This window comes from Flavobacterium sp. C3NV, assembly GCF_046825355.2.
In the GTDB taxonomy this organism is placed as follows: domain Bacteria; phylum Bacteroidota; class Bacteroidia; order Flavobacteriales; family Flavobacteriaceae; genus Flavobacterium.
Window position 1 is genome coordinate 173,015 of sequence record NZ_JBKQBJ020000007.1, and the last position, 57,671, is coordinate 230,685.

Annotated in this window: 47 protein-coding genes (1 of these 47 cut by a window edge); 16 read left to right on the forward strand and 31 right to left on the reverse strand. The window is 33.8% G+C overall.

The features are described from left to right. Positions 1–149 precede the first annotated feature (149 nt). Entirely contained in the window at positions 150–524 is a 375-nt protein-coding gene (locus ACIDC4_RS12540) for a hypothetical protein (protein WP_412042896.1), read from the reverse strand. A gap of 395 nt (positions 525–919) precedes the next feature. Here ACIDC4_RS12540 and ACIDC4_RS12545 point away from each other — a divergent pair, with 395 nt between their 5' ends. Continuing rightward, positions 920–1,738 carry a 1-acyl-sn-glycerol-3-phosphate acyltransferase gene (locus ACIDC4_RS12545; RefSeq protein WP_412042897.1) on the forward strand — a complete coding sequence of 273 codons (819 nt, stop codon included), beginning with the start codon at positions 920–922 and terminating at the stop codon, positions 1,736–1,738. A 77-nt stretch (positions 1,739–1,815) separates the two neighbouring features. Here ACIDC4_RS12545 and ACIDC4_RS12550 read toward each other — a convergent pair whose 3' ends face one another. The 7 genes from ACIDC4_RS12550 to ACIDC4_RS12580 form a co-directional block, all read right to left on the reverse strand. Further along, positions 1,816–2,007: a hypothetical protein gene (locus tag ACIDC4_RS12550; RefSeq protein WP_412042898.1), complete on the reverse strand. Its 192-nt coding sequence runs from the start codon at positions 2,005–2,007 to the stop codon at positions 1,816–1,818. A 331-nt stretch (positions 2,008–2,338) separates the two neighbouring features. After that, positions 2,339–2,977 carry a porin family protein gene (locus ACIDC4_RS12555; RefSeq protein ID WP_412042899.1) on the reverse strand — a complete coding sequence of 213 codons (639 nt, stop codon included), beginning with the start codon at positions 2,975–2,977 and terminating at the stop codon, positions 2,339–2,341. Between the two features lie 65 nt (positions 2,978–3,042). Further along, complete coding sequence (locus tag ACIDC4_RS12560; RefSeq protein ID WP_412042900.1) at positions 3,043–9,177, reverse strand: M4 family metallopeptidase; 6,135 nt, start codon at positions 9,175–9,177, stop codon at positions 3,043–3,045. Between the two features lie 94 nt (positions 9,178–9,271). Next, positions 9,272–9,409 carry a hypothetical protein gene (locus ACIDC4_RS12565; RefSeq protein ID WP_412042901.1) on the reverse strand — a complete coding sequence of 46 codons (138 nt, stop codon included), beginning with the start codon at positions 9,407–9,409 and terminating at the stop codon, positions 9,272–9,274. Positions 9,410–9,584: 175 nt separating this feature from the next. After that, the gene (locus ACIDC4_RS12570; RefSeq protein ID WP_412042902.1) at positions 9,585–11,192 is read right to left on the reverse strand and encodes a tetratricopeptide repeat protein; all 1,608 of its coding nucleotides are present in this window, start codon (positions 11,190–11,192) and stop codon (positions 9,585–9,587) included. Between the two features lie 262 nt (positions 11,193–11,454). After that, positions 11,455–12,168, reverse strand: a complete 714-nt coding sequence (locus ACIDC4_RS12575) for an AAA family ATPase (protein ID WP_412042903.1) — start codon at positions 12,166–12,168, stop codon at positions 11,455–11,457. Between the two features lie 30 nt (positions 12,169–12,198). Next, positions 12,199–12,930 carry a YggS family pyridoxal phosphate-dependent enzyme gene (locus tag ACIDC4_RS12580; protein ID WP_412042904.1) on the reverse strand — a complete coding sequence of 244 codons (732 nt, stop codon included), beginning with the start codon at positions 12,928–12,930 and terminating at the stop codon, positions 12,199–12,201. Between the two features lie 198 nt (positions 12,931–13,128). Here ACIDC4_RS12580 and ACIDC4_RS12585 point away from each other — a divergent pair, with 198 nt between their 5' ends. After that, entirely contained in the window at positions 13,129–13,392 is a 264-nt protein-coding gene (locus tag ACIDC4_RS12585) for a DUF2024 family protein (protein ID WP_230035478.1), read from the forward strand. 63 nt (positions 13,393–13,455) lie between these two features. Here the strand turns inward: ACIDC4_RS12585 and pdxR are convergent, their stop codons facing one another. The 5 genes from pdxR to ACIDC4_RS12610 form a co-directional block, all read right to left on the reverse strand. After that, on the reverse strand, positions 13,456–14,868 hold the full coding sequence (gene pdxR / locus ACIDC4_RS12590) for a MocR-like pyridoxine biosynthesis transcription factor PdxR (RefSeq protein WP_412042905.1): 1,413 nt from the start codon (positions 14,866–14,868) through the stop codon (positions 13,456–13,458). 125 nt (positions 14,869–14,993) lie between these two features. Next, entirely contained in the window at positions 14,994–15,749 is a 756-nt protein-coding gene (locus ACIDC4_RS12595) for a hypothetical protein (protein ID WP_412042906.1), read from the reverse strand. 502 nt (positions 15,750–16,251) lie between these two features. Then, positions 16,252–16,983: a hypothetical protein gene (locus tag ACIDC4_RS12600; RefSeq protein ID WP_412042907.1), complete on the reverse strand. Its 732-nt coding sequence runs from the start codon at positions 16,981–16,983 to the stop codon at positions 16,252–16,254. Further along, a complete protein-coding gene (locus tag ACIDC4_RS12605; protein WP_412042908.1) occupies positions 16,983–17,456 on the reverse strand; it encodes an Mpo1 family 2-hydroxy fatty acid dioxygenase in 474 nt (157 codons plus the stop codon). Before ACIDC4_RS12605 ends, ACIDC4_RS12600 begins: the two co-directional genes overlap by 1 nt. Positions 17,457–18,210: 754 nt before the next feature. Then, complete coding sequence (locus ACIDC4_RS12610) at positions 18,211–19,452, reverse strand: TMEM143 family protein (protein WP_412042909.1); 1,242 nt, start codon at positions 19,450–19,452, stop codon at positions 18,211–18,213. Between the two features lie 266 nt (positions 19,453–19,718). On the opposite strand from ACIDC4_RS12610, the gene ACIDC4_RS12615 reads away from it, so the two are divergent. The 3 genes from ACIDC4_RS12615 (at position 19,719) to ACIDC4_RS12625 (ending at position 22,503) form a co-directional block, all read left to right on the forward strand. Further along, complete coding sequence (locus ACIDC4_RS12615; RefSeq protein ID WP_412042910.1) at positions 19,719–20,150, forward strand: DoxX family protein; 432 nt, start codon at positions 19,719–19,721, stop codon at positions 20,148–20,150. A gap of 470 nt (positions 20,151–20,620) precedes the next feature. Continuing rightward, a complete protein-coding gene (locus tag ACIDC4_RS12620) occupies positions 20,621–21,226 on the forward strand; it encodes a YkgJ family cysteine cluster protein (protein ID WP_412042911.1) in 606 nt (201 codons plus the stop codon). A gap of 1,037 nt (positions 21,227–22,263) precedes the next feature. After that, positions 22,264–22,503, forward strand: a complete 240-nt coding sequence (locus ACIDC4_RS12625; protein ID WP_412042912.1) for a hypothetical protein — start codon at positions 22,264–22,266, stop codon at positions 22,501–22,503. Between the two features lie 126 nt (positions 22,504–22,629). On the opposite strand, the gene ACIDC4_RS12630 is transcribed toward ACIDC4_RS12625, so the two are convergent. The 3 genes from ACIDC4_RS12630 to ACIDC4_RS12640 form a co-directional block, all read right to left on the reverse strand. Next, positions 22,630–24,330, reverse strand: a complete 1,701-nt coding sequence (locus tag ACIDC4_RS12630; RefSeq protein ID WP_412042913.1) for a hypothetical protein — start codon at positions 24,328–24,330, stop codon at positions 22,630–22,632. Positions 24,331–24,943: 613 nt separating this feature from the next. After that, the gene (locus tag ACIDC4_RS12635) at positions 24,944–25,600 is read right to left on the reverse strand and encodes a hypothetical protein (protein WP_412042914.1); all 657 of its coding nucleotides are present in this window, start codon (positions 25,598–25,600) and stop codon (positions 24,944–24,946) included. Positions 25,601–25,820: 220 nt separating this feature from the next. Further along, positions 25,821–26,033, reverse strand: a complete 213-nt coding sequence (locus ACIDC4_RS12640) for a hypothetical protein (RefSeq protein ID WP_412042915.1) — start codon at positions 26,031–26,033, stop codon at positions 25,821–25,823. Between the two features lie 91 nt (positions 26,034–26,124). Between ACIDC4_RS12640 and ACIDC4_RS12645 the strand changes: the two genes are divergently transcribed. Next, positions 26,125–26,820 carry a S24 family peptidase gene (locus tag ACIDC4_RS12645; RefSeq protein ID WP_412042916.1) on the forward strand — a complete coding sequence of 232 codons (696 nt, stop codon included), beginning with the start codon at positions 26,125–26,127 and terminating at the stop codon, positions 26,818–26,820. 872 nt (positions 26,821–27,692) lie between these two features. Here ACIDC4_RS12645 and ACIDC4_RS12650 read toward each other — a convergent pair. The 5 genes from ACIDC4_RS12650 to ACIDC4_RS12670 form a co-directional block, all read right to left on the reverse strand. Beyond that, on the reverse strand, positions 27,693–28,160 hold the full coding sequence (locus tag ACIDC4_RS12650) for a hypothetical protein (RefSeq protein WP_412042917.1): 468 nt from the start codon (positions 28,158–28,160) through the stop codon (positions 27,693–27,695). A gap of 585 nt (positions 28,161–28,745) precedes the next feature. Then, positions 28,746–29,105 carry a hypothetical protein gene (locus ACIDC4_RS12655; protein WP_412042918.1) on the reverse strand — a complete coding sequence of 120 codons (360 nt, stop codon included), beginning with the start codon at positions 29,103–29,105 and terminating at the stop codon, positions 28,746–28,748. Between the two features lie 353 nt (positions 29,106–29,458). Then, positions 29,459–32,149, reverse strand: coding sequence for a COR domain-containing protein (locus ACIDC4_RS12660; protein ID WP_412042919.1), 2,691 nt, complete (start codon positions 32,147–32,149; stop codon positions 29,459–29,461). A 212-nt stretch (positions 32,150–32,361) separates the two neighbouring features. Next, entirely contained in the window at positions 32,362–33,075 is a 714-nt protein-coding gene (locus tag ACIDC4_RS12665) for a LytR/AlgR family response regulator transcription factor (RefSeq protein WP_412042920.1), read from the reverse strand. After that, on the reverse strand, positions 33,045–34,046 hold the full coding sequence (locus ACIDC4_RS12670; RefSeq protein WP_412042921.1) for a sensor histidine kinase: 1,002 nt from the start codon (positions 34,044–34,046) through the stop codon (positions 33,045–33,047). Before ACIDC4_RS12670 ends, ACIDC4_RS12665 begins: the two co-directional genes overlap by 31 nt. A 184-nt stretch (positions 34,047–34,230) precedes the next feature. On the opposite strand from ACIDC4_RS12670, the gene ACIDC4_RS12675 reads away from it, so the two are divergent. The 5 genes from ACIDC4_RS12675 (at position 34,231) to ACIDC4_RS12695 (ending at position 39,567) form a co-directional block, all read left to right on the forward strand. Then, entirely contained in the window at positions 34,231–35,211 is a 981-nt protein-coding gene (locus ACIDC4_RS12675; RefSeq protein WP_412042922.1) for a DUF6268 family outer membrane beta-barrel protein, read from the forward strand. Between the two features lie 52 nt (positions 35,212–35,263). After that, positions 35,264–35,476, forward strand: coding sequence for a hypothetical protein (locus ACIDC4_RS12680; RefSeq protein ID WP_065452198.1), 213 nt, complete (start codon positions 35,264–35,266; stop codon positions 35,474–35,476). A 284-nt stretch (positions 35,477–35,760) separates the two neighbouring features. Beyond that, positions 35,761–37,290, forward strand: coding sequence for a SulP family inorganic anion transporter (locus ACIDC4_RS12685; RefSeq protein ID WP_412042923.1), 1,530 nt, complete (start codon positions 35,761–35,763; stop codon positions 37,288–37,290). Between the two features lie 437 nt (positions 37,291–37,727). Further along, on the forward strand, positions 37,728–38,636 hold the full coding sequence (locus ACIDC4_RS12690; RefSeq protein WP_412042924.1) for a helix-turn-helix domain-containing protein: 909 nt from the start codon (positions 37,728–37,730) through the stop codon (positions 38,634–38,636). A gap of 91 nt (positions 38,637–38,727) precedes the next feature. Then, positions 38,728–39,567 carry an SDR family NAD(P)-dependent oxidoreductase gene (locus ACIDC4_RS12695; protein WP_412042925.1) on the forward strand — a complete coding sequence of 280 codons (840 nt, stop codon included), beginning with the start codon at positions 38,728–38,730 and terminating at the stop codon, positions 39,565–39,567. 180 nt (positions 39,568–39,747) lie between these two features. Here ACIDC4_RS12695 and ACIDC4_RS12700 read toward each other — a convergent pair whose 3' ends face one another. The 10 genes from ACIDC4_RS12700 to miaB form a co-directional block, all read right to left on the reverse strand. Beyond that, positions 39,748–40,950 carry an alkaline phosphatase family protein gene (locus ACIDC4_RS12700; protein ID WP_412042926.1) on the reverse strand — a complete coding sequence of 401 codons (1,203 nt, stop codon included), beginning with the start codon at positions 40,948–40,950 and terminating at the stop codon, positions 39,748–39,750. A 357-nt stretch (positions 40,951–41,307) separates the two neighbouring features. Further along, positions 41,308–42,936, reverse strand: coding sequence for a chaperonin GroEL (gene groL / locus ACIDC4_RS12705; RefSeq protein WP_412042927.1), 1,629 nt, complete (start codon positions 42,934–42,936; stop codon positions 41,308–41,310). 42 nt (positions 42,937–42,978) lie between these two features. Then, positions 42,979–43,335, reverse strand: coding sequence for a four helix bundle protein (locus tag ACIDC4_RS12710; protein ID WP_139541537.1), 357 nt, complete (start codon positions 43,333–43,335; stop codon positions 42,979–42,981). A gap of 59 nt (positions 43,336–43,394) precedes the next feature. Next, the gene (locus ACIDC4_RS12715; protein ID WP_007806577.1) at positions 43,395–43,670 is read right to left on the reverse strand and encodes a co-chaperone GroES; all 276 of its coding nucleotides are present in this window, start codon (positions 43,668–43,670) and stop codon (positions 43,395–43,397) included. Between the two features lie 140 nt (positions 43,671–43,810). Next, positions 43,811–44,152 carry a preprotein translocase subunit SecG gene (secG, locus tag ACIDC4_RS12720; protein ID WP_412042928.1) on the reverse strand — a complete coding sequence of 114 codons (342 nt, stop codon included), beginning with the start codon at positions 44,150–44,152 and terminating at the stop codon, positions 43,811–43,813. Positions 44,153–44,155: 3 nt separating this feature from the next. After that, positions 44,156–45,787, reverse strand: a complete 1,632-nt coding sequence (locus tag ACIDC4_RS12725; RefSeq protein WP_412042929.1) for a tetratricopeptide repeat protein — start codon at positions 45,785–45,787, stop codon at positions 44,156–44,158. A gap of 94 nt (positions 45,788–45,881) precedes the next feature. Then, positions 45,882–46,385, reverse strand: coding sequence for an LptE family protein (locus ACIDC4_RS12730; protein WP_412042930.1), 504 nt, complete (start codon positions 46,383–46,385; stop codon positions 45,882–45,884). A 191-nt stretch (positions 46,386–46,576) separates the two neighbouring features. Next, a complete protein-coding gene (locus ACIDC4_RS12735) occupies positions 46,577–47,830 on the reverse strand; it encodes a sigma-54 interaction domain-containing protein (RefSeq protein ID WP_194618651.1) in 1,254 nt (417 codons plus the stop codon). A gap of 53 nt (positions 47,831–47,883) precedes the next feature. Continuing rightward, on the reverse strand, positions 47,884–48,255 hold the full coding sequence (locus tag ACIDC4_RS12740) for a GxxExxY protein (RefSeq protein ID WP_412042931.1): 372 nt from the start codon (positions 48,253–48,255) through the stop codon (positions 47,884–47,886). 88 nt (positions 48,256–48,343) lie between these two features. After that, complete coding sequence (gene miaB / locus ACIDC4_RS12745) at positions 48,344–49,789, reverse strand: tRNA (N6-isopentenyl adenosine(37)-C2)-methylthiotransferase MiaB (RefSeq protein ID WP_412042932.1); 1,446 nt, start codon at positions 49,787–49,789, stop codon at positions 48,344–48,346. A gap of 502 nt (positions 49,790–50,291) precedes the next feature. Between miaB and topA the strand changes: the two genes are divergently transcribed. The 5 genes from topA to porM form a co-directional block, all read left to right on the forward strand. Then, positions 50,292–52,808 (forward strand): type I DNA topoisomerase, encoded by a 2,517-nt coding sequence (gene topA, locus ACIDC4_RS12750; RefSeq protein ID WP_412042933.1) that lies wholly within the window; start codon positions 50,292–50,294, stop codon positions 52,806–52,808. Positions 52,809–52,812: 4 nt separating this feature from the next. After that, a complete protein-coding gene (locus ACIDC4_RS12755; protein ID WP_412042934.1) occupies positions 52,813–53,964 on the forward strand; it encodes a formimidoylglutamase in 1,152 nt (383 codons plus the stop codon). Positions 53,965–54,227: 263 nt separating this feature from the next. Beyond that, positions 54,228–55,631 carry a T9SS ring complex lipoprotein PorK/GldK gene (porK, locus tag ACIDC4_RS12760; RefSeq protein WP_230035541.1) on the forward strand — a complete coding sequence of 468 codons (1,404 nt, stop codon included), beginning with the start codon at positions 54,228–54,230 and terminating at the stop codon, positions 55,629–55,631. A gap of 58 nt (positions 55,632–55,689) precedes the next feature. Next, on the forward strand, positions 55,690–56,325 hold the full coding sequence (gene porL, locus ACIDC4_RS12765; RefSeq protein ID WP_412042935.1) for a type IX secretion system motor protein PorL/GldL: 636 nt from the start codon (positions 55,690–55,692) through the stop codon (positions 56,323–56,325). Between the two features lie 52 nt (positions 56,326–56,377). Then, positions 56,378–57,671 carry the 5' portion of a type IX secretion system motor protein PorM/GldM gene (gene porM, locus ACIDC4_RS12770; protein WP_412042936.1) on the forward strand. It continues 248 nt past the right edge of the window, so 1,294 of the gene's 1,542 nt are visible here — the first part of the coding sequence; its start codon is at positions 56,378–56,380; its stop codon lies off the right edge, out of view.

Below are 57,671 nucleotides of genomic sequence, written 5' to 3' on the forward strand. Positions count from 1 at the left end.
ATAGGCTTTTGATTTTGACAGCATTAATTTAGAGTATTAACCGTAAAAACGCTGACGGTGGAAAGAAACTCAATAACTTGCTTTTAGCAAAAACAAAATTTAAGTTTTAGCCGTAATTACAAACTTATAAATGAAAGTCTACAAAGAAGTTAACAAGTGGGAATTCGTAGGGAATGAAATAAAATATATCGGGGTAAAGTGATATACGAATAATTATGAGTGGTTATAGTAACCGACTGCGCAGAATAAAAATGAAGATTTAAAGTAGAAGCACTCCATTCTTCAAATAATAAATGAATGTCCAATAATGGTTGATTCAAATCGTCATCTATCGCAAGTCCTTCCTGAATGTCGAATACATTAAAAACAGAATTCGAAATTTGGTTATCTGTTTTTTGTGAATATGTACCGCTATTATTTTTTAATAACTGATGATTTTCACTTTTAAGCATAAAGAAAGCACCACAAAAAATTGTGAAAAAGAAGATGGCATAACGCCCAATTGATCCTTTTTTTACTTTCATTATCATAAATGTAAAGGTATACTGATAGATGTTTTTGTCACTATCAAAAAGATCATTTAAAATATTCAAAATCGGGACAAAATAATACCATTGATATTGTTAAGCTTAAATATTTAAAATCGTTTAATGTTAAGCTACTTTTAAAATTTGTGGTTTTTATAGTTGTTTTATTTCCATATTCTATGTTCGCATATAAAATCGAGTATCTTTACCGCGATCGCAATAAAGAATAGGTAGATTATCGAATGGTTTTTCTTTTCATAAATTAAAATTCTTGTTGCAATCCTGAAGTTATAAATAAACCAATTTTCCTTAATAAATAATAATCATTACTAGTGCCAATTCCTTTTAGGGTTTTTATTAGTTTTTACACTCAACCTTAATAGCTATAGCATATGACATTGATATCCAAAGAAAAATTTTCAGAAGCGGCTGGCCTTTCTAAAATTCCAATTCCCGGATTATCTTCTTATTTAATGAAAGTAATGAAGATTAATAATTTGAATACCATTGTAAAAGAGGGAGGTAATCTCGAAGGCGCAGATTTTGCAGATTATGTTTTAACAAGAATTGGTGTCAAGGTACAATTTGATGGTGCAGAATTACTGAATATCCCTAGTGAAGGAGCTTTTATTGTGATTGCAAATCATCCTTACGGCGGTATCGAATCCTTAGCTTTATTAAGTACAATTGCCAAAAGACGTCCTGATACGATGTATATGGGCAATTTTTTATTAAAGGAAATTCCGAATCTGGCAAAATGTATTATTGCGGTGAATCCATTCGAAAACGTACAAAATTCTGCAAGCATTACGGGATTAAAAATGACACTCAAAGCATTGAGCGAAGGTACTCCTGTTGCTATTTTTCCTGCCGGAGAAGTTTCATCTTATAATTTTAAGACCAGTGAAATCACAGATCCGGAGTGGCATCCTGTAGTAGGGAAGGTAATCTCGAAAGCAAACGTGCCTATTCTTCCAATCTATTTCCATGGAAATAATGGTCTTTTCTTTAGTATGCTAAAATCAATTCATCCTATGTTGCAGACTTCAAAACTAATTTCTGAGCTATTTAATAAACAAGGGCATGCATTAAAGATGACTATTGGGAAAGCCATATTTTTGACAGAGGTAAGCAGCAAAGCTTCGGATCCTTTATTGTTGAAAAATCTTAGAAATAAATTGTACGCTCTTAAAAATCAATTACACAATTAATTAATTGAATATTTAAGTAGAAGTTTAAACTTCTATAAAGGGGTTTATTTCACAAGATTTACATCTGAATTAGTATTTTATTTTTCAGAGCTTTTTTTCGGCTTTTTTACCAAAAAATAAATAGAGCATACAAAGACAATTATGTATATAACTGCCAACGCTGGCTGCTCAAATTTTAGATTTTTAAAGTCGAATTGCTTAAACAATGTTACGCCCAAAATGATTGCCACCACCAACAAGGTAAATGAGATTGATTTTTTATTTTCCATTTTTTTAATGTTTTATAAGTATGTCAATTATATTTCTTTTACAATTATTTTATTAAATCAATTTAAATCTGATGTTAACTTGCTTAAAATGACTGATTTATTTTAGCGAATATAAGAAATAATATAAAAATACTTTTTCAGGGGGAATTTTAATTTTACAAAAATCATTTAAATTCAAAACAAAAAAAGGAGTGAAAAACTTAATTTCCACTCCTAATTATTAACTATTAATTCCTTAAAGTTTTTCAGTAATCCCGTAAAGTATGCTTTAAAAATAGGAAAAAGCATAATTTTTGAAAATTCCTGGTACCTTCAAAAAACAATAATTCAATTAAAAAAAATAGCCAATTGTTAGTTGAAAAACCCGATTCTTCATATCATTAGTAATGAAATAATCTACGTCGCTTTCTTTGAAAACATTCGAATACGAAATATTATATCTTGCGTCTGCGTAAAATTTATCTTTAAACTGATAACCCAATCCAAGATTTACAGAAGTATCAATACTGCTTGAATACTTCTTAAGATCAAAACTCTCATGATGGTCATAGCCTAAAAAGTTATCCTGATATTTATTGTTTGCTTTTAAAAGTATTCCTATTTGAGGTCCTGCTTGCAGGCTTAGTCCTTTTACTACATAATATTTTAGCATTACAGGAATGTTTAAGTAGTTTAGTTTAATGGTTCCGTTGTAATTAGAATTGGTTACATCCGAATCCGAAAAAGAACTTTTTACTCCTTGCTCGCTGTACAATAATTCAGGTTGAATCGAAAAGTTTTTCGCCATAGGAATGTCGACCATAAATCCCGCCGTAAATCCTGTTTTGCTTGATGAGTTCAATTGACTTTCATCAAAAGTAAGGCTCGAAATATTTAAACCTGCTTTTACACCCAGTTTAACTTTTTGATTTTGAGCCATACAAGTAGCACCTAACCATAATGTGCATAGTATTAGCGTATATTTTTTCATAGCTTTTAGTTGTTTTTAAGAATGGTAACTCTCAAAAGAGAGCTACCGTTCTATCAGTAATTGAGTTACTTTTTAATAATCTTGGCTGAATATTTTTTACCTTGTATCATACAGTCTAAAATGTAAACTCCAGGAGTTAATGTACTTACATTGATGTTTGATGGCACATTGGTGTACGTTTTTGTAAATACTGTTTTACCATCCATAGCGTAAATGTTGATTTGTGTTTCTCCTTGAAGGTTATCTCCAAGAAAAATATTTACATTATCAACAGCAGGGTTAGGGAACACTCTAAAAGGATTTGTTATTTTTCCTAAAAGCATACCTTTTGAGTCAAACGGTTTCGACAAACTATTACATCCGTTACCATTAGTTACCTGAAGGCTGTAATTTCCTTCCCAGAAAGTAATGATCGATTTTTCGGTTGCATTTGGTATTGGTCTTTCATTTAAAAACCATTGATAAGATGCTGCTTCAACATTAGAGGTTAGTTTTTTATCCCCTGTAACCTGAATTTCCGGTACAATATTGTTTTCAAGAATAGAAATGGTAGTGCTAAAAGTTGTACCAATTCCGTTTTCATTGTAAACCGTTACAAAATAATTACCACTTTCGGTTACTGTGTGAGTTGGTTCTGTTGAACCATCAAACCATTCGTAAGCATTGTAATTTCCTGGATTCAACACAACTTCAGGACCACAAAGATCTCCGCTTGCTAAATCTGATTCGAAACTGTCAAATTTTGCTGTTATCGTTTCTGTCAGTGTACAACCGTCTTCTGTTACTAATGTTACAGTGTAATCTCCTGCTTTGGTAATTTCGATAGCATTTGAAACTTCACCGGTACTCCATTTGTACGAATCAGCTTTTATTTTCTTGCCCGTAATATTCGTTTGAGCATCAACGTATAAAGCTTTACCAGCATATCCATAAATTACGGGATTGTCAAATATTTTAAAATCTGACGATACTCCCTGATACAGATAGTTTTTTATTTCGTTGTTCATCGGAATCAAATCATTCTCTAATTTCGCATTCACATTAAACAGATGAGAATCACCACTTGTATCTAATTTTGGCTGTTTTTTGAAAACATATTCAATACTTTCACCAACTGGAATTCCCGCATCAACAACCTCTGAAATATTTTCAAGTGTGTTCATATAAGCTAAATCTAACTGAATCGCCTTTGGTGCAATTGCAATTTGTCCTTCGTTAGTAAGCTTCACTTTAAATTCGGAACCACCGCAGATATCTTTTGGTGACAATATTTGTAGAGATACATCCAGAACAGCTTCATTAATTACTTTTAGATCATCTAAAACCATATAAGAATAGCCGTCTACTAAAGAATGTCTAAATCTTAGCATGATAGATTTCCCGCTATATTTGTTCAAATTAACTACTCCCTTTTGCCATTCTTTGTCTGAATGATTTCCATTATTTTTGATTTTCCATACTTCAATCCAATCGCCTCCTAATGTTTTAATATCTAAACTAAGATCATTACCGGCATTACTGTCGATTGCATAATAAAACTCCATAGCAGTTGCATTATCAGACAGCTTTTGTAGAGGCATGATTAATTCGCCATAGTTTAAACCATTTTCTAAGGGATGGTAAAGCATCTTTGCAGAAACATCTCTTGTATGATCTTTAACAGGAATACCTAAGTATTTGTTATCTGGAGTAACCACAACTCCCCAAGGGAAAGTTCTATCACTTTGGCTTGAAACAAATCCTTTTGATCCAAATAGTAAACCTTCAGGAACATTTGAAAAAGTTTCGATAGTTAATTGTGGTGCTTTTTCAATAACCTGAAAAGTTCCTTTCAGACTTTCAGACTTCGTTTTTAGTTCTCCATCTGCCATTAGGTTTACGCTAATATCATAATTTCCTACTGCAAGATTCGGAATACCATCTATTTTATAAACAAGAGTTTGGTAGCGAAGTAAAGGACCATTTCGTTCTAATACAATTGGTTGCCCAACAGCAGTACCGTTTTGGCTAATTTGATATTCAATAGAAACTTTATTTACTGTTTTATAGGATATATTCTTTGCACTAATAAAAAATTCGTGTGAAGAGGCATCTTCATAAACCTTTTCGGCTACACTTAGATTAGAAGGCTGCAAATAATCAGGAGTCTCCTTTATTTTGATATTATCTACTGCAAAACCATTCGCAAAAAGTCCGTTATCATCGTGCACAAAAGCTACAAGAACACAAGGTTTTCCTGCATATGGTGTTAAATCTACATGATATTCGATCCAGTTTGTAATGTAAGACATTTTAAATACCTGCTCCCAGGTTTTACCTCCGTCTGTACTTACTTTTACATATCCGTCAGAAAGTCTTTGACCGTCTCCAAAACCATCAAATGATAAATGGGCTTCTTTGTAATTGCTTAAATCGAATACAGGAGAAATTAACATATCGTTCGATGAATCGCAATTGCATTTGTCATCGTTACTGGCCATAAAGTGATCGTGCCCTTCCAGGAACCAACCCGGAGAACCCAATTCAGCACTTGTTCCGTATTTCCATCCTCCACTATTACTATTTTCAGAAGTTCTCCATCCTTTGTATTGAGAAGCATCTTCAAAATCCATTGTATAAGGAAGCACAGATACTTTCATATCTTCATTGTTCCAGTTATCGAAACCAAATGTTAGCGAATTATTTTCCGGTTTAACATCCTGAGCCACATCATCAGGAAAAACTGAAACCGTAACGGTATTCTCGCCAATGCTTTTTAAATTAATATTCGGGATAGAATAAGTTAGCGTATCTCTGTATTTTTTAAAGTCTAATGTTACTTTTTCTATTTTCGAATACACTTCATTTTTCGCCTTATCCAAAATTTTAACCGTAACATTTACCTGCTCCTTATTGGTTGGAAAATTGTTAATAATCTTAGTACTAAATGCCATATTATCATTGTTGATTGTACAAGTTCCTGCATCTAATTTTGCATCTAAAACTTCAAGATCATAAGGGGCATTGCTTACGCGAATATTATCAATAAAAGCTCCTATATAGTTGCTTTTGTACTCACTCATTACTACGCGAAAGCGAATAGCAGCTTTTTTACCTGCAAGGGCATTTAAATTCATTATCCACGGTTTCATAGATGAGTTATTATTGGCACCGGTAAACCAAGGTCCGGATAATAAATCATTGTAGTGTAAAGTTTGTGGATAATTGATGTCATCCACTTTTTTCCAGTTCTGACTATCTTCAGAATATTCGACAATTAGTCCGTCATATCCGTTAGTGAACAAATAGATCATATCAAACTCTACATATGGAGATTTAACATTGGTAAAATCAAATATTGGCGATTCTAATGTGAAATCAGCATTTATTGGTATTCTTTCGGTATCTTCAAATAGTACGGTACCCCACAAATATTTTGATTTTGTATCTCTAAATGAAATTGCAGTAGTTTGCTGCCATACAAATTTTTGATTGGTAACTAATGATTTTGAGTACCAGCCTCCAGGTGTTCCTTCGAAATCCTGATAATATGGAAATTGAGTTATTACACCACTATAAACTGAATTTATAATGCTGTTATTGGTTGTTACCGGATCCTGACTGTAGGTTACAAAAGCTTCATAATCATGCAAACCAACTGCAGATAAATCGATATTTCCTAAAGGAATTGTCATTTCTGAGTTTCCTTTAAAAGCAGTATCCAATGTAATATCTTTCCAGATAGTCTCGCTTCCCGGAAGGGTATTTTTATATCCTACTTTTAACTGAGATCCTGCTGGTATATCCTGACAGCCCAAATTAAAAATTGTCATGGCTAATGGGGAATCTGCTGATAAAACGTCGCCAGAATACTCCGGAAGATTTAATTTGACCAATTTAAGATCGAAATCTTTTTGTGCAGGAGTATTAATTAAACTAGCAATAAAAGAAACTCCGTCTTTTGTACCAAATTCTGTAATAGGTTTAATATCAAGTTTAACCTCTACATAATTTACTGCAGTTGAACTTATTCTGTAAGGAATATTATCCTGAATTTTTACAGTCGTTTCTTCGCCTATTCCCAAATCTTTAGTAAAGCTAATTGCGCCATCATTGGTATAAGTGGCATTAAACTTACCACCAAAACCAGCCAGCAATAATCTTAGCTTATAGTTTAGGTTTTCATTTGCTTTGATTACAGTAGTTCCTGTATTTTTAATTTTAATATAAAAAGGTTCCTTTCCTGTTAAAGCTCCACAGGTAACAGAAGGTTTTTCAATTGATACAATTGAGATTTGGTTATCTGCATACGCCGCTCCAACGCCAATAGCATACCAGGCATTGGTAATTTGTTTGTACTCTTCAGAACCTAATCCGTAAAGGTCTTCTGCAACCATTAAAGTTGCCTGACGCATATCGCTAAAGTTGGATGAAGGAGATAAATATTCTGTAAGTGTTATATAGGCTAGTTTTTCTACCTTGGCAAGACCAATAGCTTTTACATCGTAACTATTATTAAGGTCGTTTATGCCCTTTCCACCTTCGCTTAAAAGATAAAACCAGTAATTTGTGATTCCGCTATTGATATGCACACCACCGTTATCATAGCTTACGTTTGCAGGATTGATCCAATTTACTCCTCCGTAAGTACTGGGTTGACCTTGCGCTTTTGGGTTCGACATATTTCTCATACTTCCGTGGCTGTACAATTCATTGCCCAGCATCCAGATGTCTTCTTTTTTGTCTTTTCCAACATAAAATTCAACCGCCACACCAAAAATGTCGCTAAAAGATTCATTCATAGCACCAGATTCTCCCTGATAAATTAAACCAGCTGTAAAACGCGTTACACCGTGAGTTAATTCGTGTGCCGTAATTCCTAAACCAACATAAGGAGTTTCAAAACCATCTCCAAATTGTGCCCAGCCACCAGTCCAGGAAGCATTTTCTACATTAGTACCTAAATGCGCCAGACCAATAATGTTCATTCCTTTATCATCGATACTATTTCGGTTAAATCTTTCACCATAATATTCAATGGTTTTTTGCATACCCCAATGAATATCCAAAGCAACCTCATCATGATCTTTATTATGCAGCTCATTCCAGATATTATCTTCATCAATAAATTCTGTGATTACTTCGTCTGAAGCCTGATCTGCATGATTCATATTCCAGGTATACATGGGTACATTGTATTTACCTTGTAATCCTTCTAATCGGTATCCGTCAGCATATTGTTTGGTGTTAAAATTAACTTCACCGGCATAACGCGATTTACCTCTACCAATACTTTGACCTTCAAAATTGGCATCTCGGCTAAGATCGATAGTCAAAATTATTTTTCCCGAATTTGCATCGACATAAATTGTCTGACTCGTTTGCGGATTAGTGGCATAAATATCAAATTTCCAGGCCAGGTAATAATCTTTTAATTCAGAAGAAAAATTAGGCCCAACATAAACCAGCTCCCCCTGCGGTTTAGTGCTAATATCTTTACTAACTATGGCACCTAATTTTTTACTCTCCCAAATATATTGTTTGGCATTTACCTTTTTTAGTGCAATGTCTAAAGCTGTTGCAGCATTTATTTTATAATTGTTGCTTACAGACAATTTCTTGGCCGTGAAACCAAAAGCATCAATCTTGGTTTTATTTTCTCTAACCTTATAAATTGCGCCTTCGACAGGAACAGAATTATGCAATTGCTGATAAGTGGCAAGCGTTCTGCCATGATTATCAGAGATTGATTTTAACTGCATTTTGTCTGAAGTCGACAAATCAAAATCGGTTTTTTTTACTTCGAATATATTTTTAGCCGTTAGATTGGCAGATTTAGCAAAAGACTTCACTTTTGTACTCACAGAATCCTGCGGATTTGTTTTCTCAATGGTATTATTTAGTTTTAGCCCAAATAATTTTTCGCTTTCTTTTAATTGCTTTTTAATTGCATCACTTTCTTCCTGAGAAAGTTCTTTACCGCCTATCTTTTCCTCTTGTTGCGTAAAGAGATTATTGGTATCATTGGTCTGACCAAAATTAGGGTCACTGTTTTTCTTAGAAACCTGTTCTTTTGTCTGGCTCTTGACTGACGGTCCTAATGCCGTTTTCAGGTTCCCTTGTGGTTTGTTTTGCAACGGTGACTGAGCCATTCCTACGGAACAGGCAAAGAATCCTAACAACACAAACAAATACTTGGTCTTGAAGTAAATTTGGTTCATTCTTTTAAATTTAAAATTAATATTACAGTTTGCTTAGTTAATAACCATGCTGTTTTTATAGTTCATAGTAAACCATAGAAACGGTTTCCGGAAATCAATTTTGGGATTGATCTTTAGAATTGTCTTTTGTTATTTTTTCAAGAATTTTCAAAAGGGTTTTCTTTTTTGTTTTTACTTCTTCTAAAAGTTGGTCTAAACTTTTAGAAGGTTCTTTTTTTTTCTTTGCGTTCATTCCGGCGTATTTACATCGATTGGGTAAATGTAGAATGGAGCCATCTGTTTTGGAAAAAAAGGACTATTACAAAAACACTCTCAGGCGAAAAAGGATCACCCAAAAAACACTCAAAATAACATAACGTAAACTAAAACAGGTGATTAGTTTAAATTTAAATTAAGGGATTTGTGAACTAAATGGTATTGAGATAAGTGGAAAGATTTACCTTCTCATTCGTTAAATCGAACTTTTTGCGAAGTCTTGTTCGGGCATTTTCTATAGATTTGAAAGATTGCCCTGTAATTTGTGAAATTTCTTTTGTGGTTAAATCCAAATATAAGAGCGCACATAATCTGCGGTCTTTTGGAGTAAGAGAAGGATAATCGACCGTTAGTTTATCAAAGAAAGATTTATGAACCTGCTCAAAGCTTATTTCAAATTCTTTCCAGATATCCGTATTCAGATTTTTTTCAAGACGCTTTAAGACTATATCAATAGCTTGCTGCATCTCTTTATTAACCGTTTTGAGTTTAATTTGTTTAAGATCAGTCAGGATTTCATTAATACTATCTGTACGATGTATTTCTGCCATTGCTTTTCCTATGAGTACCTTTTTCTTGGCTTCGAGGCTTTCGTTCAGGGCTTTCATATTCGATTTTAACTTCTCTTGTTCGAGTTGGTTTTTGATATTTCTGTTGCGGTATTTTATCAATAAAATAATTAAAATCAATATGCCTACAACCAGTATTAAACCAACCACAAAATACTTGAACAGCCTTTTTTGCTCAATAAGTGTTTTGATCTGGGTACGAACTTTATAATCCTGCTCAAGTTTTATTCTCTCAATATTTACAGCTTTTTCTTCGACATGTATACTATCGTTGATGGTATTGTATTTTTGAAAATAAGACACTGCATTTTTATAATCTTCCTTGCTAACATATACCTGATAAAGTATTTTGTTGAGGTTTAGACCTGAATAGGTATAAACATTTTCTTTACGTAATTCTAATGCCTTTTTTGCATTTACAATTACCTCATCGTACTTTTTTTCTTTAAGTTTATATTCAGAGAAAGATTCATAAACGAAAGCCTGACCTAAATTATCAACCTGATTGTTTAATAAAGAAAAAGCCTTGTCAAAATAAAAATCAGCATTTGTATTGTCTTTTTTTAATGCATAAGCCCTTGCTAAATTGGTACAGACATTAACCTTTAAAGCGTTGTCTTTTATGGTCTTATTTATAGAATAGGCCTTTTGATAATAATACAAAGAAGAATCTAATTTTGTATTGAGATATAAAGTACCAATATTGTTTAAAATCTTTACAAGTTTAACGGAGTCATTTTTGGATTGTTGATAGCGATAAACATTCAGGAAAAATTTTAGTGCTTTTTCTTTGTTATTTCCTACGGCATAAATAATAGCCAGATTGTTTTCTAATTTGGCTATTTCCTCAAGATTACCGTTGCTTTTATAAATATCATACGCTTTCAAATAATATTGTAAAGCAATATCTAAAACATCTTTTGATGCATACATTTTACCTGCCGTAATATAAACCTGAGCCAAAGTAACTTCAGATTCATTTGCTTTTTTTGCTTCCGTTTCGGCTAATTCGATGTATTTTAATGCCCTGTCCCAATCCGATTTTTGAAGATTTAAGGCAATTTTCCGACACAGTTCTACTTTTTTCTGATGATCGTTTATACCATTCAAACTGTCAATCATTTCTTTTGTTGACTGCGAATGAATTGTAAAAGAAAGTATAAGAAATAAAATGGAAAATAATCGTGTCATTGTGCTTTAAAAAAATATAAGGAAGAATTTCAAAATTAAACAAAATATAAAGGATCAGAATAGTCTTTAAACGATAAATTTCATTTTGTGTTGTTTTGTCTGCTTTTTTCTTTCGAATAGTATTCAATTCAACTAAAAATATAATAACGATACTAATTTTGTTTAATCTATAAGCAGTTAATGAGCTGGTTAAAAGTTCAAAAAAAAGCCTGCAGAACCAATTTGATTTTGCAGACTTAAGATTTATATGTTTTTAAATTTTTTACAACAACTTCTGAACTTCCAGCTCTGCAATAATTTGCTTTTTCATTATAGTATGAACGTAATCTTTAGCCTCAGCATAAGAGATAGCATATTTACGCGGAATATCTTGTAAATGGGTAGGGAAGCTGCTTAGTAATTTATCGTAATAAAGATCTAACTCTCTTTCGCTTGGCATTTCGAATTGTAAACGCAATTGAAATCGTCGCAACAAAGCGGTGTCAATAGTATGGTAATGATTGGTAGCGCAAATTAGCAAACTATCCGTTGGAAAATAATCAATCAACTGAATAATAGTGTTTACCAGACGTCTCATTTCGCCAACGTCCTTGTCATCGCTATCCCGGCTTTTACCAATCTGATCGAATTCGTCTAAAAATAATACGGCCTTTTCTCTAATTGCTTTATCGAATATCGTTTTTACATTTTTTGAAGTTTCACCAATTCGGGCATTGATTAACGTACTCAAATTGATGATTACAATATTTTTGTTCAAAGCAGTTGCAATGGCTTTTGCCGTTGTCGTTTTACCGCAGCCGGAATGACCGTGAAGTAATATTTTGTTATCTACTTTAAGATTGTACTTTTTTAATTCTTCAAGATATTGATGCTCTTTGATGGTTTGATTTAAGGCAGCTTTATTTTCTTCACTAAAAAGTAAATCGGCTAAAGCTATTTTTTCGGTATCGTTTACGGTAAGTTCGTATAGATTCATCTGAATTTTTATTTGGTGCAAAATTAGATTTTATTCTGCAATATTTTCATTCCATATTTCTTTTCCCAAAAAGCGGTTGCCAAAGATCGAAGTCCCAATTCTCACCAGATTTGATCCTTCGGCAATAGCCAGTTCCAGATCCTGAGACATTCCCATAGAAAGTTTTAATTCGCTTATTCCTTCTATTTTTGCCTCATAAATTCCATCCCTGATTTCTCGCAGTAATCGTAAAGAAGGCTGCATTTTTTCTTTTTCGACATCTAATAAACCAATCGTCATCAGGCCTTTTATTTTTAAAGTCTCGTATTGTTTTATTTCACGAATAAAAGAGATGACCTCATCATGCTTAAGTCCAAATTTGCTTTCTTCGAATGAAGTATTCACTTGTATAAAAACATCCAGATTTCTTCCTTCCTTTTGCAATTGTTTGTCGAGTTCCTGTGCTAGATTCAGTCGGTCCAGAGACTGTATGCATGAAACATATTTCAGTACATCTTTTATTTTGTTGGTTTGAAGATGACCAATAAAATGACGTTCTATATTTAATGATTTTAAACCAGGATCTTTATCCCGTAATTCCTGCATTTTGTTTTCGCCAATTAAGGTTTCACCAGCCTCGATCGCAATCCTGATTTTATCAGCAGGAACAGTTTTAGTCGCCAATAATAATTGTACCTCTAACGGATTTCTTCCCGAAAGTTTACAGGCAGCTTCGATTCGATCGTGAACCTCTTTTAAATTGGATAGTATCATCTCTTTCATGTGGCAAAATTAAGACTTGCCCGACCCAAAGTTGCGATCCAGTTTTTGGTATTTAAAGTAGTCCAGTTTTTACTTTGTTTTTTAAATTACAACCAGACCAGTAATGTATAATAAATGAAAAAACTGGATTATGTCGCTGCTAGATAACCAGCGTAAATTTGTTCTATTAAAAACATCAATTATTTAATAGTATATAATATGAAAGTAGCAGTATGGGATACTTATGTAACCCGAAAAGACGGAAAAATTATGCATTTTGATATTCTGGTAGACGAGAATACAAATGATGAAAATGAGATTTTTGAATTTGGTAAAAGTTATTTAAAAACCGTTTCGCAAGAAGGTCAGCCTTTAACTTCAAAAGAATGCAGGTTTTGTCATATAGATAAAGCTCCTCAAGAAGTAGAAAACCAAATTCGTGAAAATGGTTTTTCTATTATCGAAATGGAAAATTGCAATTAATTATTCTTGCAAAAATAGAATTGAAGAATTTATAGACTGAAAGTATTTTAGCTTTCAGTTTTTTTATAGGTATTCTGAAAGAGCTATAATTCCTTGTTCCATTTGTTGTTCTGTCAGCGACGCATAACCCAATCTAAATCCGGAGGCAGAATTTGTAAAACTAAAATTCTCAGGATTCATAATCTTAATGCCTTTAGCTAATAATTGCTGGCAGACAAATGCGATGTCAATTTCTGATTTTGGAACAATCCAAAAGGCCAAACCTCCTTCTGGTTTAGAGAACGTAATTTTGTCTTTGAGATGTTGCTGACAAAGACTTTCAAAATAATCTCTCTTTGCTTTATAAATCAGGTTCGTTTTTTTGAGGTGTCTTTTGATGATGCCTTCATTGATAAGATGCAATACCGCTTCTTCCATAATATTATCACCTTGCACATCGATTATTTTTCGATGTTCACCTACTTTCTCAATCCTTTCAGGAGTACTTACCAAATAACCAATACGCAACGCCGGAGCCACAATTTTACTTAAAGTGCCAATGTAAATAAAGTTTCGGGCACTTTCGTAACTCGAAATGGGTAAAATAGGACGCTGACCAAAATGAAATTCATGATCATAATCGTCTTCAATAATGGTAAAACCGTATTGATTGGATAATTCGATAAGCTTTAATCTTTTTTTAAGGCTCATTGTTACTGTAGTCGGAAACTGGTGATGTGGCGTAACATATATGGCTTTTATAGAGTTGTATTTTTTGAGGTATTCTTCGACTTCATCCAAATTCAAACCATCAGAAGTAATGCTTACCGGAAGCAAAGCTGCACCGGCATTTTCAAATGCTTTCCAAGCCGGCTGATAACCCGGATTTTCGATCATAATATAATCTCCTTTCGAGAATAAGGAATGCGCCGCAAGATACATCGCCATTTGGCTGCCGCGCGTAATGCAAATTTGATCAGGAGAAATATTCATTCCTCTTTTAAAATTAAGCATTTGGGCAATTGCTTTTCTGAACTCAGTATTCCCAAATTCATTACTGTAGCCCATAATTTGCCAACGCGATTTCCTGTTGAATATTTCTCTGTACGCACGCGCCAAATCTGTCATAGGAGCAAGGCGGCTGTCGGGCAGACCATCATCAAAAATAAGATATGGTTTTACCTCGTCCTCATTAGTATTCGCTTTTTGTTGCTGTTTTTTTTCAAGGCCAATTTCGGGTAATATATCGGCTACGAATGTTCCTTTTCGATCCATTGTAATCAGCCAGCCTTCGGCGATCAATACATCGAGGGCTTCAATTACAGTATTGCGGTTTACATGAAGTAAACCTGCCAATTGCCTGCTTCCGGGCAAGGCATTGCCACTCGATAATTTACCTGATTTTATCGCATTGATAATTGCATCGGCAATTTGCAGATAAAGTGCCGTATTCGATTTTTTGTCTAACTGAATTTCTAAAGACCAAGGTCGTAACATCTGGACTAGTTATTTATGATAAAATAGCATTATACTGATAGACCAAAGTTAAGATATTTTTGTCAAGCAAATGAAATCTGATTAATACATAAAAAGATCTGTTTTTTAATTCATTGCCTACGATTTTATTCTTCCAATATTTTTTCAGTATCAATGGCATTCTCTTCCTGATAAAGCATTTTACCTTTTATACCACTGTCTCCTAATGCACGCCCTTTTATTAACCAGGCAATCCCGAAAGCAAAAAGAGACAATGCTTCGAGAACCAAAGTCGAATATTCAAATCGCTCTAGTTTCTCTGATATTGGAACCAAAACAACAAATAAGATAATTGAATAACCACAAGTTCTGTAAATATTATTTTCGTTTAAAATGCTTTTTGGAGTTCTGGTTTCGTTTTTTTGTCCTATCGTAAAAACATTAATGGCGAGTAAAGCCATTATCAGAAATAGGATAGCAGCAAAACCATAATGAAGTCCGCCGAGCCATTCCTGATTAGAAGAAATGAGCGTGTAAATTTTGGGGTCTCTCTCCTGTTTTCCAGGAGTAGTAGGAAAAAAAGCAACGCCCAAAGCCATGATTCCGGCAATATTGGTGAGTAAATTATCGTTTTTCCAGATCGAAACATTTCCATGACCTTTATACCGAATTAAAAATAAACCAACAGCGCATAAAGTTCCGGTAAAAAACTCTCGTAAATGAGTATAATAATAATGACTGATAGAATGCTGAATATCGGTTTGAAAGTAAGAAATCAAAGAAAAACCGACTAAAAGTATCGGAAGACTTATGGCGAGATAACCAATGGCACGTCTGATTCTTCTGTAGGTGAAAACATCATAACTCTCAATTTTAATTTCATTGTTAATATCAATTTTCATGTTTGTTGATGTATTGGTTTGATAATGATAAAGTTAATGGAAAATTGTAAAGGAATTTAAAAGATAAAAAGTATGTTTTGTCGTTGCAATTTCTATGATAAAAGTATTTTTTTTCAGGAGTTAATCCTGCGCCCGAAGCTTTGTAAGCTTTTTAGAAAATAATTTTAGTCTCGCAAAGGCGCTAAGACGCAAAGTTTAAACACAATATTGCATAAAAATTATTGTAAATATTGTCAGACTGAGCGAAGTCGAAGTCCTCGTTGCGCATATTTACCTTCAGTTGTAAGAACTTTAATTTTACACAAAATAACCATAATGATTGTCATTTCGACGGAGGAGAAATCCTCGCGAGGAGCTCGACATAGATTGGATTTACGTTGAGGAGTTACTTACGGAGATTTCTCCTCCGTCGAAATGACAAGATTGGGTAAAAAAATCATTAGAAATGCTGTCAGACTGAGTGAAGTCGAAGTCCTTCTTATTAGAACCTTATTCTGAATTACTACTCAGTCAAAGGATTGTAGTTTTTATATCTTGTATAAACTTCTAAATCCTTTACAAATTCTTTTTTTAAGGTTTTGCGTTTTCCTTTTTTGTCGATGGTATAAATTTCCCTTTCATTATTGTCTAATGAAACTCCGGCAAATTCTCTTAAGCTATCTTTTTCTATTTTTAAAAACACGGTTGAACTTCCGCCGTAAACCAGCCAGGCATCTACACAATTTAAAAGTTCGTTATATTGTAAGTTAGGAAAATGATCGGAGTTTTTCATTAATACGAATTCCTTTTTTGACGGATCAAAAATGAGCAGTTTTCTTATTTCATTCGCGCCTCTTGCAGCAACCGAAGATTGAAAAGTAAGATCGTTGAATCCGTCGTTATTGAAATCTGTAAGTTCGGCATCACAATTTGTTATGCCATCTTTCAGGTATTCCAGTTTTTGTTTGATCGACCATTTGTTGTTTCGTTTTTCAAAAAGATGAATTTCAACATAAGTGCTGTCATCAGATCGAAATTGGTAGATTGTTAATTTAAATTTTCCTTTAATGCCAACCTGGGTACTATCTGTAAACGTTTCGTCTAAAACAGTTTTGGCGGTATCTGTTTTAGTTTCAGGTTTAATGACTTCTTTTTTTGCGGTCACTTTTTGAGGAAGAGACACGATTTGTTCTTTGTTCTTTTGAGAGCAGCTTACTATCAAAAATAATAAAAGGAGAACTATTGATTTTGTCATTATTGATTTACTTTCTTAGAAAACAAATTCTCTACCACCCAGGCCGGCCCAATCATCAGGAACTGAAGGTCTTTTAAGAATGATGGTTTTTTGCCTTCGATATTATGACCATAAAATTGCCCAATCCAGGCGATCACAAAAACGCCTATAGAGAAAATCCATAAAGGAACAAATTGACCGATATAATAATTTACAACCAAACATATTGCTGATAAAACAGCAATCTTAAAAGCCATAGAAACCGATAAACGAATATAAAAAATGAGTACAAAAATAAGCACTACAACAGCCCAGTTTTCGATAATAGGCGCATTTAGTTTTAAGGTATTGGCAATAAAACCACTCGGAATACTCATTAATAATCCTACTATAGAAAAGTAAATTGCAGGAACACAGATATAATGTATTGCCTTGTTTTTTGGGTTTTGATGACTTACGGCATATTCATCAAACCATTGTTGTAATGTTCTCATTGTTTTGGTTTTGAGGTTAGTTGCGTAAATCTAATCAAATTTCTTTTTCGTTGATCGATTTATGAATTTGACCTAAAAAATAATAAAAACCATTATTTGTGAATTTTTAGGAGCTAAATCCCGCTATCCGTTTCCAACGAAGTTCACTAACGCAGCAAGGATCAAACAAGAAGCTCGATAATCTTTGCCATAGCACGCGGATGACACGGATTTGCTTCGCAAAAACACGGATTTACACAAATTTTTTGTTTTGTTCGTCCTTGACGCAGGAAGAATCGCGCGAGTAGCTCGACAATCTTTGTCATAGCACGCGGATGACACGGATTTGCTTCGCAAAAACACGGATTTACACAGGTTTTTTGTTTTGTCATCCCGAGGCACGAGGGATCCCCGCAAGTAGCTCGACAATCTTGATATGCTTTGTGTTAGTTTCTTGTGGGGATCCCTCGTGCCTCGGGATGACATAAATGCGCTGGTTAACGTTCGACATTATCTTGTTATCCCTATTTTTTTGACAATTGTCAGGCTGAGCGAAGTCGAAGCCCTCGTTCTAATGGGAACGCCCTTCGACTTCGCTCAGGGTGACATTCGTGATAATGTATTAAAAATAAGTTTTTTAAATAAGGTATTGTATGACAATAAGAAGATAAGTTTTCTCATGAAAACAAGTGCCCTAGCCCTGATAGAAGTGAAAATCCTTTTGTGTCCGCCGCGGCGGACACAAAAGATTGGAACGTATAGCAGGAAACAGCTCCTAAATATTGACAGCCGAATTTGCATATTCAAAAACATTATCCCACAATTCATCGATGGTAATAAGGGCTTTGTCTAGCGGAATCACGTGCCATTTTCCGTTGGTTTCTATGCCAAGGCCAATGTTTTTTAGTTTCGATAAAGCATCTTTTACATTAAAATCAAGATCGGTGTTGAGTTTTGTCGAGAACCAGGATTCTATTTGGTTGTCGAGTTCTTCGGCGGTTAAAGGTTGGTCGCTTTGGTATAAAAAAGTATAAGCGAGAATCGTTTCTTTAAGCACTTCCTCTTCGGATGAATTTAATAGCGAATAAAAAGCGCCACTGTTGTTTCCCAGATTCTTAAAGTATAGACTGTCTGAAAGTATTTTAGAATATTTGATTTTCTTGTTTACAAAATTGCTGTATTGGCGAAATAAATACAACGACAAAACGCCAAGGGCAATTAAACCCTGATTTAGCGAGGCTTTGCTGTTGAGTAAATCGATCGTTTCGCCGGATTGATACGCTGCATACATACCAATTAAGGCCGGAATTACGGTGGTACTTAATAATGAAATTCCGCCGCCAATACCGGGAACCCAAAAGAATAATTTGTCTCTGGTAGACATTTTGGGGATGGCGTTTGGGAAAATGGTTTCGAGATCGTTTTTAGGAACACGCTTAAATATTTTTAAGGCGATTGTTCCCGGATCAATAGGCATTTTTCCTAATTTGACTTTGTTTTCGCTTAAATATTCTTTCTCGTTATAGTTAAGGTAAATCAGAACACGATCGTAATATTCGATTTCGATTTCTTTTTTCCAGAAAATGTATTTCTTTACTTTTTCTTTTGCCTGATGGTGACCACGAACGTACAATTCGTAATCTTTGAAGGCGTTAAAATCTATCGAAAGATTCAAGCCAATTAAATCAGAATCTTCAAAGGATTTGTCCAAAGTTTCCTGATCTACACGGCGATAATTGCCCTGATCTAAAACTTTTAGAAGGGTTTGTTTGAAAACAGAAAAATCACTTTTGCCTAAAAATGCCTGACGTTCTTTGAGGCTTAAATCCGGATCGAATAAGGCGTAGTTTTGCTTTAGGTTTCGGTTCAGGTTAAAGGCTTCGTAATGAAAATAGTGCTCGATGATATCAAATAATTTTTTGAAATCTTCGACCTTTTTTTGATCATCAGAGAAAGCAACGATTTGTTGTTCGAGTAAGAATTCCTTATTAAAGGGAATATAATGTTCTCGCTTCATACATTTTAGGGCTTAAATTTAGTGGTATTTCTAAAACGCAAAAGTACCATCGGAAATTTGATTTCTGAACGGATTTTGTATTAAAGTTTTATTATTTTCTTTTAAAGGCTGAATGACGGTAATGACATGGATATCACACAACAATTCCGGCAGAATTTTGCAAATAACGTACTACAGATTATCGTAAATTTGAAAGAGTTCGCTTTGAAATCAAACTCAGATTTTGAAACAGGAAATTAAAACTTTAAGCTAATAAACACCTTAATATGGAAAATATACAAACTACTAAAACTCAAAATTTTTTTAGAATACTTTTGGGAATTTTCATGATCATGGCCGCTATTGGGCATTTTACTTTTCAGCGTACCGATTTTCAGGCGCAGGTTCCTAATTGGGTTCCGCTTGATAAAGATCTTGTTGTCATACTTTCCGGAATTGTAGAAATGGCTATTGGACTTGCGGTGGTATTTATGACCAGTCACAAAGTAAAAATCGGAATTTTTCTGGCTATTTTTTATGTAATGGTTTTTCCGGGAAATATTGCTCAATATCTAAACGGAATAGATGCTCTTGGAATGAACACTGATCAGGCGCGATTGACCAGATTATTTTTTCAGCCGGTATTAATTTTATGGGCGCTATGGTCTTCCGGAGCAATTGGTTTTTTTAGAAAAGATACTAAGATGCTGAGATACTAAGTTGCTAAGGTTTTTTTAGGAAAGATACTAAGATGCTGAGTTGCTAAGGGACTAAGTTTTTTTTTAAGATACTAAGATGCTAAGAGACTAAGTTGCTAAGGTTTTTAGGAAAGGGACAGAGGAGCAAAGGCTTTTTTTAAGTTTCAGAGAGACAAAGGTTCAAAGGGATAAGTTTTTTAGAGAATAAAATTAATCGCGCAAAGGCGCTAAGACGCAAAGTTTAAACACAATCTTGTCATTTCGACGGAGGAGAAATCCTCGCAAGAAACTCTACAAAGACTAAGTTTCTAAGGTTTTATTAGAAAGTTAAAGAAGGCAAAGTTTGGAATTTGGAATTTTATCCTGAAGTTTCGGGATTGGAATTTTTTTCGGGATTGGAATTTGAAATTTTTTAATTGGAATTTCTTTTCCCAATACTATCATCATTGTAGCTCGAGCCATTTCTATTAACCTACCTTACCAAAAAAAGGATGGGAATAGAAGATAAGGTTAGACAGGTTGAAGCATTATTTGACCGTCTTGAAGTTGAAATTACTTCTTTTCAGTCAGAAACTCATTTGTATTGTAATGCAGGCTGTGGCAAATGCTGCACTACACCCAATATCGATGCTTCGCCTTTAGAATTTTTGCCTTGGGCATTTCATTTGTTTTTGAATGGCAAAGCCGAGGAAACCTTAGTACTATTGAATCAGACTTCTACTCACAATTGTTTGATATACCGTCCGCTTTCTGTTTTAGAACATAAAGGTAATTGCAGTAATTATCGGTACCGCGGGTTAATATGCCGCCTTTTTGGCTATGCCGCAAACACTGATAAATACGGAAAACTACGTCTTGCCACCTGCAAAATCATCAAAGAAGAACAGCAGGAAAACTTCATCGCAGCCGAAGAAGCTATTAACAACGGTAAATATGTCCCAATTTTTACTGATTATTATATGCGATTGAAACAGATAGACCTTAGAATGGGCGTTATTTTAGTACCCATAAACGAGGCACTCAAAATAGCAATCGAAGAAGTCTTACATTATTACGCCTACAGGCCACTTCCGAACGGACTTGGGAATATAGCTTGATTAGGGGTTCAAAGGTTCAAAGGTTCAAAGGTTGGAATTTTTTCAGTTTTGAAATTTACTAAAGTTTGGAATTTGGAATTTATTCTGAAGTTTTAAAATTTTGGAATTTACCAAAAGGTTGGAATTTGAAATTTATTCTGAAGCTTCGGGCAATGTCATTAAGTTATGCTTTTAGAAAATAAAATTATTGCAAATCAAATCCGTTTTTATTCGCGTTTTTACGAAGTAAATCTGTTTTATCCGCGTCGCAATTAGACGCTGATTTTACTGATTCGCTAAAGCGAAAACGCTGATAAAAACGGATTTTTCTAATTACTTTCTTGATTAAACGGCTAAATAATTTTATAGATTTCATCTTAACTTAATGACATTTAACTTAGGGATTGGAATTTCCTTGTTTTATTTTGAATTTTATTCTGAAGCTTCGGGCAATGTCATTAAGTTATGCTTTTAGAAAATAAAATTATTGCAAATTAAATCCGTTTTTATCCGCGTTTTTACGAAGTAAATCTGTTTTATCCGCGTCACAATTAGACGCTGATTTTACTGATTCGCTAAAGCGAAAACGCTGATAAAAACGGATTTTTCTAATTACTTTTCGTGATTAAACTGCTAAATAATTTTATAGATTTTATCTTAACTTAATGACATTTAACTTAGGGATTGGAATTTGGAATTTCTATTTTTTGGAATTTATTTAAGATCTCCCAATATCATTGCATTTACTTTTGGTGCATAATCAAAGCTTGTTTCATTTTATAATTTGAAACATAGTTTGTTTCTAAAAAATGATTTATGTCTTTTTATCCTTATAATTTTATAAGACTTTTAATACTGCTAAGATTTATAAAGAACAAGGATTTATAAAAAATAGAATGATCTATAGTAGTACTGATCGCAACGTAATGTATTAAAAACAAAGAAAAACGTAACTTTTAAGGATTCTCAAATTATTTGTCAGCTATCATTGTAGTAGCTTATACCTGTAGTTTTTTATTTTGCTTTATTGGTTTACTTAATTTAAAAAAAATCATTCTATGTCCCTCCCAAACGAATTGTACAACGCAAAATTTGCCGAATATATAGAATCGATCAAGATCATGTATTTGGTAGACGACCGATTCAAAATGATTTGTGATGATTATTGCATTAGTAAAATAAATGCCGAAAAATTCAGAAAAAAAATAGAGCGGGATTTTCAGCATCAACTCCAACACGAAAACTTATCAAAAGAGTTAGAAGATGAGATCTTGATTTACATCATGAAAAATATTTAACGAGATAAAATCCTCATCAATTTTTGTTACAAAAAAGTCAAAAAAAATGAGGGAGCAAATAGCCCCCTCATCTGGTACAACAATAAAAGAAAACAATGAATTTTAAAAATTGTTGTATTATGATTATTACTCAAATTTTCTGGTTGTTATCGATATAGAACCTGCAGAAACTCCCGTGATTACATTATACATAGGGAATACAATAGTTCCTCCCTGAGTTGGCGTACCATATAATTTAAAATCTACTGATTTTGTATTCCAATCATAAACACCCTGATTAGATTCGAGCGTCAAACCATTGGCAGTACCTTTGTACGAATATAAACCTATTGTACCAATAGCAACTTCAATCTTAACATCAATACCCGATACCGGAGTAATAGCTGTAAAAGGTGCAAAACTTAAGGTTTTAAAAAATGCTTCTGCGGTAGGATTTAATGTTGCATTATAAGCCTTCAAAGATGTTTCTGCCACAATTTTATCAATGTTAAAAGGCTGCATGCCTCTTGAGTTAGAAAAAGACCCTAAAGTGCTGTTAGTTGTATTATCGTATATGTAGCTGAATGAATTAGACCACATGGTTTCTTTAGGGTCTGACAAAGGCAGTACTTGTTTGTTTACAGGTCTTAAGTAAATATCCTGCGTTCCTGTTTTCTCTACATATCCTGAAAAAGCATAAATCATTCCTTCCATGGTAGGGTCTTGCCTATCTGTACCTATATCAATAAAACCCGGTCTGTCTACAGTGACTCTTACTTTTATATAATCGCTTTCGTTATAAACGTAACCTACATAAAATAATCTTGCTCCTACTGAAAAAGACCCTCCTGTTCCTATCCCAATTCCTCCTGAATAAATGGCTGAGGCATCATCTACAAAATACGATGCTTTTTCGGCAGAGACATAAATAGATACCGAACATTGTGCCAGGCTTTTATCGTTTTTGTCAAAAAAGTTAAAAGCAATTTTACCATCTCCCGGTACGGTGTCTACACTTCCTTTTAGATCAAGAACAATCTCGGTAGTTCCCAGATTAAGAATACCTGAACCTTCAAACCATAAGCCATGCACCGTATTGGTTTTTATATAATAATTTCCTGATTTAGAGGTTTCTATTTTTAATTTTAAAGTTTGTCCGTTGGCAGAACTTCCTTCTAATATTGTTCCTATAAAAGAAGATTGGCTACAGTTTATTGTATAAGCGGCATTGTTTTCTACCACAGTAGTTTTAAAATTAGGATTGCCCACACATATTGGGTTTGCTGACTGGTCGAATAATTTATAGGTAAAATCTCCCGCAGCTTTAGGTGTTCCTATTGCAGGAACTTCGATAGTATGTGTACCTATATCTAGTATTGTGCTTAAATAAAAACGAATTCCGTTCTGATTATCTGAGTATAACACCAGAGGTCCGCCTTTGGTCACATTTACCTTAACTTCCATAAACTCACTGTCGCCTGCTGTTTTATCTACATTATAAATACCTTTTATGGTACTTGCTGTACAATCAAAAGTAAGTTCGGCGTTAGAGTATGTACTACAATCGCTCCATTTGTCGCCTTTCCAGAATTGCAAACAATTCGTATCAGTATTAAAAACCGTTAGCCCCTTAGAAACTGCAGTTAAATTAGTGTTTAATGCAGTGATTTGTGCCGTTGTCAAACGAGGTGGCATGAAACCTTTAGTTCCGTTTTTTGATATCACTTCAAGGGTTGCATTTGCATCTCCTTTTTGTGGTCCGCCTATTACCAAAGCATCATTGCTTTGTGCGCCAACCTGCAGTATGGTAAAAATAAATGTAAGTAAAGAGAATAGATGTTTTTTCATAATTAATTAAAATTGATTAAAGTGCAAATTTCCTTATCAAATATTAACCGCCTAGACACTAAAAGTTTTTTTTATTGTAATTTAGGGTTAATTAAGGTTTTTTGTGCTACCCGTTTTTTGCCTGTGGCAATTTTTGTGGTATTAAAAAAATGCATCATTATGATTTGTTGCTAATCAATAACATGGCTTTTAGTTTTTTTCTAATTCCTTGTAATCCAATTTTATAGTATTAGCAGTACTACTATTAGAATTAGCGTTTAAAACATTTACGAATATAAAAAGTTGTATAATAAATCGCCGCGTAATGTATTAAAAGAAAGAAAAACGTAACTTTTAAGGATTTTCAAGGTAATTTGTTAGTTGTCAATATCGTAATTTATAGTGTTTTATTTTTCAATATAAAATCTATCAAGATTATGTATTGGGTAGATGATCGATTCAAAATGATTTGTGATCATTATTGTATTATTAAAGTAAATACCGAGAAATTCAGAAAAAAAAATCGAGAGGGATTTTCAGCATCAGCTCCAACACGAAAACTTATCTAAAGAGTTAGAAGACGAGATATTGATTTACATCATGAAAAATATTTAAATCAATGCTTCTTTATATTCTAAATCAAATACGATTCGAGAAGCTGTTGTGTTTCATCATCAAGTTTCCATAACGCGCGCCTGTTATTTTTAGGACCAAGACGTCTGAAGTTTTTAGGATTTAGCTTAAAAGGAAGTTCTTTATACAAACTGGCTATAAGTTGATACATCCTTTCTTCGTTTGAGGAATAGGGCAGGATCATATAAAGATCTATAAATAGTTTGCCGGAATCTACAATATAGGTTATTTGTGCATTCTCGGTTATTTTTGTGCCGTAATGATAGAATTGCAATACGGTAAAATGAAAAAGCGGTAAAAGTTCCTTTTTATGTACGGCAAGATAGTCTAAAACATCAAAAATACTTTTAGATGAGCTCTCCCAGCGTATAGCACTCTTAAGATATTCGTAGCCTGAATTCTCCCATGTGTGTACAGGCAATCCCAGAAAAATATTCATTTTTGATATGGTTTGCTGTGCGAGTACCAACTCTTGCTCATTATCTTTTTTATAGAAAATTTCTAGCTGTATATTTCCGGACTGATATCCTTCAAAATTTTTTTCGAAAGCATCAACTACTTTTTTAAGCCCGTGAGCTATGTCTTTATCTTTTACATAATGTCCGAGCGAATTTGATTTTGGGAGAGCATAAACAAAAAAGGATGAATTTGTATTCATATCTTCAAGATTAAAAGATTTTGGCTTAAAAATGAAAAATTTTGAAAGTTCTATTTTTAAAGAATCACCGCAGGCAGTTTAGTGATTGGAGGAGCACCTTGCTGCCTTTATAGCGGTGACTAAACAGTTATAATAGAACAAACTTTAAAATTATTTTAGTTAATTAGAACTTTTGCTACTTGTTTTTTTCGCTCTTGATCGTTATTGAATTGTTTAATTTTTAAGCTTTATTGTTGAAATTCAGTAGTATATCTTTTAGTTTTTTTTCTAATTCTTTGTAATCTGCTTTTATGGTATCGGCAGTAATACTATTAGAATTAAGGTTTAAACATTTGCGAATATAAGATGGTGTATACCCGTATTTTTCGACCAAAGCCTTAATCAGGCTAGGATCGTAAGTGTATTTTGTGTTTTTTTTCGTACGTTTGTCCATTGCTTAATTTGTTTCTTATTGCGGGACAAATATAGTAGGATATTTCTTAATTAACTAATAAATGTAAGATTTTTTCTAAAAATTATACTTTATGGCGGAAAATACTATACAAAGAATTAAACACTATCTTGATTATAAAGGAATTAAGGTGAGTACTTTGGAAAAAGCGGTTGGCATGTCTAACGGTTCCTTTGCGAGTCAGCTCAAAAACAATAAAACCATAGGCCTTGATAAGTTAGAAAATATCTTAAGCAAGTATCCTGATATTAATATCGAATGGCTTTTGACGGGTAAGGGAGATATGCTTAAATTTGATATTTTACAGGAAAAGAATGCAGCCTATAAAAAAACTGAAAAAGAACCTAAAAACCAGAATATTCCACTTTATAGTATTCAAACCACTTCCGGAATCATCGATTTGTTTGGTAATAACGAATATCAAACTCCTGTAGATACGATCTCTATACCTAAAATTTCTGATTCCGACGGTGCTTTATACATTACTGGCGATAGTATGTCGCCTTTGCTAAAAAGCGGCGATATTGTTATTTATAAAAAGGTTTATAATCATGAAAAGAATATCATTTGGGGCGAAATGTACCTTGTTTATGTCAACAATGATGGTAATGAATTCTTTTTTACGCGTTTTTTAAAACAATCAGAGCAGGAATCATTTGTGCAGTTGGTAGCGCAAAATCCGGATCATCAAACTATAGAATTTCCTCTAAGCAGTATCAAGGCATTGGCTTTGGTAAAAGCTTCGATTAGGGTCAATTCGCAGTTTTAAGATATAAGCAGCTGAGGTTGTGAGGGATCAACACGAAAACCTGTGGGTATAGAAAAAATTACCACGGAGAACGCAAAGTTTTTTTAATATACTAAGTTTAGAAAAAACACAAAGTTCACAAAGCTTTGTGGATTTTGATTATGCAAACACTACTTAAATCTTAGTGAACTTTGCGAATCCCAATAGCTATCGGGATTGCGTTCTCTGCGTTAAAAAATAATTAGGGAATATAAAATTTTTAATGTTTCTCGACAACATTCAGTGTTGATACGTCAATCCTAAAACCTCTGAAGCAAAAAAATTACCGCAAAGATCGCTAAGTTTTTATACTCTTAGCTTTTTATAAAAGGCAAAGTTCGCAAAGCTGTATATTGATTTAGCTTTGCGAACTCTGTGTTAAGACATTATGAGATAAAATCTTTGTTTCTCTGCGGTAAAAAACAGTCAGTATTTGTAAGCTGCTCCACAACTTTTAGCGTTGATCCGTTGTGTGTTTCTAAAATTTTTACTAAAATAAAAATATAAAAAAAGTGAGACTTTTAATCGTTGGCGTCGATTAGAAATCCCACTTTTATTGTTCCAAAAAAAAGTGACAGCATTTACTATTTTCCTTTCGGTAAAATGATAAATCTTGGGTAAAAATTATTTACCGCAATTTTACCACTAAATATAGTTGTGGCAATACGTATTTATACCTGTTTTTTTATTGTTTGCCACGAAGGCGCTAAGGCACTAAGTTTTTTTGTGGGGATGAGGGTCGCTACGAAGGGGCTAAGGCACGAAGGTTTTCTTGTTTGGGGTGCTTTGCTGTGAAGATACTAAGACTAAGTTTTAGGATTTGGTTGTGTTGCTGAAGGGTGAGGGTTTTTGGGTTAATTGAGTTCGGATCTTTTTAGTTCAATTATTTTTTCGACGTACTGGATCAGGTATTTTCTTTCTACCGAAAATATGGCGTCTTCATCTTCCGTTTTTAGATATAAATCGGCGATGCTTTCGGCACCCATTTGATTGTTTAAGTAATGATGTTCAGCATATTTTATGAGATTGTCTAAAAAAATTTCTCGTGTTTTTGCTTTTTCCAGTGTTGCTTCGTCACCTTCTTTTATTTTTTCCATTTCAGATTCCGTTAAATCTATAGTAAGATATGTGTAGTCTACAGGAACTTTTTCGAGCATTTCTTTGTCTACTTTTCCTGATCCGTAGCAATAGGCGCAGGGAGCAGGAGTCCATTTTAATTCTTTGTTCAGGCGTCGTATGTCTTCCCAATCCACAAAAGCTTTTCCCTGGCATCTTGGGCATTCTATACTTGATTTTCTAAATAGGAAATTAAAAATGGTCATTTTTTCTATATTATTTAGCGATTAGTGGCGTCGCGAATATAATTATTTATGTAAGAAAAATTGGTTTAGGAAAGCATTTTTTTAAGGAAACGATTTATGTGTCCTTAGAATTAGGCGTTTTTTATGAGTAAAACAGAATTGTTGATTTTTAGAATGGGAGTTTTTTTGCTGTGTATTTTTATTGCTATGAGACTTAAATATAGATTTATTTTGCTTTATATATTTTTAACGCAACAATAGCGCGGATTTGTAATTATAAGTGTCCGAAACCTGTTGCTCTGAAAGAGCCTTAGCAATAGCGTAGTGCGAAGCGCTATGAATGAAAAACGATTATAATTATAAGCCCTGTAAGGGCGGAAAGCCTAATTTCAAAAACTCTGTCTAAATATTTTATCTGATGTTCTCCCGGAAAACACCTTTTTATTTGAATCAGTCTTCTCCATTTTCTTATGCCCTTTCAGGGCAATTTCCACTTTTGATTTAATTCGTAGTGCGTTGCACTACGCTGTTGCTTTTTAGGGCTTTCAGCCCATTTTTAAAAGCTTCGCACACTTATAATTACAATCCGGCTATTGTTGCGTAGAGCTATTTAGCCTTTTTCTTCATCAAATAATAGGAAACGTTTTCTCCTCCCTCGGCTACAATATTCGAATGTATAAATTCGTATCCGTACCCCGCCATAAAGTTTAAAGCATCGATAATAGAATTAAATACCAAAACTTCTCCGTTTTTATCTTTTAAACGGGCTGTATCATTATTGTTCGACATCAGTTTTGTTCTTTGTCCAATGTCGATCGAAACCTTAACTTTAGAAGACATATATACTGAACTTCCAATAATTTGAAGGTATTCTACATCCAAATCCTTAATAGGAATTCCGTTGATGGTTTGTGCAAAACCAGAGAAACCGAATAATAGTGTAAGGGTAAGTAGAAGTTTTTTCATGTGTTAATTACGGTTAGTGATTAGTGATTGAGCTAAGATAATTGCGATCTAAGAATTGCAATTTTTGGTTTATAGCTTTGATACAGGCTCTTTTAAGTGATATCAAGATTTATACCATAATGTGGAAACTAACTTTGAGGATATGGGGGATTTATGCTTGTGTTTAAGCTTTGAAATGAAAAAAGCTGCATGGTTTAAGTTTGCAGCTTTTTTTTTTGATGATGATTTTGGGTGGTCGATGTGGATTGTAATGTGTGCAATTGAATGTTGGAATTTATTTGCGATATTAGGTTATTGTTGTTGGTATTGAAAGGACAGATAATTTATAGGAAAGAAATCTTTTTTTATTCATATTAGAGAGATGAACTGAAATTTTCAAGGATTTTGTGGATCTCATTAAGGTTGACATGTTGAGCTAAATTTTTCAATCCATTTATTAAAGAATTTAAGGATTCGCTTCCATCTTGAATATTTTTTATTTTCTCGCCTGCAGAACTTAAAATAGTTATAACATTTTTTAATTTTCTACCCCAACCTTTTTCTTTAATTTGATTAGCATTCTGTGCCACTTTTGTATCATCAACAAATTGTATTATATCTTTTAATGCTATAATTATATCTTTATTATTTTTATCAATTTTATCTAAAATATAATTAGCTTCTCCTTTAATATCGGAACCTAAATTATTTATAAGAGCTAAATCAATATCAATATTAATTTGTGTATTTACTTGCGTATTTGTATGTGAACTATTTTGATTTAAGATGTTAATGATAAGTGGTAGGTTATTCTCTTGTCTTCCGTGATGATCGAATCGCAATTCTCCTTTTTTGAATTTTTCAATTGTTTCATTTCTATTTTCAAACAAACCAATCAAATAACCGACATTAAAATCTCGCTGTAGTTTTGAATGAAAATATTGCGATTTATTTGCTCGTAGATGATTTATGAGATCTTCATATTCTACTGTGTAATCGTGTGATTCATCAAGGCTAATTAATTCGCTATAAGTTAGATAAGTATCTCTGGTTATTTCTTCAAACTCTCTACGAATATGCTCCCATACACCTAATTTTGATTCACCTTTAATTCTTACATAGATTCTCTTGGCTTCTTTATCAGCATGGACCATAGCAAGGGAATTACTTTTTTTATCTAAAATTACAATTCCAGAAAACCAAAAATTTGATTCATACGCATCTTGTAATTTTTTAGCCATAAATCTATGTAAAATAGCAAGAGGCATGTAATCTTTAAATTGAAAGATATAGGTGCGAACATTGTCTCCGTTGAAATCACTATATTCCATTTTTGGAGTTTTTCCAAAGGCAGAGGGTAAAAGTAGAATTTTATCATCAGGTGTATAGCATAAGTCAAATTTTTTCATCATCGATAAAATATAACCATAATGTTGCTCATCATAAGTGTAATCTTCAATAGAAATTGGTTCAAGAAGTTCCTTGAAATCCTTTATATTTATCTGTCCAAATAGATTAGCTGTTTTCTTTGCAGTAATTATTTTATATACTCCTTGAGTTATCCACGCAGGACTTAAAACGTGTAAAAAATTAAGATATGTGTCTCCAAACCATGTGACAGCACCGATAGTAGTGAAGTATTTTAATAATAATTTTTGAATCTCTGGATCTGTTGCATTATTTTGATTGCAAATTTCATTGTAATAATCATAATTTAAATAATGTTGTCCAGATGTGCATTCTTCAATGGACTTTTTAATAGTGAACCAATTATTTGGAAATTTTTCATCGACAGTATTCAAAGTCATGACTTGAAATTTCAAATTATTTACAAATTCATCAATTCCTTTTCCATTGCTACAGCTTGTATTGTAGAATCCAACGATATTAGGATATTTTTCTTTGAGGAATTTTTTATCAGTGATTTCGATCTGGTTTTCATCCTGTTTATTGAAAACAACTAAAACTGCTGCGCTTCCGCCAAGGCTTTCAATTTGTCTCAACCAATATTCAGGATCTTCTTCTTTCCGATTATCAAGCACTAATATATAAAGGCAACCATCTGTAAAAAAAAACCGGTGTACGGCATGTTGAATTTCTTGGCCACCAAAATCCCATATATGAAAAAATAATTCTCGTCCATCATTATGTTTTAATTTCCAATTGTCGATTTTAACCCCATTAGTTTGTGTTTTTCCATTTTCATAAGTGTTATGCAAAACTCTTTCTATTAGACTTGATTTTCCTGCACTTCCATCTCCAACAACAATTATTCTCCCCTCTGACAAAGGTGCATATCCGAATTCTTTGGCGGCTAGATAGTAATTCTCGACATTTTTTTGACCTAATTCAACTACTGAATTTGGTGGAAATTGTAAAGGATTACTACTTAAGGAGATTCTATGAGCTTCAGGATCGACACTATGTAATTCATGTGTTAGACAATTTTCGAGGAAATTATACTTTTTTGCAATCGAATAAGGAATGTCAGTTATTAAATTGTCATTTAGATTTATATCGATTTTTGGATTTATAGTTTCTAGTTCTGAAATATCATTGATTTTATTTTTTCTTAATGAAATTAATTTAAGTTTTTTTAAGTTTTTTATAAACGAGAGACTTTCAATGTTAGATTCAGGACAGTGCAATTCTTCTAAATTGGTTAGTTGTTTTATCACTTCAGTATTTATTTCTGGAATCCCCCAAATTGCTAGTATCTTTAAATTTTTAAAATTTGTAAGAGGTGCAATATTTCTTATTGGATTTCCTCCTAAAAAAAGGTATTTTAGTTTTTTTAAATTTGGAAATTTTATTTCTATTATTCTGTTAGAAGTTAAATTAAGGTATTCTAGGTTTGTGAAATTGTTGATTATTTCAGTGTTTTCAACATTACAGTCAAAAAGACTTAAGCCTGTAATATCTCCTGCTTCGTTAAGAGAATATGTGCTTTCATCAAGGTGAAGGTTGATTCTGAAACGTTTAACAATTTGACAGCTCAGTGTAATATTATATTCTTTTTCTAATTGAATAATTAAATCAGGTTTTTTTATTTTCTGTTTTGTCATAATTGTTTTTTTTATATTAAAGGATTAAGCTTTTGATGAAATTGGATTATATTAATTGAAATGTAAAACCATTGAAATTTATTTCCGGACAATTATACCACAAAATAAATCCCAATAACCCAGTATTTATACCTGTTTTTAAAATCCAAAAACAAAAAAAGCCCAACCACAAAAGTTGAGCTTTCAAATTATCTAATTTTATAATTGACTAATTATCTAATTTCCAGATTATCCAATAAAATCTGATATTTCCTTCCAACAGGAATAATTTCGCCATTAAACATCGTAAGCGATTTAAAAGTTACGGCTGTAATTTTGTTGCTATTTACAATAAAAGATCGATGCACCTGTACAAAATTAGCGCTGTCAATTTCTGCGGCAATGCTCGAGAGCGAACCGTAAATAATAATAGGCGATTTTAGTTTGGTGCTGTACAATTTCATATAGTTGCCCAGGCTTTCGATATAAATAATATCGCTTAGGAGGGTTTCTGTCATTTGTCCGTTTACGCGGTGCGACAGGACTTTGGTATTGGTAGTGGTTTCTTTTTTTGTGGTAGTGCCGGAGAAATAAATCTTGGCTTTTTCTATGGCTTTCGAAAATTTTTCGAAAGAAATAGGTTTGAGTAAATAATCTATCGCATCGTTTTGGTATGCCGAAAGTGCAAAGTCAGAATAAGCTGTGGTTACAATTGTAAGCGGTCTTTTGGGTTGTAGTTCCATCAATTCGACACCGGAAATTACAGGCATATTAATGTCCAGAAAAATAATATCATAGGTGTTTTCGTTGAGCATTTTTACCGCTTCCATACCACTAAAAGCACTTCCGGAATGTTCCAGATCGTCAAATTTAGAGATGTGCGATGCAAGCGCCTTATGTGCCGGCGATTCATCGTCTATGATAAGACAGCGGTAGGTAAGTGCCATATTTTTAATTTTACGATAAAGATATTCTTTTCTTTCTTGCAGTTGAGTTCGTGTCGTAAACCGTAAACTTCGAGGCGTCTTTTTAGGTTTTCGATTCCAATTCCCGTGCTCGAAAGCCGCGAACCTGATTCGAGATAATTATTCTTTAAAGTAAAAGACAATTGGTTGCATCTTACCTTTAGATCTACATTTATAAAAGGTTTTGGAGTTTCGGCAGAGAATTTAACGGCATTTTCAACCAGTGGTAAAAAGAACAAAGGCGGAATATCGATACTGTCATAATCGCCCTCAAAATGCTGAGTAACCACAAGGCGTTCGTTCTGAAAAGTATAATATTCGATGTATTTTTTTATAAAGGCAATTTCTTCTTCCAGAAAAACATAATCTTTTTTTGTGGCTTCAATCTGATAACGAAGCATGTCAGAAAGATTAAGGATTCTGTCCGGCAATTTATCAGGATCAGATAAAGATTCTCCGTATAAATTATTCATCGCATTCAGTAAAAAATGCGGGTTTAATTGCTGTTTCAAAAACGAAAGCTCAGACTTGAAATTCATGATATCCTTATCTGCGTCCCTAATTTTTTTAGTGATGACAACATGAATAAAATAAAAAAACATTCCGTTGATAATCAATGATAATATTTGGAGCGTTTTAAAATTTCCCAGACCAACCAGCGGAAAAAACCAATTCATGAAAAAGTAAAATGAAGTCCAGTAAATGACAAAGAGCGTAAAGAATGTTTTAAGTTTTCTTCTGAATAAAAAAGGTTTGATGATAAAAATGTTAAAGATGGTAACCCAGATAATACAAGGTAAATACCCAACAGCTATTTTACTGAGCATAAACGACAAATCGTGCCCATCTAGTTTTATTTCGTCATAAACACAAGCCAAAATAATCAAAACTATAAAGGTGTTTACGATGATGTTACGGAGAAAAAAGTTCTGATAAATTTTAAGAATCTTCATAACGGCAAAATTAGGCTAATATTATAGTTTGTAACACTTTGTACAGCATAAATTATACAAACGCCATTCGTATAAATAATACGCCGTTCGTATAAATATGTTGTTATAATAGATGCTTCGAAGTTACTTTTGCCCCGGGTTTTTAATCCTTTTCCAGTAAACAAATTTAATCTTATACTAATTTATGAAAACAAAAATCATTTGTGTTTTATTCATTTGTGCGTCGATACGAACTATGGCTCAGGAAAAAGAAGCTCCTATGAAAACGGTGGTAAAAGCGATAACGGATAAATTTCCGACTACTCGAATTTTAGATGTACAGTACGAACAATTAGGGCCAACAAATTATGATTCGAAGCTTTTTGGTGATCGTTATGAAAGAGGCCGAATCGACCAGCACGACCGATTAAAAGTAGCGATCAATGTGCCGTTTTTTGCCACAGCGTCAAAGCGTTTTGTGGTAACGGGTTCTTTGCGTTATAAATATGAAACCTATGATTTTGGTGATGTTTATAATTATACTACAGCGGCTACATACTCAAAACCAAAAGAAGAATTTCATTATTTTGCAGGAGCTGTGAGCGCAACTTATATGTCGACACTTTTCCGTAAACACGTTATTTACAACGCCACCGCTACCGTCGATGGGAATCAGGATAATGTACAGCGTGTAAAAGGGTTTGTAACTGCCAATATTGTTCTTAAAAGAACTGCCAATACTACTATTACGGTTGGAGCTTTGGCCATGCTGGATCCGTCATCAATTATCCCGATTACACCACTTTTTACGCTTAACCATAAATTCGAAGATTCAAAATGGGATTTGGACTTCATTCTTCCCCAGCGTTTATTGTTCAGAAGGGAATTGCTGGAAAACGGAAGAATTTCCTTTGGAACGGAACTAAATTCTGAAAGTTTTTATTTAAATTTAAATGCTTCAAATTTAAAAGGAATTTACGAGTTAAATCAGTTAGAACTAAAGTCCGGTATTACCTATGAGTACCGTATTACACCTCAAATAATTGGTTTTTTAAAAGGCGGTGTTAATAATATTTTAAGTACTCGTGTAACAGAAAGAGGTGAACGAACGTCTAAGTATATTTATGAGCACAAAGAAGATGCTCAGGGGTATTTTAGATTCGGAATCTCATACAATCCTTTTTAATCAGAATTAGTTCTATAGTTCATTTATTGTTTTATTATTAAAATAAATAATTATGGTTGTTGAAGTTTTTAAGACAAATGTGCAAAAAGAAGCAGATACGAATTATATCATTGCCGTAATCCTGACGCAGTTTCCTGATTATAAAATTAATTTTGATCTCGAAGATTGCGATAAAATATTACGTGTCGAAGGTGTAGATCTCGAGCCCAATAATATCATAGACTATGTAAATTGTCTGGGATATACGTGTGTAAAATTAGAATAGTTTATTTTTTTAGGTTGCTAATGAGCACTAAGATTAGTTTTATTTTATTGCTGTAAAAAATAAAAACAGGTATAAATACGCAGCTTTATATATCATTTTATAAATAATTTTGTACGATAATTTCTTTTGAAAATTAAGTTATGACAAGTTTTATCCTTTCACTTTTAGTTTTACTTTTAAAACAGCTTAGTTAACTGTTTTGATTCTTTATTATATTTTTGGTTCTTTTTCAGATTTGAAAAGGTTAATGCTCTTTTGGTCATTATTTTCTACATTTGTGGCCTATGAAAAAAGCACTCCATCTCTTTGATTTTACCCAAAAAGTAAATTACAAAAACGAAATTTTAGCCGGTTTAACCGTTGCTATGACTATGATTCCTGAATCGTTGTCGTTTGCTATTTTAGCTGGTTTTCCGCCTTTGGTGGGTTTATATGCTGCTTTTATTGCCGGTTTGGTTACTGCGATTTTTGGCGGAAGACCCGGAATGATTTCCGGCGGGGCAGGAGCAACTGTTATTGTTTTGATCGCCCTGATGAAATCGCACGGTATAGAATATGTTTTTGCAGCCGTCGCACTTGGCGGTGTAGTCCAGATTTGCATCGGACTTTTTAAGCTCGGAAAATTTATCAGATTAGTGCCTCAGCCCGTTATGTTTGGTTTTGTAAACGGATTGGCGGTTGTAATTTTTATGTCGCAGCTTGAGCAATTTAAAACAGTTGTAAACGGACAAGTTTCCTGGCTGCAAGGAACGCCTTTGTATATTATGCTGGGTTTGGTCGCCTTAACAATTGGAATCGTTTTACTTTTTCCGAAACTGACCAAAGCAGTTCCGGCTTCGTTAGTAGCGATAATGGTGGTTTTTGCTATTGTTTTAATTTTTAATATCGAAACCAAAACGGTCGAAGATATTGCTTCTGTTCAAGGAGGATTTCCTCCTTTTCATATCCCTAATATTCCACTTTCTTTGGAGACTTTCAAGGTCATATTTCCCTATTCTGTAATTGTTGCTGCCGTTGGTCTAACCGAAGGTTTACTTACGCTGAATCTTGTAGATGAAATTACCGGAACTCGCGGTAACAGCAATCGTGAATGTATCGCACAGGGAAGTTCGAATATTTTAAACGGTTTCTTTTTCGGGATGGGAGGCTGTCCCATGATTGCTCAAACTTTAGTCAATCTTTCGGCAGGTTCAAGAGCCCGACTTTCAGGAATTATTGCAGCTCTTACCATTTTATTGATAATCCTTTTTGGAGCCCCGGTAATTGGTAAATTGCCTATGGCGGCTTTGGTAGGTGTAATGATGATGGTGGCGATTACCACTTTTGAATGGGCGAGTTTCAGAGTCATCAATAAAATGCCAAAACATGATATTTTTGTTGGAATTCTGGTTGCCGTAATTACAATTGTATTGCACAATCTGGCTTTAGCTGTTTTGATTGGTGTTATTATTTCGGCCCTTGTTTTTGCTTGGGAAAGTGCCAAAAGAATCCGTGCAAGACATTTTATTGATGAAGCAGGAGTAAAGCATTACCAGATTTACGGACCTCTATTTTTTGGTTCGATAGCTGCTTTTTTCGAAAAGTTTGATGTTGCAAATGATCCTTATCGCGTTATTATCGATTTTAAAGAAAGCCGAATCGCTGATATGTCGGCAATAGAAGCCTTGAATAATTTAACTAAAAAATACAATCAGCTTAATAAAGTAGTAGAATTGCAGCATCTCAGCCCTGATTGTATCACATTACTTAAAAATGCCGAAGCGGTGATAAAAGTAAATGTCATTGAAGATCCTACGTATAAGGTGGTTTCTTAATAATGGTTAATGGTGAATTGTTAATTATCGAATGTCACCCTGAGCGAAGTCGAAGGGCGATCCAATTGACACGTTTAGATTAACTTTTAAACGACAAACCCGACAGGTTTTTAAAACCTGTCGGGTTTGTCGCGTTTAGAAGACGTTTATAATTATCTAATTTTCAATTCTTTGTCTAGTTTGTCAGGCTGAGCGAAGTCGAAGCCCACGTTCCAATAAGAGCGCCCTTCGACTTCGCTCAGGGTGACATGCCATTTATTGTCAAATTTTCTCATGATCTAATTTTCAATTCTTTGTCTAGTTTGTCAGGCTGAGCGAAGTCGAAGCCCACGTTCTAATAGGAGCGCCCTTCGACTTCGCTCAGGGTGACACTCCATTCATTATCAAATTATCTATTACCAAATTTCTAATTTGTTTGATTTTTGTAACTTTGCTAAATGAAACTACAAGAAACACTCGAAGATTTTTATACCGTAAAAATAAAAGGAATGCCCGAGAATCTTAAAAAAGAAATCGGACATTTTAATGTTTTTAAACTCGACGATTATGTGGGCAGTACTTGTAATCCTTTGCCTTATACGCGAAAAGACTTTTATAAAATAAGTTTGATCATTGGTAAAAACAAAGTGCATTATGCTGATAAAGTCGTTTCGATTGACGATCAGGCTTTGTTTTTTGCCAATCCGCAAATTCCGTATAGTTGGGAGCATATCGATGAAAACCAAACCGGATTTTTCTGCATTTTTACCGATGCTTTTTTTAGTCAGTTTGGGAATTTAAAAGAATATCCTTTGTTCCAGCCCGGCGGGAATCCGATTGTTCCGGTTTCTGAGGAACTCGCGCAAGATCTAAAAAAAGTGTACTTAAAAATGTTTGATGAAATCAATTCAGATTACGCTTTTAAATATGATGTAATTCGAAATTTAGTTTTTGAAATTATCCATCTTGCGCTAAAAACACAAACAGTAACTGCTTCATTATATAGTAAGTCGAATGCGACGATACGAATTTCGTCTTTGTTCCTGGAACTGTTGGAACGCCAATTTCCGATTGAATCTATTTCGCAGCAAATTAACTTTCGATCACCTTCAGAATTTGCAAATCAATTAAATGTGCATGTTAATCACCTGAATAAAGCCTTGAAAGAAACTACCGGAAAAACCACTTCGAAGATTATATCCGAAAGAATTGTTCAGGAAGCCATGATTTTACTCAAACAAACCAATTGGAATATTAATGAAATTGCGTGGTGTCTTGGCTTTGATGAATTGTCTCATTTTATCAATTTCTTCAAGAAAAATACTCAGGTTTCGCCTAAAACATATCGCGTGACCGAAATTGTTTGATTTTTGTAACTTCTTGTTTGATTCCTTTAATTTTTTAGAACGACTTCGCCAATACCTTTGTCCTGTAATTAAAATGTAAAAATTTAAAATCATGGAAAATAACAAAGTTTGGTTTATTACAGGTGCTTCAAAAGGACTTGGATTAGAATTGGCTACAAAATTATTATCAGAAGGTTACAAAGTAGCGGCAACATCAAGAAGTGAAGAGGCTTTGATTAAAGTATTGGGAGATGTATCTGAAAATTTTCTTCCTCTTGAAATGGATTTGGTTGATGAAAAAAGTGTCAAAAATGCAATTGAAGTTGCAGTAAGTCATTTTAAAACCATTGATGTTTTAGTAAACAATGCAGGTTATGGTTTATTAGGAGCATTAGAAGAATTAACCGATGAAGAATCAAGAAAAAATTATGAGGTAAACGTTTTTGGGTTATTAAATGTAATCAGAAATACAATGCCTTATATGCGCACCAACAAATCGGGGCATATTTTTAATATCGCTTCGATTGGCGGATATAATGGAGGTTTTCCGGGTTGGGGAATTTACTGTTCTACCAAATTTGCAGTTGCCGGTTTAACAGAATCTTTGGCGGCAGAAGTAAAAGAATTTGGAGTGAATGTAACATTGGTTTATCCGGGTTATTTTAGAACTGATTTCTTAAAAGACAGTTCTTTATTATTGCCACAAAGTCCAATTGCAGACTATAAAGCGGTTAGAGAATCTGAAATTGCTCATAAAGATAGTATCAACGAAAATCAGCCGGGAGATCCTGCAAAGTTTGCAACCGCTTTAATCAAAATGAGCGAAGAAGAAAATCCTGCGTTGCATTTATTTGTTGGAGAAGATGCGTATAATATGGCAAATGTAAAAATTGCAGAGGTTCAAAAAGATTTGGAGCAATGGAAATCAGTTTCTGTTTCGACAGGTTTTTAATTAGAAAATTAATTTCCATTCCAATTTATCGTAGAGGCGCACAGCAGTGCGTCTCACGCAACGTAACCCCAATTTATTCCGTTGCAACAAACCCGACAGGTTTTTAAAACTTGTCTGGTTTGTTATTTAAAATCACTATGTGCTATATTATCTAATTTTCTAATTGACACATTATCTAATTCAATCTGCAAGCATATTCTCAACTTTGCTAAATTTCCCGTCAACTTCTTCAATTTTTAAACCTAAAATATGCGCAATTAAAGGATAAACTGAAACATTCTGAAACGTTTTTACTTCTTTATCAACTTTAAAAGCCGGGCCTTTTGCATAAAAAATAGCATGCATATCTTTTTCGTTATTGTCATAACCGTGCGTTCCGCCTTTTATATGTGTACTTTCTTTGCCTACTAAGCTGTATCCTTTAGCTGCTTCAATAACAAAATCATGAACTCTTGGATTGGTTCCGTAATGGAGTCTTTTAGGAACTTCGGTAGATTTCCAGAATTTAATATGGGGCACATTTTTTAAGGCATTTGTAATCGAATCCTGATAACCGGGTTTTGCCTGAATACTCATAATTGGGTTAATAACATCTTTGTAACCCAGCCATTCCGGTTTTAGATAATCCAGAACTGCTACTTTTTTATCATTGCTGATAGCGGCCATTCCGTGATCTGAAACAATAATTAAATTGATTTGTTTTCCGATGGCTAACTGATCTAATCTTCGTGATAATTCGCCCATAATAGAATCCATTTTGATCACCATTTTTTTGTTCTCCGGAGAAAGCGGACCAAAATTATGTCCGGTATGATCGGGCTCATCAAAGTATAAAGTAACCAAATGCGGACGTTGTTTTTCAGGAAGCTCTAACCATTTTAAAACCGTATCGATTCTGGCTCCGTATGGGATTTTATTATCGTAATTTTTATAAATACCAGGATTTCTTTTGTCAATGTCAGAACCCGGCCAGAAAAAAGAAGCTGATTTTACGCCTTGTTGTTCGGCTACATTCCAAATTGGATTTCCGCCATAAAAGCGGGAATCATTTTTTGCCTTGCTTGATAATGAAAAGGATTCGTTGAGTTGAGCATCATAAAATACATTATTGATAATCCCGTGATGATCGGGATAAAGTCCTGTTACGATTGAATAATGATTCGGGAAAGTTTTACTCGGATAAGACGGTTTCATTGATTTGGCATGAACACCTTCTTTGGCAATTTGCTTCAAATTCTGAAGATTAAATTGTTTTTGATAATCCCAACGAAATCCATCCATAGAAACCAAAACTACATAAGCGTCTTTACTGGATTGGGAATAGGAAAAAGTAGTAAGAAATAAGAATGTAAAAAGTAATAGGTGAGCGGTAAATTTTCTCATTTTGCAATTTTAATAGAACCGCAAAGATACCAATAACCTGTTTTTTAAAGAAAAACAGAATGTTAAACTAAGTGAAAGTTTGCCACGAATTTCACGAATTTTCACGAATGCTTTGCGAAAAAAAAGTTTGCCACAGATTAAAGGATTAAATAGATTAAAAAAAACTTTAATCTTTGGCTAAAAAATTTACCACAAATTACACAAATTTTCACAAATACTTTGAGTACAATCTTTGAAAAAAATTTGCGAAAATTTGTGTAATTTGTGGTTAAAATAATCTTTTTAATCTGTGAAATATTTGGCAAAAAAAACGCCAGACATAAATCTGGCGTTTTAAATTTTAAGAAGTTAGAACGATTACATCATTCCTGGCATACCGCCACCCATTGGCATTCCGCCTCCGTTTTCTTCTTTAATATCAATTAATGCACATTCTGTAGTAAGGATCATTCCCGCAACAGACGCAGCATTTTCTAATGCAACACGAGTTACTTTTTTAGGATCGATAATTCCAGCTGTAAGCATGTCTACATATTCGTCAGTTTTTGCATTGTATCCAAAATCACCTGAACCTTCAGAAACTTTTGCTACAACTACAGAACCTTCAAGACCTGCATTTTCAACAATAGTTCTTAATGGAGATTCAACAGCGCGAGATACAATCTGAATTCCAGTTGCTTCGTCAGCGTTGTCAGCTTTAAGATCAGCTAATGCAGCTTTTGCTCTTAATAAAGCAACACCACCACCAGCAACAATTCCTTCTTCAACAGCAGCGCGAGTAGCGTGTAACGCATCGTCAACTCTGTCTTTTTTCTCTTTCATTTCAACTTCAGAAGCAGCACCAACATAAAGAACAGCAACACCACCAGCTAATTTAGCCAAACGTTCTTGCAATTTTTCTTTATCATAATCAGATGTAGTAGTCTCCATCTGACCTTTAATTTGGTTTACTCTGTTTTTGATGATATCAGCTTCACCAGCACCACTTACAATAGTAGTGTTGTCTTTATCTATAGAAACTCTTTTTGCAGTTCCTAACATTTCGATAGTTGTATTTTCAAGAGTATATCCTCTTTCTTCAGAAATTACAGTTCCACCAGTTAAGATAGCGATATCTTCAAGCATTGCTTTTCTTCTGTCTCCAAAACCAGGAGCTTTTACAGCAGCAATTTTAAGAGCACCTCTTAATTTATTTACTACAAGAGTAGAAAGAGCTTCTCCGTCTACATCTTCAGCAATAATTAATAATGGTTTTCCTGATTGAGCAACTGGCTCTAAAACTGGTAGTAATTCTTTTAAAGAAGATACTTTTTTGTCGTATAATAAGATGTATGGAGAGTCTAATTCAACTTCCATTTTCTCAGGGTTTGTTACGAAGTAAGGAGAAAGATATCCTCTGTCAAACTGCATACCTTCAACAACATCCACGAAAGTGTCAGTTCCTTTAGCTTCTTCAACAGTAATAACACCTTCTTTTCCTACTTTAGCGAAAGCAGTAGCGATTAATTCACCAATAACTTCGTCATTATTTGCAGAGATAGAAGCAATTTGTTTGATTTTATCAGAATCGCTTCCAACAACTTTAGCTTGTTTTGCAAGGTCAGCAACGATAGCTTCAACAGCTTTATCGATACCACGTTTCAAGTCCATTGGGTTTGCACCTGCAGCAACGTTTTTAAGACCTTCTTTTACGATTGCCTGAGCTAAAACTGTAGCAGTTGTAGTTCCGTCACCCGCTAAATCATTGGTTTTAGAAGCAACTTCTTTAACCATTTGCGCGCCCATATTTTCTAATGGGTCTTTTAATTCGATTTCTTTTGCAACAGAAACACCATCTTTAGTAACAGTTGGTCCACCAAATGATTTACCAATAATTACATTACGACCTTTTGGTCCAAGAGTTACTTTTACAGCATTTGCTAATGCATCAACACCACGTTTTAATCCGTCACGTGCTTCAATATCAAATTTTATATCTTTTGCCATTTTGTATTTGCTTTAGGCAGTAGGCTTTAAGCTTTATGCTTTCTACTGCTGAATTAATTTTTGTTTTAATTTGTAAATTTTGCTTTTAATGCTATTGATTTTTTCTATATGATTCTCTGCAATTTCATTATTAAGATATTGCAAATCTTTAGCTAAAATCAAAAGATATTCTGTCTCGCTGGCAGAACCTAAAGCTATATTGAGAAATTGATTGAATTCTTTGTCGCTATTTCTTCCACAACCCTCGCTGATATTAGTAGGGATTGATGAAGATGCTCGTCTAATCTGACTAGTTAATCCGTATAATTCTTCTTTAGGAAATAAAGAAGTCATTTTATAGATTTCTAAAGTGAAAGAGTGACTTAGCTGCCAAATATCGTATTTTTTAAAATCTCTCATTTTTTTTGTTGGCTTTAAGCTTTTTTTGGAAGCTTATAGCTTAAAGCTTAAAGCAATCTTTAGATTATAGCTAAGATATCATCTTCACGCATAATCAAATAATCAGTTCCTTCAAGTTTTAATTCTGTTCCTGCATATTTACCATAAAGAACAGTATCGCCAACTTTTACGGTCATAGTGTGATCTTTAGATCCGTTTCCTACTGCAACTACAGTTCCTTTTTGTGGTTTCTCTTTGGCAGTATCCGGAATAAAAATCCCTGACGCAGTTTTAGTCTCAGCTGCAACAGGCTCAATAAGTACGCGGTCTGAAAGCGGTTTAATGTTTAAAGTCATGATTTATATTATTAATAGTTTATATTTTTTTAATGCTAAAGTAACTTTCAGAAATTGTGCCATGCTCTTAAAACTGACATTATTTCCTAAAAAAAATGCCAGCTTTGACAGGCTGGCATTTTATATTTATTTCAAAATTATTATTTCGCTGGAGTAGTTGCCGGAGCAGGTGTTTGTTGAGCTGGAGCAGCAGGTGTGCTAGCAGCAGGAACTTCAGATTTGTCAATAATTTTAGAGTCAGTATCACTTAATGATCCTGTAAAACTTAAACTTGAAAGCAAGATTAAAGCAATCAAAATAGTAGCTAATGTCCAGGTACTTTTATCTAAAAAGTCAGTTGTTTTTTGTACTCCACCTAACATTTGAGTTCCGCTAATTGTAGACGATAATCCGCCTCCTTTAGGGTTTTGAACCATGATTACTACGATCAATAGAAAACAAACTATTGTGATTAAAACTAAAAAAATTGAAAATGTGCTCATTGCTTAATTATTATTGTTATTTTGTTGTAAAATCTTTATATCCGAAATACGGTCTGCAAAGAAACTAATTTTTTCTGGATATTTCAAAATTAATATTTCATATGCTTGTATTGCTTTTGTATATTTCTTTTGTTCCAAATAAACCCTGGCCAAAGTCTCTGTCATTAAATAAGAATTATCGTCCTTATTTAGGTCAAATTGTACTGCAGGAGTTATTGCAGTCTGTTTTATAGGAGATATTTTTGGATTTGTCTCGATGAATTTATCGATTATTTCTGCCTTTTTCTTTTTCTCCAGATCAATTATTTCTGTCTTAACTTTTGGCTCAGCTGTTTTCTCGATTTCTTTTTGCTCTTGAGGACCTTCTTCTGTTCTGTCAATTGGTTCTGTTCTTGCCAATTGAAGCCATTCCTGAAAAGAGTGTTTTTCATTAACAGAAAAATCAAGTGGTTTTCCTATTTCCAGATTTTCCTCTGCGATTTTTACAGTTTCCGGAACTTCAATTTCTTTTGGTTCTTCTGCTATTTTTGGTTCTTCAAAAACTACTGCATTTGCTTCTTTGATAGAATTTAGTATCGATTGTTCGATAGGATCAATTCTTACTGCAGGAATTTCTGGTTCTGTTGTTTCTTCTTCGTCTACTATTTCTTCAAAAAAGGTTGGCGTATGTTCTTTAATCGAAGTTAAAATAGGTTGCTCGGTAATTGACTCCTCTTTTGGTTCCTCGATTTTTGGCGCTTCTTCAAAAGTTATATTGGCTACTTCTTTTATAGATTCTAAGATAGTCTGCTCAAAAACCGGATCAATTGTTTTTTCTTCAATTTGTGCAGGTTCTTCAAAAGAGGTTGGTGTTACTTCTTTAAAAGTGTCTAAAATAGATTGTTCTGTAATAGGTTCAATTGTGTCTTCTTCAATTTTTACCGGTTCCTCAAAAGTGGTTGGTAGTACTTCTTTAAAAGTATCGAGAATTGATTGCTCAGTAATTGTAATTGGTTCTGTAATTGGCTCTACTTTAATCTCTTGGGTTTTTACTGGTTCTTCAGTTGCAGGTATTACTTCTTTAAAGGAATTTAGAATCGCTTGCTCATCGATTATTTCAATTGGCTTTTCTTCACTTTTTACTTCTTCGTCAACAGTATCTGGTGTTACTTCTTTAAACGAATTTAGAATCGCTTGCTCGTCAATTATTTCAATTGGTTTTTCTTCTGTTGCTGTCGGCTCTGCAAAAGTAGCATTTGTTGCTCCTTTAATAGAATTCAGAATCGATTGCTCAATTGGGTCAATTCGAACTTCGGTTGCTTTTTTAATTTCTTCAAAAGAAACAATCTCGCTGTCGAATACTTTAATTTCTAAAAGATCTCTTAATTTTTGATCATAAAAATCGTTCTGAATAGAGGTAAAACTTTCTGAAGTAATAAAATCAAACAAAACAGCGCGATCAGTTGTGTGCGCTGCTGTAACTTTTAATGCATAATTATACTTAAAGCTGTTTTGATTGTAAAGTCCTTTTAATCGCAATGCTCTCGCACTTTGAAAATACGGAAATTCATTCAAAACACTTCCTAATGCTTCCGCTTGCTTTTCTGTGATAGCATCGGGTTTGTTCATTAAGTAGGTATAATCAGTTACATTCATTTTTTATTCTTTTGTTTAATCGTTGTTTGTTTTATTGTTTAAGTGTTTAAAAGAATCGATTAAACAGTTAACCGATTTCAACAAATAAACAATTTTACCATTTGGCTAAAGATTCATTAAAAATATCCTGAGTGATTCTTTCAAAAATAGCCTGAAGCGCAGTATTTAAAGTGGCGCCTGTTGGTAAACCGGTTCCAGGGAAATCATAATAGAATTCGAATGGTTTCTCGAAATCATCTGTTTCTTTATTTTTATTGGTAAACCTGACATTTATACGAATCGTCAAACGGTTTTGAGCCGCTTGCTGATCAGCAGTTGCTGTCATTGGAGTCGTTCTGTAATCTACAATTTCTCCTTCGTAAACTAAGTCACCACTATTGCTTACTAAATTTAAATTCGTCTGATTTTGAATTAAATCCTGCAAAGCCAGTGTAAACGTTCTGTCAATTCCAGGTTCAATCAAATCAGCATTATTTTGAAAAAAGTTAACCTGAAACGTTTTGGCATCAATTTTTCCTGTTCCTGTAAAATTGTAAGGCCCACAGCCGCTTAGCATAAAAAGGCTCATTAAAGCTAATAAAGAATATATTTTTTTCATAAAATTAATAAGTAATCAAATTCCAATTTTTTAAATTCCAAATTCCAACTGAAGGAATATTTTTTTTTCAAATATACTAATTTGAAACTGAGCGTTAGCGAACAGATAAAGCAATTTGGAATTTGTTTTTTAGATTTTAACCTTTCTAAAGTTGGAATTTGGAATTTAAAAAATTTGGAATTTATTTATTTTTATAAATCGAATTGTTTAATTTTTCTATATAAAGTTCTTTCCGAAATACCTAACTCATCAGCAGCAGCTTTTCGTTTTCCTTTGTTTTTTTCTAATGATTTTTTGATCATTTCGATTTCTTTTTGTTCCAAGCGTAAAACCTCTTCTTCTTCAATAGTTTCGGCAAACAAATAATTGTCGTCCTGCATCTGGTAGTTATCTTCGCGGGTTGCAGGCGTCATAACAGCGGTTCTGGGTTCTTCTTCAAAATCTATTTCACTTTCGTTTTCCTGTGAACCATATATTTTCTGAATCAAATTAGGGTTGATGTCCTGCACTTTTGTACCGTTTTTCATCAATTCCAGAGTCAGCTTTTTTAGGTCATTCAGATCGCTTTTCATATCAAAAAGGACTTTGTATAAAATGTCTCTTTCGGTACTAAAATCACTTTCCTTTTTCTTATCACTAATTACAGAAGGCAAATTGGTGCCTTCAGTTGGTAAATACGATTGTAAGGTTGCTAAAGTAATATCACGATTCGTTTCCAGAACAGAAATTTGTTCGGCTACATTTCGAAGCTGACGAATGTTTCCGTTCCATCTGAATTTTTGCAAAAGCTGAACCGCATCATCATCTAATTTCAACGGTGGCATTTTGTATTTATGTGCAAAATCGGCAACAAATTTTCTAAACAATAAATGAATGTCTTCGTTTCTTTCGCGCAAAGGCGGCAAAGTAATTTCGACAGTTGTCAAACGATAGTACAAATCCTCACGGAATTTTCCCTTTTCGATTGCATTAAATAAGTTTACGTTTGTTGCAGCAACGATTCTAACATTTGTTTTTTGAACTTGTGATGAACCTACTTTTATAAATTCACCATTTTCAAGCACACGAAGCAAACGAACCTGAGTTGTAAGTGGTAATTCACCCACTTCATCCAGAAAAATGGTTCCACCATCTGCCACTTCAAAATAACCTTCACGGGTGCTTGTAGCTCCTGTAAAAGCGCCTTTTTCGTGTCCAAAAAGTTCACTATCGATAGTTCCTTCCGGAATTGCACCACAGTTTACCGCAATATATTTACCATGCTTTCTGTGCGAAAGCGAATGTATTATTCTTGGAATATTTTCTTTACCAACACCACTTTCCCCAGTTACCATTACCGAAATATCAGTAGGAGCAACCTGAATGGCTTTTTCGATGGCACGATTTAATTTCGGATCATTTCCTATAATCTCAAATCGTTGTTTTATTGCTTGAACTGTTTCCATGTATGTTTTTTTTCTTTTGCCACAGATTAAATGATTAACTCAGATTCTCTAAATTATAAAATAAATCTTTTATGCTGAAGAGATTTTGTTTGAAAGTTGATAAGTAATCCCAATTCTGAACCTGACAATTTTATATAGTTTAAAATCTGAGCAATATGTTCACTCGAAAATTCTTTTATTGCTTTTACCTCCAAAACAATATCTTCATTAATAATGAAGTCAGCGTAAAATTTATGAGGTAAGATTTTACCTTTATATTCAATTGAATATTCTTTTTCTCTTTTGAAAGGAATGTTATTTTCTCTAAATTCTATTTCTAAAGCATCTTTATAAACTATTTCTAATAATCCTGGTCCAAGATTATTGTGGACTTCCATGCATATTCCAATAATCTTATAAGTCTCTTTTTCTCTATAATATTGCATAAACTAATTAATTTTTACTATTAGATTTTAAATAAGAAAAATAATACAAAAAAAATCATTTTAATCATTTAATCTGTGGCAAAAAAAATTAATTCATGCTGCTAAGTCCAACTGCTTCACCCTTAAGCGTTCCAGAAGTACAGCTTGTAATTTTTACGTTTACGAAATCTCCAATCTTATAATTCTCCTTAGGGAAAACAACCGTAATACTTTGAGAATTTCTTCCAGAGAATTCTTCGGTTGATTTTTTAGATACTTTTTCAACTAAAACTTCAACAACTTGCCCAACGAATTCCTCACTACGGAACCAGGCATGTTTTTGTTGTAGATCGACAATTTCCTGCAATCTTCTCGCTTTAGTTTCTTCCGTAACATCATCTTCCATTTTTCTTCCTGCCAAAGTTCCCGGACGTTCAGAATACGAGTACATATAACCAAAATTATATTTTACATATTCCATCAAACTCATCGTGTCCTGATGATCTTGTTCTGTTTCTGTTGGGAAACCAGCAATCATATCTTGCGAAATCGACGCATCCGGAATAATCGCTTTAATTTTATCAATCAAAGTCATGTATTCTTCACGAGTATGCAAACGATTCATTTCTTTTAGAATTCGGTCACTTCCAGACTGAACCGGTAAGTGAATGTGCTTACAAATATTTGGATATTTCGCAATAACATGCAAAATACTCTCATGCATATCCTGCGGATTAGAAGTCGAAAAACGAATACGCATTTTAGGAAAACCAACTGCAACCATTTCAAGCAATTGATCAAAATCAACCGCTGTCGCTTTTTGCATATCCGATGCGTTTACGAAATCTTTCTTCAAACCCCCACCGTACCAAAGGTAACTGTCAACGTTTTGACCTAAAAGTGTAATTTCCTTGAAACCTTTATCCCATAAATCCTGAATTTCCTTCATAATACTCTGAGGTTCACGACTGCGTTCACGTCCGCGTGTAAAAGGCACAACACAAAACGTACACATATTATCGCAACCACGAGTAATCGAAACCAAAGCTGTGATTCCGTTGCTCATCAAACGAACAGGCGAAATATCACCATACGTTTCCTCTTTCGATAAAATTACATTAATAGCATCGCGGCCTTCCTCAACCTCTGCCAATAAATTAGGTAAATCTTTGTAAGCATCAGGACCAACAACAAGATCAACAATTTTTTCTTCTTCCAGAAACTGACTTTTCAAACGCTCGGCCATACAGCCCAAAACGCCCACTTTCATTTTCGGGTTAATACGTTTTACCGCATTATATTTCTCCAAACGCTTACGAATAGTCTGTTCTGCCTTATCCCGAATCGAGCAGGTATTTACAAGAACCAAATCAGCATCTTCAAGAGTTTGTGTGGTGTTATATCCGTTTATCGATAAAATAGAAGCTACAACTTCACTGTCCGAAAAATTCATCGCACAACCGTAACTTTCTATAAAAAGTTTTTTAGTATTCTCAGGTTTATTCTCCAAAACAAGACTTTCGCCCTGTTTGCTTTCCTCAATAATCTTTTCCATTGTATAATTTCAAAGTGCAAAGATAACGTAAAAGGTATAAAGATGACAAGATGGCAGAAAAAAGATTTTTAGATTTTAGAATTCAGATTTTAGATTGTTGGAACCGATCAAAGGGAATCTAAAATCAACAATCAACAATCTAAAATCTAAAATATTTTGTAGCTATTTCCAGCTTTCCATTACATCCCGATAGCTATCGGGACATAAAAAAAGCAAAGTTTCTAATGTTTTAAAAAGAGCTTCCGTTGGTCGCTTTTTTAAAACAAGAAACTTTTGCATTTTTTACTCCGGGCTTTTCACTTCAATCCGGGCTAATAAATTTCGGGTAAAAAAGAACATTTAGTGGTTATCAACCTATAAAAGTTATACCTATATATATAATAGGTAGCAATACAGATAAATCTGTAATTTTAAGAAACATAATATTAAAATAACTCAAAAATCAATTCGCGAGGCTGATATTTAAAAAAAATAGATACTTTTGTTGCAGAAAAATAGAGCAATGGCAAAGAATTTAGTAATAGTGGAGTCACCTGCAAAGGCGAAAACGATAGAGAAATTTTTAGGAAGTGATTTTCAGGTGGAGTCAAGTTATGGTCACATAGCCGACTTGCCATCAAAGGAAATTGGTGTAGATGTAGAGAATGGTTTTAAACCTAAATACGAAGTTTCTCCGGATAAAAAAGCCCTGGTAAGTAAATTAAAGACACTATCTAAGAATGCCGAAATGGTTTGGTTAGCAAGCGATGAGGACCGCGAGGGAGAGGCTATTTCATGGCACTTGGCGGAAGAATTAAAACTGGATATTAAAAAAACCAAACGAATTGTTTTTCATGAGATTACAAAGTCTGCGATTCTTAAAGCAATCGAAAATCCAAGAGAAATAGATTATAATTTAGTAAACGCGCAACAAGCGCGTCGTGTATTAGACCGTTTAGTAGGTTACGAATTATCTCCTGTTTTATGGAGAAAAATTAAAGGAGGATTATCAGCAGGACGTGTACAATCAGTTTCAGTACGTTTGATCGTAGAGAGAGAACGCGAGATTCAAAACTTTAATGCCGTTGCGAGTTATTCTATCGTGGCAGAATTTGTAAACGAGGCTGGAAAATCTTTCAAAGCTAAATTGCCAAAAAACTTCAATACAAAAAAAGAAGCCGAAGATTTTTTAAAACAAAACATCGGATCAAAATATAAGGTAGCCGATTTAGAAACTAAACCTACCAAAAAATCACCAACAGCACCTTTTACAACTTCTACATTGCAACAAGAAGCAGCGAGAAAATTGTATTTGCCAGTTGGAATCACCATGCAGCTTGCACAACGTTTATACGAGGCCGGACTTATTACTTATATGAGAACCGATAGTGTAAACCTTTCTAAAGATGCAATGGATGCGGCCGAAGCTGAAATCATAAAATCATACGGAAAAGAATTTTCGAAACCGAGAGTTTTTGCCAACAAAAGCAAAGGAGCACAGGAAGCGCACGAAGCAATTCGTCCGACTGATATGTCACGTCACACAGTAAATATTGACCGTGACCAAGCTCGTTTATATGATTTAATCTGGAAAAGAACATTGGCATCTCAAATGAGTGATGCACAATTGGAAAGAACAAACGTAAAAATTGAAGCCAATAATCACAGCGAAATTTTTACAGCTTCAGGAGAAGTTTTACTTTTTGAAGGATTCCTGAAAGTGTACTTAGAAGGGCATGATGATGATGAGGAAGAACAAGAAGGAATGTTGCCTGCATTAAAAGTAAACGAAAAATTAGTTAACAATTATATTACAGCAACCGAAAGATATTCAAGACCTCCGGCTCGTTATACAGAAGCTTCTTTGGTAAAAAAATTAGAAGAATTAGGAATTGGTCGTCCGTCTACATACGCGCCAACTATTTCTACTATCATCAACAGAAATTATGTCGAAAAAGGAACTCTTGAAGGACAGCAGCGTAATTATACTCAACTTACTTTGCAAGCAGATAAAGTTGATGAAAAGCTGTTAAAAGAAAATACAGGTTCAGATAAAGGAAAATTAGTTCCAACGGATATCGGGACAATCGTAACAGATTTCTTAGTGAAGAATTTCGGGAACATCTTAGATTATAATTTTACTGCAAAAGTAGAACAGGATTTTGATGAAATTGCCGAAGGAAATATCGACTGGGCAATCATGATGCAGGAATTCTACAATAAGTTTCACCCAAATGTAAAAGAGGTTGAAGCGAATGCAGAACGTGAAAGCGGAGAAAGAATCCTGGGTAAAGATGCTGACGGAAGACAAGTTTCTGTTCGTTTAGGAAAATTTGGACCAATGGCTCAAATTGGAGAAGCAGATGATGAAGATAAAAAATTCGCCAGTTTAATGTCTGACCAAAATATCGGAAATATTACACTTGAAGAAGCGTTGAATTTATTTTTATTACCTAAAAATTTAGGAGAATATAAAGGAGAAGAAGTAGAAGTAAGTAATGGTCGTTACGGTCCTTATGTACGTCACGGAAGTGTATTTATTTCTTTACCAAAGGGAGAAGATCCGTTAAGTCTTTCAAAAGAAAGAGCGCAGGAATTAATCGATGAAAAAGCAATTGCTGATGCGCCAATCGCAGTTTACAAAGGCGAAGGAGTTCAGAAAGGTGTGGGACGTTTTGGTCCATTTATCAAATGGAACAGTATTTTTATCAACGTAAGTAAAAAATACAATTTCGATAATTTATCACAACAAGAAATCGAAGAATTGATTGAAGATAAATTACAAAAAAATATAGATAAAGTGCTTCACAATTGGGAAGACGAAGGAATTTTGGTTGAAAAAGCTCGTTGGGGCCGCTCGGTAATTACAAAAGGTAAAATCAAAATTGAATTAAGTAAAGATGTTGATGCAACAAAATTAACATTGGCTCAGGTTCAGGAAATGATTGCAGCTAAAACACCGGCAAAAAAGACACCAGCAAAAAAATCAACAACCGCTAAGAAAGCTCCAGCTAAAAAAACAGCTGCTAAAAAGAAATAAATAAATGGAATTTGATTTTCTAGAACCAGTTAATGACGGAATTTTAAAATTCATTAGTTCGTTGTCTTCACAAGAATTGGGAAGCAAAATTGTTTTGCATACACAGGATCAGTTTCCTGATATTAGTAAAATTACAATTGCAATCGTTGGTGTTTTAGAAGACCGTCGTAACAGCAATGTAATTAATGAGGTTAATTTGAATGCAGTTCGCAAGAAACTGTATAATATGTTTCCTGGTAATTGGGATGCATCGATTGCTGACTTAGGAGATATCCTTGCAGGGGATTCTGTAGAGGATACCTATTTTGCACTAAAAAAGGTAACTTCTACTTTAATTAAGAATAAAGTGATTCCTATAGTTATAGGAGGTTCGCAGGATTTGACCTATGCATTATACCGTGCGTACGATGATTTAGAGCAAATGGTAAACATGGTTGCTGTAGATAATAAATTTGACTTTGGTAAAGAAAACGAAACCGTTTCGGCTAATTCTTATCTTACCAAGATTATTATCGATGAACCAAATAATCTTTTTAACTACTGTAATATAGGATATCAAACCTATTACAATTCTCAGGAAGAAATCGATTTGATCGAGAAATTGTTTTTTGATGCCTATCGTTTAGGAGAAATTTCGAATAAAATAGCATTAGCAGAACCGGTTTTTAGAGATGCTGATTTGGTAAGCATAGATCTTAATTCGGTAAAATCATCAGCTTCAGCGAATATGGTTTCTTTTGAGCCAAACGGATTCAACGGAAAAGAAATATGTTCATTGGCCAGATATGCCGGAATTAGTGATAAAGTTTCCTGTTTTGGAGTTTTTAATCATCATAGTACCGCACCGGAAGCAGGTATTATTGCACAAATTGTTTGGTATTTTATCGAAGGATATCATTATCGATCGAAAGAATATCCGTTTGGTAGTCGGGCAACGTACTTAAAATATATTGTGCCGCTTGAGGATGAAGAATTGGTCTTTTATAAAAGCGATAAAACAGATCGTTGGTGGATCGAAATTCCGTTCGAATCAAATGGGCACAATAAATTGAAAAGAAATACGTTATTACCGTGTTCATACGACGAATATTTGAGCGCTTGTAACCAAGAGTTGCCGGAAAGATGGTGGAAAGCACAGCGAAAAAACGCTTTATAAAGTAAAATTTTAAAGAAAATTGCGGTTTTTTTTGAGTTTTAAAAAAATGTTAAAATATATTAGTAAGAAAATAAATATAAAGTATAAAATTTAACGTTTTACGTCGATTTTTTCTGTTAGTTTATCGATGAAATATTTTTTTTTTATTTTATTTAACATTATTTTTGAACGGTAAAATAAATTTCGCAACTAGTATTGTTTTTTAGATAAATAATAAATACGTTTACGGACTTATAATAATGAATAGATAATCCCAAATTTATATGAAGAAGTTTATTGCATTTGCAGCAATGTTAACACTGGTAATTGGCTGTGGTAAGTCAGGAGACAAAGGTGAGTTAGTTGGTGTTACAGGAGGGAAATGGCATCCTGAAAAACCTTATGGAATGACGTTAGTTCCAGGTGGATCTTTTATTATGGGTAAATCAGATGCTGATTTAGCTAATGTTGAAGATGCTCCGACTAAAACAGTAACGGTTCGTTCATTTTATATGGATGAGACAGAAATTACTAACAGCGAGTACCGTCAGTTTGTAGAATGGGTAAAAGATTCTACAATGAGAGTTCGTTTAGCAATCTTAGCTGACGAAACAGGACAAAAATCTACTGGTGATAAAGGTAAAAAAGGTGGAAGTATTGCAGATTATGCATTTAATGATTCAGAGCCGGATAAAATGACGGCATATGATAAATATATGTATGATAACTACTATAGTGTAGGAACAAAAGATGATCCGTATGCTGGTAGAAAATTAAACAAAAAAGTTAAGTTAATTAAAGATACTAAAGCTTACCCAGATGAGTATTATGCTGAGGTAATGGATTCTATGTATTTGCCAATTGAGGAATCATATAATGGTTTAAGAACAATTGATGTAAATAAATTGAAATTCCGTTATTCTTGGATGGATATTCAGGCTGCTGCAAAAGCCAAAGTTGGAAAAAGAAAAGACTTCGTTAAAACAGAACAAGTAAGTGTTTATCCTGATACAACAGTTTGGATTAAAGATTTTGCTTACTCTTATAATGAGCCAATGCACAATGATTATTTCTGGCACAAAGCTTACGGAGATTATCCTGTAGTTGGTGTAACATGGAAACAAGCAAAAGCATTTTGTGCATGGAGAACTTTGAACAAAAACAGCTATATCAAATCTAAGAAAAAAGGACGTGATTTAGTAAACGCATTCAGATTGCCAACAGAGGCAGAATGGGAGTATGCTGCAAGAGGAGGTCTGGAATCTGCAACTTACCCTTGGGGTGGTCCTTATACTAAAAGTGATAGAGGTTGTTTCTTAGCAAACTTTAAACCAAGTAGAGGAGATTATGCTGCAGATGAGGCTTTGTACACAGTTGAAGCTAAATCATATGATGTAAACGGTTACGGATTATATAACATGGCAGGAAACGTTTCAGAGTGGACAGATTCGGCTTATAATCCAAATGCTTACGAATATGTTTCTACAATGAATCCAAACGTAATCGACGGAAACAACCAAAGAAAAGTGGTTCGTGGAGGTTCTTGGAAAGATGTTGCTTATTTCCTACAGGTAAGTACTCGTGACCATGAATACGCAGATTCAGCAAGAAGTTATATTGGTTTCAGAACTGTACAAGATTACATGGGAACTCAAACAACAGGAAGCGGAAAAAAAAGTAAATTATAATTAAATTCAAATAACCAAATCAAATCTATTTTAAAATTAAAACCTAAAAAAAAGTATTATGGCATTATTAAGTAAAAAAACAATGAATTTCGCTTATGGTATGGGAGCGGCAGTAGTAATCATCGGTGCGCTTTTCAAGTTGCAACACTGGCAAGGTGCTAGTATCATGTTGATTGTTGGTCTTGGTGTAGAAGCGTTTATTTTTGCATTGTCTGCTTTTGATCCTGTTGATGATGAATTAGACTGGACTCTTGTTTACCCTGAATTAGCTAATGGTCAGGCTAGAAAAAAATCTGATAAAGTTGAGGCTCCAGCTGATGCTCAAGGATTATTGTCACAAAAATTAGATGTAATGTTGAAAGAAGCTAAAATTGACGGTGAGTTAATGGCAAGTTTAGGAAACAGCATCAAAAATTTCGAAGGAGCTGCTAAAGCAATTTCTCCAACAGTAGACTCTATTGCGGGACAAAAGAAATATGCTGAAGAAATGTCTATGGCTGCTGCACAAATGGAATCATTGAACAGTTTATATAAAGTACAATTAGAAAGTGCTTCAAGAAACGCACAAGCTAACAGCGAAATTGCTGAAAATGCTTCTAAATTAAAAGAACAAATGCAATCTATGACTGCAAACATTGCTTCATTAAACAGTGTTTATGGTGGTATGCTTTCTGCAATGAGTAACAAAGGATAATTAGTTTTTGACTATTATATTAAATTTATTAATAAAGAACTAATTAGAAAAAATGGCAGGAGGAAAATTAACCCCTAGACAGAAGATGGTGAACCTGATGTATCTGGTTTTCATCGCAATGTTAGCAATGAATATGTCAAAAGAAGTTTTATCTGCTTTTGGCTTAATGAATGAAAAATTCGAAAGCGCAAATAAATCATCAGAAGAAAGTAACGCTTCAATGCTTACTTCTTTAGATCAGAAAGCTGCTGAAGCAAAAGGAGAGTTTGTTAAAGCTTCTGAGACAGCACATAAAGTAGAAGGAATTACAAAAGATTTTTACGCTTACATTGGTACTTTAAAAACAGATGTTGTTAAAGGATTTGATGTAGATAAAGAAACAGGTAAATTACCTTACGAAGCTATGGATAAAGGAGACAATATCGATAGTTGGTTTAAAGGAGAAGGATATAGCGCTAAAGGAACTGAAATTATCTCTAAAATTGAAAAGTATAAAGCTGATATTAAAGCTGCTTTAGGTACTGACAAAAAATATTCTGCAATTGTTGCAGAGGTTGAGAAAAAATTTGACGTTTCTGATGTAAAAAATAAAGATGGAGTAAAAGATAAATATTTATCTTACCACTTTAAAGGATTTCCTGCTGTAGCTTCAGTTGCAAAACTTTCAGCTTGGCAAAATGACGTTAAAAAAGTAGAATCAGATGTTTACAATAGTGCTTTAGGAAAAGCTGCAGTTGCTGCTGCTTCTTATAGCAATTATCAGGCAATTGTTGTTTTAGATAAAAATGCTTACTTCCAAGGAGAAAAAGTAACTGGTAAGGTAGTTTTAGGTCGTTATGACGAAAACACAAAACCAACTTCTTTCCAGGGTCCTGGGCAAATTGTTAACGGACAAGCTGTGATCTCTTTAACTGCAGGTGGAGTAGGTGAGCAAACTATTAATGGACAATTTACATTCTTAGAAGACGGAAAAAATATTCCACTTAAATTTGCTGGAAACTACGTTGTAGTTCCTAGACCAAACTCTGCTACTATTTCTGCTGATAAAATGAATGTTGTTTATAGAGGTGTAGTTAACCCAATCTCTGTATCATTCGCTGGTGTTGCTGACAACAAAGTTGTTGCAAGTGCTCCGGGATTATCTTCTGCTGGTAAACCAGGGAAATATAACATGAATCCGGGTTCTGGTAATGAAGCTACAATCGCTGTTACTGGTACATTACCAAACGGAGATAAAGTTACAGATAAGAAAACATTTAGAATTAAAGGTATTCCTGGACCAGCTGGAACAATTAGAGGAGAACAAGGTGTTGTTAAAGGGCCTAAATCTAACCTTGAAGTTGCTA

Bases quoted from the DNA above. Each gene is read 5' to 3' on its own strand.
- ACIDC4_RS12665 (WP_412042920.1), bottom strand. From the start codon at position 33,075: ATGGCACTTACCTACCGCTGTCTTATCATAGACGATGAATCGCCGGCA.
- ACIDC4_RS12555 (WP_412042899.1), bottom strand. From the start codon at position 2,977: ATGAAAAAATATACGCTAATACTATGCACATTATGGTTAGGTGCTACT.
- ACIDC4_RS12575 (WP_412042903.1), bottom strand. From the start codon at position 12,168: ATGAATCTATACGAACTTACCGTAAACGATACCGAAAAAATAGCTTTA.
- secG (WP_412042928.1), bottom strand. From the start codon at position 44,152: ATGAGCACATTTTCAATTTTTTTAGTTTTAATCACAATAGTTTGTTTT.
- ACIDC4_RS12635 (WP_412042914.1), bottom strand. From the start codon at position 25,600: ATGAATACAAATTCATCCTTTTTTGTTTATGCTCTCCCAAAATCAAAT.
- ACIDC4_RS12580 (WP_412042904.1), bottom strand. From the start codon at position 12,930: ATGAAAGAGATGATACTATCCAATTTAAAAGAGGTTCACGATCGAATC.
- ACIDC4_RS12650 (WP_412042917.1), bottom strand. From the start codon at position 28,160: ATGACCATTTTTAATTTCCTATTTAGAAAATCAAGTATAGAATGCCCA.
- ACIDC4_RS12570 (WP_412042902.1), bottom strand. From the start codon at position 11,192: ATGACACGATTATTTTCCATTTTATTTCTTATACTTTCTTTTACAATT.
- ACIDC4_RS12680 (WP_065452198.1), top strand. From the start codon at position 35,264: ATGGTTGTTGAAGTTTTTAAGACAAATGTGCAAAAAGAAGCAGATACG.
- ACIDC4_RS12700 (WP_412042926.1), bottom strand. From the start codon at position 40,950: ATGAGAAAATTTACCGCTCACCTATTACTTTTTACATTCTTATTTCTT.
- ACIDC4_RS12610 (WP_412042909.1), bottom strand. From the start codon at position 19,452: ATGAAGCGAGAACATTATATTCCCTTTAATAAGGAATTCTTACTCGAA.
- ACIDC4_RS12735 (WP_194618651.1), bottom strand. From the start codon at position 47,830: ATGGAAACAGTTCAAGCAATAAAACAACGATTTGAGATTATAGGAAAT.
- ACIDC4_RS12600 (WP_412042907.1), bottom strand. From the start codon at position 16,983: ATGACAAAATCAATAGTTCTCCTTTTATTATTTTTGATAGTAAGCTGC.
- ACIDC4_RS12565 (WP_412042901.1), bottom strand. From the start codon at position 9,409: ATGAACGCAAAGAAAAAAAAAGAACCTTCTAAAAGTTTAGACCAACTT.
- topA (WP_412042933.1), top strand. From the start codon at position 50,292: ATGGCAAAGAATTTAGTAATAGTGGAGTCACCTGCAAAGGCGAAAACG.
- ACIDC4_RS12715 (WP_007806577.1), bottom strand. From the start codon at position 43,670: ATGACTTTAAACATTAAACCGCTTTCAGACCGCGTACTTATTGAGCCT.
- ACIDC4_RS12550 (WP_412042898.1), bottom strand. From the start codon at position 2,007: ATGGAAAATAAAAAATCAATCTCATTTACCTTGTTGGTGGTGGCAATC.
- ACIDC4_RS12585 (WP_230035478.1), top strand. From the start codon at position 13,129: ATGAAAGTAGCAGTATGGGATACTTATGTAACCCGAAAAGACGGAAAA.
- ACIDC4_RS12645 (WP_412042916.1), top strand. From the start codon at position 26,125: ATGGCGGAAAATACTATACAAAGAATTAAACACTATCTTGATTATAAA.
- ACIDC4_RS12630 (WP_412042913.1), bottom strand. From the start codon at position 24,330: ATGAAAAAACATCTATTCTCTTTACTTACATTTATTTTTACCATACTG.
- groL (WP_412042927.1), bottom strand. From the start codon at position 42,936: ATGGCAAAAGATATAAAATTTGATATTGAAGCACGTGACGGATTAAAA.
- ACIDC4_RS12675 (WP_412042922.1), top strand. From the start codon at position 34,231: ATGAAAACAAAAATCATTTGTGTTTTATTCATTTGTGCGTCGATACGA.
- ACIDC4_RS12620 (WP_412042911.1), top strand. From the start codon at position 20,621: ATGGGAATAGAAGATAAGGTTAGACAGGTTGAAGCATTATTTGACCGT.
- ACIDC4_RS12615 (WP_412042910.1), top strand. From the start codon at position 19,719: ATGGAAAATATACAAACTACTAAAACTCAAAATTTTTTTAGAATACTT.
- ACIDC4_RS12640 (WP_412042915.1), bottom strand. From the start codon at position 26,033: ATGGACAAACGTACGAAAAAAAACACAAAATACACTTACGATCCTAGC.
- porK (WP_230035541.1), top strand. From the start codon at position 54,228: ATGAAGAAGTTTATTGCATTTGCAGCAATGTTAACACTGGTAATTGGC.
- ACIDC4_RS12740 (WP_412042931.1), bottom strand. From the start codon at position 48,255: ATGCAATATTATAGAGAAAAAGAGACTTATAAGATTATTGGAATATGC.
- ACIDC4_RS12655 (WP_412042918.1), bottom strand. From the start codon at position 29,105: ATGAAAAAACTTCTACTTACCCTTACACTATTATTCGGTTTCTCTGGT.
- ACIDC4_RS12685 (WP_412042923.1), top strand. From the start codon at position 35,761: ATGAAAAAAGCACTCCATCTCTTTGATTTTACCCAAAAAGTAAATTAC.
- ACIDC4_RS12670 (WP_412042921.1), bottom strand. From the start codon at position 34,046: ATGAAGATTCTTAAAATTTATCAGAACTTTTTTCTCCGTAACATCATC.
- ACIDC4_RS12605 (WP_412042908.1), bottom strand. From the start codon at position 17,456: ATGAGAACATTACAACAATGGTTTGATGAATATGCCGTAAGTCATCAA.
- ACIDC4_RS12545 (WP_412042897.1), top strand. From the start codon at position 920: ATGACATTGATATCCAAAGAAAAATTTTCAGAAGCGGCTGGCCTTTCT.
- pdxR (WP_412042905.1), bottom strand. From the start codon at position 14,868: ATGTTACGACCTTGGTCTTTAGAAATTCAGTTAGACAAAAAATCGAAT.
- porL (WP_412042935.1), top strand. From the start codon at position 55,690: ATGGCATTATTAAGTAAAAAAACAATGAATTTCGCTTATGGTATGGGA.
- ACIDC4_RS12560 (WP_412042900.1), bottom strand. From the start codon at position 9,177: ATGAACCAAATTTACTTCAAGACCAAGTATTTGTTTGTGTTGTTAGGA.
- ACIDC4_RS12540 (WP_412042896.1), bottom strand. From the start codon at position 524: ATGAAAGTAAAAAAAGGATCAATTGGGCGTTATGCCATCTTCTTTTTC.
- ACIDC4_RS12725 (WP_412042929.1), bottom strand. From the start codon at position 45,787: ATGAATGTAACTGATTATACCTACTTAATGAACAAACCCGATGCTATC.
- ACIDC4_RS12660 (WP_412042919.1), bottom strand. From the start codon at position 32,149: ATGACAAAACAGAAAATAAAAAAACCTGATTTAATTATTCAATTAGAA.
- miaB (WP_412042932.1), bottom strand. From the start codon at position 49,789: ATGGAAAAGATTATTGAGGAAAGCAAACAGGGCGAAAGTCTTGTTTTG.
- ACIDC4_RS12690 (WP_412042924.1), top strand. From the start codon at position 37,728: ATGAAACTACAAGAAACACTCGAAGATTTTTATACCGTAAAAATAAAA.
- ACIDC4_RS12625 (WP_412042912.1), top strand. From the start codon at position 22,264: ATGTCCCTCCCAAACGAATTGTACAACGCAAAATTTGCCGAATATATA.
- ACIDC4_RS12595 (WP_412042906.1), bottom strand. From the start codon at position 15,749: ATGAAAATTGATATTAACAATGAAATTAAAATTGAGAGTTATGATGTT.
- ACIDC4_RS12710 (WP_139541537.1), bottom strand. From the start codon at position 43,335: ATGAGAGATTTTAAAAAATACGATATTTGGCAGCTAAGTCACTCTTTC.
- ACIDC4_RS12695 (WP_412042925.1), top strand. From the start codon at position 38,728: ATGGAAAATAACAAAGTTTGGTTTATTACAGGTGCTTCAAAAGGACTT.
- ACIDC4_RS12730 (WP_412042930.1), bottom strand. From the start codon at position 46,385: ATGAAAAAAATATATTCTTTATTAGCTTTAATGAGCCTTTTTATGCTA.
- ACIDC4_RS12755 (WP_412042934.1), top strand. From the start codon at position 52,813: ATGGAATTTGATTTTCTAGAACCAGTTAATGACGGAATTTTAAAATTC.